55 protein-coding genes (2 of these 55 cut by a window edge) are annotated in these 57,239 nt (G+C 49.2%); 34 read left to right on the forward strand and 21 right to left on the reverse strand.

From position 1 onward, the window contains the following. A protein-coding gene (locus tag ABDW72_RS13080; RefSeq protein WP_347159016.1) for an exonuclease domain-containing protein crosses the window boundary here: on the forward strand, window positions 1-515 show its 3' end. Its footprint begins 898 nt before the window's first position; only the last 515 of its 1,413 coding nucleotides appear in the window; its start codon lies off the left edge, out of view; the stop codon is at window positions 513-515. 70 nt (window positions 516-585) lie between these two features. Here ABDW72_RS13080 and ABDW72_RS13085 read toward each other — a convergent pair whose 3' ends face one another. After that, window positions 586-2,958, reverse strand: coding sequence for an ABC transporter permease (locus tag ABDW72_RS13085; RefSeq protein ID WP_347159017.1), 2,373 nt, complete (start codon window positions 2,956-2,958; stop codon window positions 586-588). A 121-nt stretch (window positions 2,959-3,079) separates the two neighbouring features. On the opposite strand from ABDW72_RS13085, the gene ABDW72_RS13090 reads away from it, so the two are divergent. From ABDW72_RS13090 to fbaA, 4 genes are all read left to right on the forward strand, one after another. Next, the gene (locus ABDW72_RS13090) at window positions 3,080-3,286 is read left to right on the forward strand and encodes a hypothetical protein (RefSeq protein ID WP_347159018.1); all 207 of its coding nucleotides are present in this window, start codon (window positions 3,080-3,082) and stop codon (window positions 3,284-3,286) included. Window positions 3,287-3,313: 27 nt separating this feature from the next. Continuing rightward, a complete protein-coding gene (locus ABDW72_RS13095; protein ID WP_347159019.1) occupies window positions 3,314-4,294 on the forward strand; it encodes an ABC transporter ATP-binding protein in 981 nt (326 codons plus the stop codon). Then, complete coding sequence (locus ABDW72_RS13100) at window positions 4,287-5,849, forward strand: ABC transporter permease/substrate-binding protein (RefSeq protein ID WP_347159020.1); 1,563 nt, start codon at window positions 4,287-4,289, stop codon at window positions 5,847-5,849. Before ABDW72_RS13095 ends, ABDW72_RS13100 begins: the two co-directional genes overlap by 8 nt. 112 nt (window positions 5,850-5,961) lie before the next feature. Further along, window positions 5,962-7,038, forward strand: a complete 1,077-nt coding sequence (gene fbaA / locus ABDW72_RS13105; RefSeq protein ID WP_347159021.1) for a class II fructose-bisphosphate aldolase — start codon at window positions 5,962-5,964, stop codon at window positions 7,036-7,038. A 67-nt stretch (window positions 7,039-7,105) separates the two neighbouring features. Here fbaA and ABDW72_RS13110 read toward each other — a convergent pair whose 3' ends face one another. Next, window positions 7,106-8,050, reverse strand: a complete 945-nt coding sequence (locus ABDW72_RS13110; RefSeq protein ID WP_347159022.1) for a 1-phosphofructokinase family hexose kinase — start codon at window positions 8,048-8,050, stop codon at window positions 7,106-7,108. Between the two features lie 139 nt (window positions 8,051-8,189). Continuing rightward, a complete protein-coding gene (otsB, locus tag ABDW72_RS13115) occupies window positions 8,190-9,029 on the reverse strand; it encodes a trehalose-phosphatase (protein WP_347159023.1) in 840 nt (279 codons plus the stop codon). 618 nt (window positions 9,030-9,647) lie between these two features. Here otsB and pgi point away from each other — a divergent pair. Then, window positions 9,648-11,300, forward strand: coding sequence for a glucose-6-phosphate isomerase (gene pgi, locus ABDW72_RS13120; protein WP_347159024.1), 1,653 nt, complete (start codon window positions 9,648-9,650; stop codon window positions 11,298-11,300). Between the two features lie 111 nt (window positions 11,301-11,411). Here the strand turns inward: pgi and ABDW72_RS13125 are convergent, their stop codons facing one another. Continuing rightward, window positions 11,412-12,164 carry an HAD family hydrolase gene (locus tag ABDW72_RS13125; RefSeq protein ID WP_347159025.1) on the reverse strand — a complete coding sequence of 251 codons (753 nt, stop codon included), beginning with the start codon at window positions 12,162-12,164 and terminating at the stop codon, window positions 11,412-11,414. A 435-nt stretch (window positions 12,165-12,599) separates the two neighbouring features. Between ABDW72_RS13125 and ABDW72_RS13130 the strand changes: the two genes are divergently transcribed. Beyond that, window positions 12,600-14,195, forward strand: a complete 1,596-nt coding sequence (locus ABDW72_RS13130; RefSeq protein WP_347159026.1) for a hypothetical protein — start codon at window positions 12,600-12,602, stop codon at window positions 14,193-14,195. A 9-nt stretch (window positions 14,196-14,204) separates the two neighbouring features. Here ABDW72_RS13130 and ABDW72_RS13135 read toward each other — a convergent pair whose 3' ends face one another. Both ABDW72_RS13135 and ABDW72_RS13140 read right to left on the reverse strand, forming a co-directional pair. Beyond that, window positions 14,205-15,269: an NAD-dependent epimerase/dehydratase family protein gene (locus ABDW72_RS13135; RefSeq protein ID WP_347159027.1), complete on the reverse strand. Its 1,065-nt coding sequence runs from the start codon at window positions 15,267-15,269 to the stop codon at window positions 14,205-14,207. Between the two features lie 116 nt (window positions 15,270-15,385). Continuing rightward, complete coding sequence (locus ABDW72_RS13140) at window positions 15,386-16,474, reverse strand: DNA topoisomerase IB (RefSeq protein ID WP_347159028.1); 1,089 nt, start codon at window positions 16,472-16,474, stop codon at window positions 15,386-15,388. Window positions 16,475-16,627: 153 nt separating this feature from the next. Here ABDW72_RS13140 and ABDW72_RS13145 point away from each other — a divergent pair, with 153 nt between their 5' ends. From ABDW72_RS13145 to lepB, 9 genes are all read left to right on the forward strand, one after another. Continuing rightward, complete coding sequence (locus ABDW72_RS13145) at window positions 16,628-17,032, forward strand: hypothetical protein (protein WP_347159029.1); 405 nt, start codon at window positions 16,628-16,630, stop codon at window positions 17,030-17,032. A gap of 297 nt (window positions 17,033-17,329) precedes the next feature. Further along, the gene (locus ABDW72_RS13150; RefSeq protein WP_347159030.1) at window positions 17,330-18,142 is read left to right on the forward strand and encodes a M48 family metalloprotease; all 813 of its coding nucleotides are present in this window, start codon (window positions 17,330-17,332) and stop codon (window positions 18,140-18,142) included. 42 nt (window positions 18,143-18,184) lie between these two features. Then, window positions 18,185-19,327: an App1 family protein phosphatidate phosphatase gene (locus tag ABDW72_RS13155; protein WP_347159031.1), complete on the forward strand. Its 1,143-nt coding sequence runs from the start codon at window positions 18,185-18,187 to the stop codon at window positions 19,325-19,327. Window positions 19,328-19,957: 630 nt separating this feature from the next. After that, window positions 19,958-21,661 (forward strand): DUF885 domain-containing protein, encoded by a 1,704-nt coding sequence (locus tag ABDW72_RS13160; protein WP_347159032.1) that lies wholly within the window; start codon window positions 19,958-19,960, stop codon window positions 21,659-21,661. Window positions 21,662-21,925: 264 nt separating this feature from the next. Further along, window positions 21,926-22,348 carry a hypothetical protein gene (locus ABDW72_RS13165; protein ID WP_347159033.1) on the forward strand — a complete coding sequence of 141 codons (423 nt, stop codon included), beginning with the start codon at window positions 21,926-21,928 and terminating at the stop codon, window positions 22,346-22,348. A 174-nt stretch (window positions 22,349-22,522) separates the two neighbouring features. Continuing rightward, the gene (locus ABDW72_RS13170; protein WP_347159034.1) at window positions 22,523-23,302 is read left to right on the forward strand and encodes a hypothetical protein; all 780 of its coding nucleotides are present in this window, start codon (window positions 22,523-22,525) and stop codon (window positions 23,300-23,302) included. A gap of 402 nt (window positions 23,303-23,704) precedes the next feature. After that, on the forward strand, window positions 23,705-24,256 hold the full coding sequence (locus tag ABDW72_RS13175) for a nuclear transport factor 2 family protein (protein WP_347159035.1): 552 nt from the start codon (window positions 23,705-23,707) through the stop codon (window positions 24,254-24,256). Between the two features lie 245 nt (window positions 24,257-24,501). Continuing rightward, a complete protein-coding gene (locus ABDW72_RS13180; protein WP_347159036.1) occupies window positions 24,502-25,740 on the forward strand; it encodes an alpha/beta hydrolase in 1,239 nt (412 codons plus the stop codon). A gap of 413 nt (window positions 25,741-26,153) precedes the next feature. Further along, window positions 26,154-27,248: a signal peptidase I gene (lepB, locus tag ABDW72_RS13185; RefSeq protein WP_347159037.1), complete on the forward strand. Its 1,095-nt coding sequence runs from the start codon at window positions 26,154-26,156 to the stop codon at window positions 27,246-27,248. Between the two features lie 66 nt (window positions 27,249-27,314). Here lepB and ABDW72_RS13190 read toward each other — a convergent pair whose 3' ends face one another. Together ABDW72_RS13190 and mtgA are read right to left on the reverse strand one after the other, a co-directional pair. After that, the gene (locus ABDW72_RS13190; protein WP_347159038.1) at window positions 27,315-27,770 is read right to left on the reverse strand and encodes a YybH family protein; all 456 of its coding nucleotides are present in this window, start codon (window positions 27,768-27,770) and stop codon (window positions 27,315-27,317) included. Further along, window positions 27,760-28,494: a monofunctional biosynthetic peptidoglycan transglycosylase gene (mtgA, locus tag ABDW72_RS13195; protein WP_347159039.1), complete on the reverse strand. Its 735-nt coding sequence runs from the start codon at window positions 28,492-28,494 to the stop codon at window positions 27,760-27,762. Before mtgA ends, ABDW72_RS13190 begins: the two co-directional genes overlap by 11 nt. Before the next feature lie 176 nt (window positions 28,495-28,670). Between mtgA and ABDW72_RS13200 the strand changes: the two genes are divergently transcribed. Further along, the gene (locus ABDW72_RS13200; protein WP_347159040.1) at window positions 28,671-29,306 is read left to right on the forward strand and encodes an LON peptidase substrate-binding domain-containing protein; all 636 of its coding nucleotides are present in this window, start codon (window positions 28,671-28,673) and stop codon (window positions 29,304-29,306) included. A 27-nt stretch (window positions 29,307-29,333) separates the two neighbouring features. After that, entirely contained in the window at window positions 29,334-30,560 is a 1,227-nt protein-coding gene (locus ABDW72_RS13205; protein ID WP_347159041.1) for a metallophosphoesterase, read from the forward strand. Here ABDW72_RS13205 and ABDW72_RS13210 read toward each other — a convergent pair whose 3' ends face one another. Then, window positions 30,561-31,463 (reverse strand): diacylglycerol/lipid kinase family protein, encoded by a 903-nt coding sequence (locus tag ABDW72_RS13210; protein ID WP_347159042.1) that lies wholly within the window; start codon window positions 31,461-31,463, stop codon window positions 30,561-30,563. Between the two features lie 130 nt (window positions 31,464-31,593). Then, window positions 31,594-32,403, reverse strand: coding sequence for a M48 family metalloprotease (locus ABDW72_RS13215; protein ID WP_347159043.1), 810 nt, complete (start codon window positions 32,401-32,403; stop codon window positions 31,594-31,596). 248 nt (window positions 32,404-32,651) lie between these two features. Here ABDW72_RS13215 and ABDW72_RS13220 point away from each other — a divergent pair, with 248 nt between their 5' ends. Further along, window positions 32,652-32,849 (forward strand): hypothetical protein, encoded by a 198-nt coding sequence (locus tag ABDW72_RS13220; protein WP_347159044.1) that lies wholly within the window; start codon window positions 32,652-32,654, stop codon window positions 32,847-32,849. Between the two features lie 92 nt (window positions 32,850-32,941). Here the strand turns inward: ABDW72_RS13220 and ABDW72_RS13225 are convergent, their stop codons facing one another. Further along, window positions 32,942-33,709, reverse strand: a complete 768-nt coding sequence (locus ABDW72_RS13225) for a murein L,D-transpeptidase catalytic domain family protein (RefSeq protein ID WP_347159045.1) — start codon at window positions 33,707-33,709, stop codon at window positions 32,942-32,944. A 319-nt stretch (window positions 33,710-34,028) separates the two neighbouring features. Between ABDW72_RS13225 and ABDW72_RS13230 the strand changes: the two genes are divergently transcribed. Then, on the forward strand, window positions 34,029-34,436 hold the full coding sequence (locus ABDW72_RS13230; protein ID WP_347159046.1) for a hypothetical protein: 408 nt from the start codon (window positions 34,029-34,031) through the stop codon (window positions 34,434-34,436). A gap of 40 nt (window positions 34,437-34,476) precedes the next feature. Here the strand turns inward: ABDW72_RS13230 and ABDW72_RS13235 are convergent, their stop codons facing one another. Then, a complete protein-coding gene (locus tag ABDW72_RS13235; RefSeq protein ID WP_347159047.1) occupies window positions 34,477-34,872 on the reverse strand; it encodes a hypothetical protein in 396 nt (131 codons plus the stop codon). Window positions 34,873-35,187: 315 nt separating this feature from the next. Here ABDW72_RS13235 and ABDW72_RS13240 point away from each other — a divergent pair, with 315 nt between their 5' ends. Next, window positions 35,188-35,421 (forward strand): hypothetical protein, encoded by a 234-nt coding sequence (locus tag ABDW72_RS13240; RefSeq protein WP_347159048.1) that lies wholly within the window; start codon window positions 35,188-35,190, stop codon window positions 35,419-35,421. Between the two features lie 79 nt (window positions 35,422-35,500). Here the strand turns inward: ABDW72_RS13240 and ABDW72_RS13245 are convergent, their stop codons facing one another. The 3 genes from ABDW72_RS13245 to ABDW72_RS13255 all read right to left on the reverse strand — a co-directional run bounded on the left by ABDW72_RS13245 (window position 35,501) and on the right by ABDW72_RS13255 (window position 36,785). Further along, window positions 35,501-35,959: a DUF4199 domain-containing protein gene (locus tag ABDW72_RS13245; protein WP_347159049.1), complete on the reverse strand. Its 459-nt coding sequence runs from the start codon at window positions 35,957-35,959 to the stop codon at window positions 35,501-35,503. Window positions 35,960-35,995: 36 nt separating this feature from the next. Next, window positions 35,996-36,469: a DUF4199 domain-containing protein gene (locus ABDW72_RS13250; RefSeq protein WP_347159050.1), complete on the reverse strand. Its 474-nt coding sequence runs from the start codon at window positions 36,467-36,469 to the stop codon at window positions 35,996-35,998. 145 nt (window positions 36,470-36,614) lie between these two features. Continuing rightward, complete coding sequence (locus tag ABDW72_RS13255; protein ID WP_347159051.1) at window positions 36,615-36,785, reverse strand: hypothetical protein; 171 nt, start codon at window positions 36,783-36,785, stop codon at window positions 36,615-36,617. Between the two features lie 19 nt (window positions 36,786-36,804). Between ABDW72_RS13255 and ABDW72_RS13260 the strand changes: the two genes are divergently transcribed. Beyond that, the gene (locus ABDW72_RS13260) at window positions 36,805-38,430 is read left to right on the forward strand and encodes an ABC-F family ATP-binding cassette domain-containing protein (RefSeq protein WP_347159052.1); all 1,626 of its coding nucleotides are present in this window, start codon (window positions 36,805-36,807) and stop codon (window positions 38,428-38,430) included. A 36-nt stretch (window positions 38,431-38,466) separates the two neighbouring features. Next, window positions 38,467-39,174, forward strand: coding sequence for a hypothetical protein (locus ABDW72_RS13265; RefSeq protein WP_347159053.1), 708 nt, complete (start codon window positions 38,467-38,469; stop codon window positions 39,172-39,174). Window positions 39,175-39,262: 88 nt separating this feature from the next. On the opposite strand, the gene ABDW72_RS13270 is transcribed toward ABDW72_RS13265, so the two are convergent. Together ABDW72_RS13270 and ABDW72_RS13275 are read right to left on the reverse strand one after the other, a co-directional pair. Then, a complete protein-coding gene (locus ABDW72_RS13270) occupies window positions 39,263-39,412 on the reverse strand; it encodes a lmo0937 family membrane protein (RefSeq protein WP_347159054.1) in 150 nt (49 codons plus the stop codon). A gap of 62 nt (window positions 39,413-39,474) precedes the next feature. Then, a complete protein-coding gene (locus ABDW72_RS13275) occupies window positions 39,475-39,627 on the reverse strand; it encodes a lmo0937 family membrane protein (protein ID WP_242919443.1) in 153 nt (50 codons plus the stop codon). Between the two features lie 442 nt (window positions 39,628-40,069). Between ABDW72_RS13275 and ABDW72_RS13280 the strand changes: the two genes are divergently transcribed. Beyond that, window positions 40,070-40,963 carry a 3-hydroxybutyryl-CoA dehydrogenase gene (locus tag ABDW72_RS13280; protein ID WP_347159055.1) on the forward strand — a complete coding sequence of 298 codons (894 nt, stop codon included), beginning with the start codon at window positions 40,070-40,072 and terminating at the stop codon, window positions 40,961-40,963. Window positions 40,964-41,197: 234 nt separating this feature from the next. On the opposite strand, the gene ABDW72_RS13285 is transcribed toward ABDW72_RS13280, so the two are convergent. Beyond that, window positions 41,198-42,010 carry a 2,3,4,5-tetrahydropyridine-2,6-dicarboxylate N-succinyltransferase gene (locus ABDW72_RS13285; RefSeq protein ID WP_347159056.1) on the reverse strand — a complete coding sequence of 271 codons (813 nt, stop codon included), beginning with the start codon at window positions 42,008-42,010 and terminating at the stop codon, window positions 41,198-41,200. 51 nt (window positions 42,011-42,061) lie between these two features. On the opposite strand from ABDW72_RS13285, the gene ABDW72_RS13290 reads away from it, so the two are divergent. From ABDW72_RS13290 to mnmE, 6 genes are all read left to right on the forward strand, one after another. After that, entirely contained in the window at window positions 42,062-43,201 is a 1,140-nt protein-coding gene (locus ABDW72_RS13290) for a glycosyltransferase family protein (RefSeq protein ID WP_347159057.1), read from the forward strand. A gap of 77 nt (window positions 43,202-43,278) precedes the next feature. Further along, window positions 43,279-44,277, forward strand: a complete 999-nt coding sequence (locus ABDW72_RS13295; protein ID WP_347159058.1) for a 3-oxoacyl-ACP synthase III family protein — start codon at window positions 43,279-43,281, stop codon at window positions 44,275-44,277. A 107-nt stretch (window positions 44,278-44,384) separates the two neighbouring features. Continuing rightward, window positions 44,385-45,044: a metal-dependent transcriptional regulator gene (locus tag ABDW72_RS13300; protein ID WP_347159059.1), complete on the forward strand. Its 660-nt coding sequence runs from the start codon at window positions 44,385-44,387 to the stop codon at window positions 45,042-45,044. 68 nt (window positions 45,045-45,112) lie between these two features. Beyond that, a complete protein-coding gene (locus ABDW72_RS13305; protein WP_347159060.1) occupies window positions 45,113-46,996 on the forward strand; it encodes an Nramp family divalent metal transporter in 1,884 nt (627 codons plus the stop codon). A gap of 375 nt (window positions 46,997-47,371) precedes the next feature. After that, window positions 47,372-47,989 carry a thioredoxin fold domain-containing protein gene (locus ABDW72_RS13310; protein WP_347159061.1) on the forward strand — a complete coding sequence of 206 codons (618 nt, stop codon included), beginning with the start codon at window positions 47,372-47,374 and terminating at the stop codon, window positions 47,987-47,989. Between the two features lie 941 nt (window positions 47,990-48,930). Then, window positions 48,931-50,310 (forward strand): tRNA uridine-5-carboxymethylaminomethyl(34) synthesis GTPase MnmE, encoded by a 1,380-nt coding sequence (gene mnmE, locus ABDW72_RS13315; protein ID WP_347159062.1) that lies wholly within the window; start codon window positions 48,931-48,933, stop codon window positions 50,308-50,310. 66 nt (window positions 50,311-50,376) lie between these two features. Here mnmE and ABDW72_RS13320 read toward each other — a convergent pair whose 3' ends face one another. From ABDW72_RS13320 to ABDW72_RS13330, 3 genes are all read right to left on the reverse strand, one after another. Further along, window positions 50,377-51,792 (reverse strand): FAD-binding oxidoreductase, encoded by a 1,416-nt coding sequence (locus ABDW72_RS13320; protein ID WP_347159063.1) that lies wholly within the window; start codon window positions 51,790-51,792, stop codon window positions 50,377-50,379. 52 nt (window positions 51,793-51,844) lie between these two features. After that, entirely contained in the window at window positions 51,845-52,219 is a 375-nt protein-coding gene (locus tag ABDW72_RS13325; protein ID WP_347159064.1) for a cupin domain-containing protein, read from the reverse strand. Between the two features lie 204 nt (window positions 52,220-52,423). Continuing rightward, a complete protein-coding gene (locus ABDW72_RS13330; protein ID WP_347159065.1) occupies window positions 52,424-53,557 on the reverse strand; it encodes a nickel-binding protein in 1,134 nt (377 codons plus the stop codon). Between the two features lie 550 nt (window positions 53,558-54,107). Between ABDW72_RS13330 and ABDW72_RS13335 the strand changes: the two genes are divergently transcribed. From ABDW72_RS13335 to ABDW72_RS13350, 4 genes are all read left to right on the forward strand, one after another. Further along, window positions 54,108-55,127, forward strand: coding sequence for a class I SAM-dependent DNA methyltransferase (locus ABDW72_RS13335; protein ID WP_347159066.1), 1,020 nt, complete (start codon window positions 54,108-54,110; stop codon window positions 55,125-55,127). After that, entirely contained in the window at window positions 55,124-55,723 is a 600-nt protein-coding gene (locus tag ABDW72_RS13340) for an N-6 DNA methylase (protein WP_347159067.1), read from the forward strand. The genes ABDW72_RS13335 and ABDW72_RS13340 overlap by 4 nt, the downstream gene beginning before the upstream one ends. 175 nt (window positions 55,724-55,898) lie before the next feature. Continuing rightward, a complete protein-coding gene (locus ABDW72_RS13345; RefSeq protein WP_347159068.1) occupies window positions 55,899-56,981 on the forward strand; it encodes a PIN domain-containing protein in 1,083 nt (360 codons plus the stop codon). 59 nt (window positions 56,982-57,040) lie between these two features. Further along, window positions 57,041-57,239 carry the 5' end (the start) of a type I restriction enzyme endonuclease domain-containing protein gene (locus ABDW72_RS13350; RefSeq protein WP_347159069.1) on the forward strand. It continues 374 nt past the right edge of the window, so the window shows 199 of its 573 coding nt (coding positions 1-199); the start codon lies at window positions 57,041-57,043; its stop codon lies beyond the right edge, outside the window.

Consider the following 57,239-nt stretch of genomic DNA (forward strand, 5'->3'; position numbering starts at 1 on the left):
GCAACGGCTACAAGCGCCTCACCTTCGGCAGTGTGAACCGGGCTGATAACGTAAATATGACGCCGCTCATCGCCCTCTCCAATCAGTTCAAGGCAAAAGGCTTCCTGTTTCATAAAGTAGCCAAGTATAACCTCTGCCAGAAACTCTGCGACCTTTACAAGACTAACGGCGCCTGCTTCGATTACCAGGTGCACCAGTGCAACGGCGCCTGCATCGGCAAGGAAAGCCCGGAGGATTACAATAAGCGCGTGGATGAGGCCATAGACTCCATCACCTATGAGCATAACAGCTTTGTGATTGTGGGTAAAGGCCGTGAGCCCGGCGAGAAATCGGTGGTGGTGATAGAGCATGGCACGTACCTGGGCTTCGGCTTTGTAGACGAAACCTTTTCGGCGCACAACCTGGAGGACTTTAAAGGGGCGATTCAGCGCTACAACGACAACAAAGACATTCAGCAGATTATTCGCGGCCACATGCGTAGCAAGCACAAAGACAAAGTGATCATATTCGATTAAAAGTAAAGCCCGGCAGCTCTGGAAAACTGCCGGGCTTTACTTTTATAGGGATGCAAGAGGTAGGAACAGGCTATTCATCCTTTAGGCATTGTGAAGGATTTACCTTTGCTGCTTTAACTGCCTGCATACCTACCGTAAGCCAGGCAACAAGCAGTGCCAGGGCGCCGGCACCTATAAAATAGCCTGGCTCCAGGTCAATTTTGTAAGCAAAGTTGTCCAGCCAGTTTTTTACGAGCAGATAACTTACGGGCAACGCGATCAAAATAGAAATCAGCACCAGCCTGGTAAAGTCACCCGATAATAAGTAAACAATGTTAAGCTCCGTTGCCCCAAGCACTTTCCGGATGCCGATTTCCTTCAGCCTTCTTTCGGCTGTAAAGGCTGCCAGACCAAACAGGCCCAGGCAGGAGATCATAATAGCCAAACCGGCAAAGTAGCGGGATAAAACGGAAACACGTTGTTCCGCGGCATACTGCGCCTTGTACTCTTCATCCAGGAAAGTATAGTCGAACGAATAGCCCGGATTGAAGGTGGTATACAGACCTCTGATCTTGTCTATAGCCTCTTTTTCCGTTCCGGCTTCCATCCGGAGCATCACAATTCTTGTATTGTGGGGTTGTAACCTGAGAAACAAGGGCTTTACATTTTCATGGAGCGACTGAAAGTTAAAGTTCTTCACCACTCCCAAAATCTCCATGTTGGTTCCCCACAGATTGATTACTTTCCCGACCGGATCTTTAAGCCCCATCGCCGCAATAGCAGCTTCGTTAAAAATGATCTTGGAAGAATCTGTACCAAAGTCTCTTGAAAATGCCCGGCCCTCCTTCATTTTCATATCTAGCGTTTCAATAATGTCATGGTTCACCCCCATAATTTCAAAGGCTACTACTTCATCCGGTTTCTTTCCTGTCCAGTTAAGTCCCGCCGTTGTATTATGGCTGCCTATCATGCTGCGGTCTATACTAGAGGCATTTACAACGCCCGGTACCTTTTTCACTTCTGAAAGAAAAGCCTCCAAGCTTTCATTTAGCTGCCCCTCCATACCAAAGTAAATCACATTGTCTTTTTCATAGCCCATGTTTTTATGTTGCACATACTTTATTTGCTTGTACACGACAAAAACAGCGACGATCAGAACTACGGAAGTAGTAAACTGAAAAACGACCAATCCTTTCCGCGCCCATAGTTCACCGCCGAAGGAATTTAACCTGCCCCGCAGTACGGCTGCCGGCTTAAAGCCGGAGAGGTAAAAGGCCGGATAACTGCCCGCCAGCAGGCCGGTGAACAACGCAATGCCTGTTGCGATGAAGATGAATGAAGTATGGTAAGAAAGCGTGAGGTGCTTGCCTGTAAGGTCGCTGAAAGGAGCCAGCAGCAGTTCCATCAGCATAAGCGCAACGATCAGCGAGGCAAAGGCCGTGATCATCGATTCGCCCAGGTAGTGGAAGACCAGGGAGCTACGGCTGGCGCCCATGGCTTTTTTTATACCCACCTCCTTGATTCTTCGGGACGCTTTTGCCGTGGAAAGATTCATAAAGTTGATGCAGGCAATAACCAGAATGAAAACCGCAATAATCGAAAAGAGCCGGACATACTCAATTCTGCCTCCTGCCTGCACGCCATTTTCATAGTTGCCATACAGATAGCCATCCGAATACGGTCTAAGGAAAACGAAACGACTTGTCCCACCGTTTTTTGCCTTAATATACCCGGCAATTTTCCGGTTGAACTGTTCTGTGTCCGTGCCTTCTCTTAAAACCACATAGGTATTGGTGCCGTCGTTTCCCCAATCTAAAATGGATGGCGAAATGCCTTTCCATGCTTCAAAAGACAGCAGGAAATCAAATTGTTCGGAAGAGCCGGGGGGTGTGCCTTTGAAAACGCCGGAAATGATGACCTGCTTTTTTAACCCGGGTAACTGCCACTCTACCACCTTGCCTATTACGTTTTGGGTAGTATGAAACAGTTTCATGGCGAGTTCTTCGGATATCACCATAGAATTCTTGCCAGACAGTACCTGGTTTTTATCTCCCTGCACGAGGCCATAGGAGAAAACATTAAAAAAATCTTTACTGGCGAACTGCCCGACCGCCTTTATTTTAGTATCTCCGGCAGCAGAAAGGATGAACTTTGGAAACCAGGAGCTATGGATAAGGGCTGTCGCAAATTCCACTTCGGGCATTTCTTCCGGCAACGTTTCTGCTACAAGGCCGGCCGTCATACCGCTTGTTATAGTGCCTTCTGCATGCTGCTGGTTTTCCATCACCTGAAAAAGCCGGCTGTCCTTTTCATGAAACTTATCGATATGTAATTCATCATTCACCCACAGGAAAATGAGCAAAATACAGGCTAAGCTGGTAGAAAGCCCCACCAGGTTGATGAAGAAGGTACTCTTAAACCGTTTAAAGTTCCGGTAGATGAGCAGGAGGCTGTGCTGGATCATAGTTTTAACTGGTGGCAAGGTGAACGGGTATTTACAAGTTAAACAAGTATTTCCAATAAGTATACCATTTTTACATATTGCTTTTCAGGCAACTACAGGCCCATTCCTACACCCTTGATGTTTGGAATCAGACACCGAAACGTACGATAACGTACAAGATGCCGAGCTGAACCTGGCAGATGCCACCACCTCCGATTGTCTCTCCCATTTGAAGTATAATGCCGGCAGAAAACAGAAAACCGCCCGGGCTGTTACCATCTTGCCGTGGTTTTGTTATCTTCACCAGAAACAGCAGAACAACCGAATTGACAAACCAACTTTGCTGTAAAACGGAGAGGTTTGACCCGCATCGCCCATGATCCAGATTCACAACGCTACTAAAATGTATGGTCCGCTTGCAGCGGTTGATGCTGTATCACTGGAGGTCAGCAAAGGCGAAACGCTGGTGCTGCTGGGTACAAGTGGCAGCGGCAAAACCACCACCCTGAAGCTGATTAACCGATTGGAGGAGCTGACATCCGGAAGTATAGCAGTGGCAGGGAAAGATATTCAGCAACAACCGCCCGAGGAACTGCGCCGCCAGATGGGCTATGTGATACAGGGAGCCGGGCTGTTTCCGCATTATACCGTGCAGGAGAACATTGCTGTAGTGCCGCGCCTGCTGGGCTGGCAGAAAAAGCAGACGACGCAACGGACAGAAGAAGTGCTGGAAATGCTGCACCTGCCGGCTCAGGAATACCTGCACAAGTACCCACACCAGCTAAGCGGCGGCCAGCAGCAACGTGTAGGGCTGGCGCGGGCGTTGGTCTCGGACCCGCCGGTAGTGCTGATGGACGAGCCCTTCGGTGCCCTGGACCCGATCACACGCCACAGCATCCGGCATGAGTTCAAGCACCTGAAAGCACTGCAGGACAAAACCATTGTGCTGGTCACGCACGACGTACAGGAAGCTTTTGAACTGGCGGACCGCATTTGCCTGATGGACGGGGGCCAGGTACAGCAGGTGGGCACGCCAAAGGAACTGGTCTTCCGTCCGGCCAATACGTTTGTGGGCCGCTTTCTGCAACAGCACATTTTTCAGCTGCAACTGCAGGTACTCACTTTGCAAGACCTTCTTCCTTATCTGCAGCCGCTACCCACAGCTACATCCGCAACTACGCCTCTGCCAGCTTCAACACCGGTACTGCAAGCCTTGCAGCAGCTTACGGGCACAAGTATAGCTACGCAAAGTATAAATATACTTCAGAAAAACGCTGGCCAGCTATACACGGTCGGCACTGCAGAACTGATGGCAGCCGTAGCGGAAGCAACGCAAAATCAACTACCGTATGACTGACGTGCAGGCTTTCTTCGATTTTGTGCGACTGCAGGCCGGCAAGCTGCTGGAACAGACGCTGGAGCACATCGGCCTTACCATGCTGTCGCTGTTGCTGGCCATACTGATCGGGCTGCCGCTGGGCCTGCTGATTACGCGCTATAAAAAAGCGTCCGGATCGGTGCTGGGTATCGCCAGTATTCTGCAGACAATTCCCAGCGTTGCACTGCTCGGCTTTCTGATCCCGGTGCTGGGCATTGGACCCAAGCCGGCCATTTTTGCGCTCTTCCTCTACTCGCTGCTACCGATTATCAGGAATGCCTATACCGGGGTGATGCAGGTGGAGGAGGCGATTAAGCAATCGGCCCGCGGCATGGGCATGACCGACTGGCAACTACTGACACGCGTGGAGCTGCCCCTGGCGATGCCGGTTATCTTCGCCGGCATCCGGACGGCAGCGGTGCTGAATGTGGGTGTAGCTACGCTTGCGGCTTACATTGCTGCGGGTGGCTTGGGGGAGTTTATCTTCGGGGGCATCGCGTTGAACAACACGCCAATGATTTTGGCCGGCGCTATTCCGGCAGCATTGCTGGCCATACTCTTTGATTTTGCCTTAAGTCGCCTGCAGCACTTACGAGTCCGGCGCCTTTGGCAAACCTCGTTGCTGCTGTTCCTGATCATGCCTGTGCTGTCATCGTTTTACCTGCTGCCTGGCCGTGGTGGCATACAGGCAGGGCTGAGCGCTGAGTTTGCAGGACGCGCGGACGGCTACCCGAGCTTGCAGAAGACCTATGGATTGAATTTGAATACGGTAATTATGGGGCCGGCGCTGGTGTACAAGGCGGTACATGAGGGCGATGTGGATGTAATTGACGGCTACTCCACCGACGGCAAAATTAAGACGTTTGGGTTACGGGTGCTGGAAGATGACGCCCACTCTTTTCCGCCCTACTATGCGGCTTTTGTAGTGCGGCAGCCGGTACTTGAGCAACACCCCGATTTGCAAAAGGTACTAGACATGCTCAGCGGCACCATCAATGATTCTGTGATGACAGAGCTGAACTATAAAGTGGACTTTGGGAAAGAGACCCCGGCTGCCGTTGCGAAAGCGTTTCTGCAACAGCGGGGTCTGTGGCGACCTTCACGGCGAGGCAAGGGTGCTACTGTTATACTCGGCTCCAAAATTTTTACTGAGCAATACATCCTCAGCCAGATGCTGGCGCAGCTTATACTTGGGTATACCGATTTGCAGGTATCCTCAAAAACAGGCCTGGGCGGCACTAAAATCTGCTTCGACGCATTGGCTGCCGGCGAGATAGATGTGTACCCGGAGTATACCGGCACCGGCCTGCAGGTGATTCTTGATACGCCACCCGCACTGGCAGACTCGCTTTCCAAAAATAAAGATACCGTATACCGTTACGTGAAGCAGGCGTTTCAGAAAAAGTATAACCTTGTGTGGCTGCCGCCGCTCGGCTTCAACAACACGTATGCGCTGATGATGCGGGAGCAGCAAGCAGCCACTTTGCATATCCGCAGCATCTCTGATCTCAGAAAGTATACTATGTCGCGTTGAGATTTCCTTATTTATAAAGATAATCGTAATTTTAGGCAAGATCGCTTTCCATCCGGATGTATTGGTGTGAAAGCGACAAGATTTTAGAGTTACAAACTAAACTGAAACCATAGTGAGCGAAACAAAAACCAAGTTCAGAGCCGGTGTACTATACGGAGATGAAGTATCAGAGCTGTTTAAGTATGCCAACGAAAATAACTTTGCCTTACCGGCTGTCAACGTTATCGGCACCAACTCCATCAACGCTGTGCTGGAAACGGCGCGCGAGGTAAACTCTCCCGTAATTGTCCAGTTCTCACACAGTGGCGCGCAGTTTGTGGCAGGAAAAGGCTTGAACAATGAGCTGCAGAAATCTGCTATTGTGGGCGCAATTTCAGGCGCGCATCATGTGCACCTGATGGCAGAGGCTTACGGTGTACCGGTTGTGTTGCACACCGACCATGCTGCTAAGAAGCTGTTGCCCTGGATCGATGGCCTGCTGGACGCTGGTGAAAAATACTATGCAGAGCACGGCAAGCCGCTGTTCAGCTCGCACATGCTGGACCTCTCAGAAGAGCACATTCACGAAAACATCGAAACATCTGCCCGCTACCTGAAGCGCATGGACAAAATGGGTATGACGGTGGAGATTGAGCTGGGCGTAACCGGCGGTGAGGAAGACGGCGTGGACAACTCCGGCGTAGACAGCTCGCGCCTGTATACACAACCGGAAGAAGTAGCCCTGGCTTATGAAGAATTAAAGAAGATCAGCCACCGCTTTACTATTGCGGCTGCTTTTGGTAACGTACATGGCGTATATAAACCAGGTAATGTGGAGCTTCGCCCGGAGATCCTGAAGAACTCGCAGGAATACATCCAGCAGAAGTATGGCACAGGCCCTAACCCCGTGAACTTCGTATTTCATGGCGGCTCCGGCTCTGAAAAAGCGAAAATCAAAGAAGCCATTGAATATGGTGCCGTAAAGATGAACATCGATACGGACATGCAGTGGGCATTCTGGGAAGGCATTAAGGATTACTACCAGCAAAACGAGGGTTATCTGCAGTCGCAGCTTGGCAACCCAAAAGGCGCCGATGAGCCGAACAAGAAGTACTACGACCCGCGCGTTTGGCTGCGCAAGGGCGAGGAGAACTTCATCAAGCGTTTAAAAGAAGCGTTTACCGATTTAAATGCGAATGACCGTAATTAAGTATAAACTGTCAATCTAGAAAAAGGCGAGGCACACCCCTCGCCTTTTTCTTTTAATCAGCGGCCACTTACTTATGCTCCAGCAGCCACTGGAATATCTGTTCGGTGTCCTCTTTGCGGCAAAGTTCGGAGCCGGGCGTCATGGTAGCTGCCGTACCCGCGGCCACACCATAGCGCACCGCCTCGTCCATTGCACAGCCTTTAAGCAGGCGTAGCACAATGCCGGCTACCATGCTGTCGCCTGCGCCTACGGTACTTTGCTGGGGCACTGTTGGCGGCATGATATAAGTGATGCCGGTTTCTTTAGATGCCATCATGGCTCCCCTTGGCCCCAGCGATACCACCAGCAATTTACATTTGCCCTGTTCTAAAACTTCATGGGCAATCTTCTCCTGCTGCAGCACTGAAATTTCTTCCTGCCCGGCCAGCGACGCCAGTTCGCCCAAGTTAGGCTTCAGCATAAATACGCCTTCGCCCGCTGCTTTGAGCATTGCCTCGCCAGACGTGTCTACCACCAAACGGAAGTTGCGGCGTGAGGCTATTTCGGCAAGTTGCAGGTAAAAATCGTTCGGCACCCCTGGCGGCAGACTACCACTAGCTATCACATACTTCGGCAGTTTTGCCTCAGGTATCTGCTCTAGCCGGTTTACGATCACACGGCACTCTTCTTCTGTTACCTCCGGACCAGGCATACCAAACCGGTACTGATTGCCGGTAGTTTCTTCCGTTACGGCCAGGTTCTCGCGTGTCCAGTTTTTCGTGGGTACCGCCCAGAAATCCACCTGCTCTTTCTTCAACAGCTCACATAACTTATCGCCGGGAGGCCCTCCTGCTAAGAACCAGGCACAAGATTGCCCACCCAGCTTGTGGACAGCCCGTGACACATTGATACCGCCGCCGCCCGGCTCAAAAACCGGGGCTTCGCAACGAAGTTTTTTATCCGGCTGCACATGCTTTACACGGGTACTTTTGTCCAGTGCAGGATTCAGTGTAATAGTGATGATGTCGTGCATACTGTTCATTGTTAGGATGGAGGAAACGGCTGCTTTCTGCCTTTCTTCGGTACACGTTACTGACGCTATTTACATGCTGAAAGCTGTTAGAAGAATGATCTTAGCATACAGCTGGCCTGGTTTATAGCATAGGCTTTGGTCAGCTATGCTGTTGCTGTTTTACCGTTTGCGTCAGTGTTTCCAGAAAAGCCTGCACATCTTCTACATCTTCCAGCCGGTAACTTGCCGCAGTCTGTTCGTCATGCTCCCCCACCATAATGCCAACACCACGGCCCTGCAGCGTAGCGAAAGCATCTTCATCCGTCAGATCATCTCCGATGTAGAGCGGCAGAATATCCGGCTTATCCAGGTCCATTTCCTCCAGCAGCCATGCTACTGCCTTCCCTTTGTGCCAGTCCAGGTTTGGCTTTAGCTCCATGATCTTTTTGCCCGGCCCTTTTTTCAGCTCAGGATGTTGTGCAATCACCTCGTTTGTGACACGTAGCACTTCATCCACCTGCTCGTCGGGCACATTGCGGTAGTGCACAGCAATGGCGTATCGTTTCCGCTCCACCAGCACGCCTTGTATATGCTGCAGGCGCTCCTGCAACATTTTGTCCGCCTCTTCCAACGCGGGCAAGGCAGCTTTCGCGCCGCCAGGCTCCGTGTGCATGTTACCTGGTCCGGAGATGTCGAATCCATGCGAGCCGGCAAAGTATAAATTATCCAGCTGCACCAGTTTCTCTACGTTGGCCCTATCCCGGCCACTTACCACGGCTACAAAACATACATCCGCCAGCCGCTTTAAAGTGTCCCGCATTTCCGTAGTGAGCACCGCTTTGTCCGGGTCTTTCACGATCGGGCTCAGGCAACCGTCATAGTCCAGAAAAACGGCTGGTTTTTTTCCTTGTGTCAGATGGGGAATATCTTTTAAAGCGGAAGGAAGGCTTTTAGGATCATGCTTCTGCACTGTTCGGGGAGCTTGGTTATTCATGGTCATATTCGGGGATTTAGCCGGCGCCGCACCGGCGTGTTGTTTTAAACGTTCAGTTCTGTTATGGGATCAGGTTTCCGCTGATTTGCAAATTGGTAGCAACTAGCCTGACACCGCAGCACCTTAAACTATACCTGCACGGTAAGTATAAAAAGAATTCTTACTAGAGGCGCGTATTGTTCTGCCACACTTTGTTTTCAGATCGGAAACGCATCATGTATACTTCTTATATGCTGCTTCGGCTCCTGAAAGTACGAATTTCAAGGTTTAAACCGTTCAGCTTCCATTTCATTTCACCAGAAACCAGCATCAGAATACGATAACAGGCTATACTTAAGCAACTGCGGCTTGATCCGATGATATCTGGTTTTTTATTTATAACAGTGCTTGCGCAGCGAAGCAGTATGTTGCTCTAATTCTATCTATACCTAGGCATGCTATACTTCCAGAATACGCAAGGGTAATCGAGAATGATACTGTACGACTTCTGCCATAAATGCTTGCCCTTATTTATGATTAAGAGCGACGCGGACACGTACAGCAGAGGAGCGTATCTTGCAATTACCAAATATGTGTTAGATTTGCCTATTGACCGCTTATAATTAAATTTCAATCTGAAAAACTATGCTGAAAAACCAAACGCCTACCGATACTGCCGCATGGAAACGACTGCAGGAGCACTACCAGGAAGTGGCGCCTACCCACATGCGCGAACTTTTTGCGCAAGACCCGGAGCGCTTTAGCAAGCTGTCGCTGCAGGCCAACGATATCCTGTTCGACCTTTCTAAAAACCGCATCACCCCGGAAACTCTCGACCTGCTCACGCAGTTGGCAGAAGAAACGGATGTGCCGGGTGCCATTGAGCAGATGTTTACCGGAGAGACGATCAATGCGACGGAAGGGCGTGCGGTGCTGCACACAGCTTTACGCAATTTTACGGATGAGACGCTGGAAGTAGATGGGGAGAATGCACTGGCGCAGGTCCGGGAAGTGCAGCAGCAGATGAAGCGCTTCAGCAACAAACTGCACAACGGCGAACTGCGGGGCTACACTGGCAAACCTATCAGCCAGATCGTGAACATTGGCATCGGCGGTTCGCACCTCGGGCCGCAAATGGTCACAGAGGCACTGAAGAGCTACCAGAACCGCAACTTGGAAGTATACTTTATTTCGAATGTGGATGGCACCGATGCCGCCGAAGCCTTACGCCACCTGAACCCGGAAACGACCCTTTTTATCATCGCTTCCAAAACATTTACGACCAAAGAAACCCTGACCAACGCCCATACGGCCCGCAACTGGTTTCTGGAGCATGCCAAAGATGAGACGCAGGTGAGCAAGCATTTTGTAGCGCTCTCCACCAACATCCCGGAAGTGACCAAGTTCGGCATTGCTGAGGAGAATATCTTTCAGTTCTGGGATTGGGTGGGCGGCCGTTATTCGCTGTGGTCAGCTATCGGCTTGTCTGTGGCCTGTGCCATCGGGTATGATCATTTTGAGGAAATGCTCCGCGGGGCTGAAGCCATGGACCAGCATTTCCGCCAGACACCAATGCGCCAGAATGTGCCGGTACAACTGGCGCTGCTTAGCATTTGGTATACTAACTTCTTCGGTTCGCAGACACATGCGGTGCTGCCTTACGACCAATACCTGCGCCTGCTGCCCGATTACCTGCAGCAACTGCAGATGGAGAGCAACGGCAAAAGCGCCGACCGCAACGGCAACTTTGTATCATATGCCACCCAGCCCATTGTATGGGGTGCCGCCGGCACCAATGGCCAGCACTCGTTTTACCAGCTGATTCACCAAGGCACTTTCCTGATTCCGTGCGACTTTATAGCACCGGCACAAAGCCAGAACCCGCTGGGGCAACACCACCCTATCCTGCTTTCCAACTTCTTTGCCCAGACGGAGGCGCTGATGAAAGGCAAAACAGCCGAAGAAGTTCGGGCAGAGCTACAGCAGAAAGGCAACATGACCGACGCTGAAATAGAAGAACTGGTACCCCAGAAAGTCTTTCAGGGCAATAAGCCCTCTACCTCCATTATGTTCCCCAAACTGACGCCATTTGTACTTGGTGCTTTGGTTGCCATGTATGAGCATAAAACATTTGTACAAGGAGTGATCTGGAACATCTACAGCTTTGACCAGTGGGGCGTAGAATTAGGCAAACAGCTGGCCGGCACCATTGAAAAGGAACTGCTGAATGGCAGCGCCGGGGACCACGACAGCTCTACAAGCGGCTTAATGAACTATTATCTGCAGCACAAGGACTAATACTTGTTGTTTAAAACAAGAGCGCGTTGCAGCAAGAAGGCACATTTTCTTGCTGCAACGCACTTTTTATAGCAAACCTGCCGGCTATGCTTAGCTTCGGCTGGCTATACTTTATACTTTCTCTAAACTTGCAAAGTTGCTGATCAGCAGATCGGCGCCACTTGCTTGCAGTTGCTGCTCCTTTGCGCCCCTGTTTATCCCTACAGCCAGTCCAAAGTTACCGGCCTTTGCAGCCTCTATGCCTTGGGCATCATCTTCAAAAACAGCCGCTTCTTCAGGTTTTACTTCCAGGCACTTGGCTGCTTCCAAAAACAAATCAGGCGCTGGCTTAGGCTGCAGCCCTTCTTTTGCTGCTGTCAGGCCATCTACACGTACCTCAAAAAAGCGGTCCAGTCCGGCGCGCTGCAAAATATCATGGCAGTTTTTGCTGGATGAAACCACAGCTAGGCGTTTGCCCGCCTGCTGCTGTTGCTTCAGCCACTCCACCGTATCTTCGTATACTTCCACACCTTGCTTTACCAGCTCCAGGAAATACATATTTTTAAGGTTACCCAGGCCAACTACCGTCTCTTTGCCCATGTAATCTTCTGGTGTACCCTCCGGTAGATCGATGCCGCGGGATTTGAAAAGGTTGCGAACAGCCGTGTGGCGGGGAACGCCATAAACGTAAGCCTGGTAATCTTTTTCCGCATCCATCAGTTCGTATTCTTTCCCTTCTTCCTCCCCTCGCTTCCGCAGGAATGTATCCACCATGCGCTTCCAGGCATCCGCATGTATCTGGGATGTATGTGTGATAACGCCGTCCATATCCACAATCAGCGCTTTTATATTTTTTTCCTGCATCAGGTTTGTAAGGGTACTCATGCAATTAAGGGTTTAGGTTAAATTTGACTTGCTTTACTCTTTCTGAAAGCTTAATGTTTTAAGGTAACAGAAAATATTTTATTTCAGAAATATCTGCTTTGGAAAGTAGCCGTACGCTGTAAAAGAGCACCTTTTATACCTTTTCAGGATAGTTGTGAGCTACTATAGCTGTTGTTTGCCTGCACAGGACCTTGTTTACCCGGCAAGTAGTGCCACTGAGCACCCAAAGGTTAGTATAAGTATAAACTTCCGCGCCAGGTTTTACTGCACGAACCTTCCACAGGCAAATTAGGTAAGCTCAGTTAACCGCCCCGTATCTGAGATGGCCTGCCGCCTACCGGCAATACGGGCAATTTACGAAATTAACAGGACTCCGACACAAAATAGCGCAAAGGCTGGTTACCTGCCGGTCCTGTCGTTTACCCTAGCACACCTATGAAGAACCTGTTTGTGTATATCCTGCTGCCCTGCCTGCTGCTGAGTGGCTGTGCTGATGATGACTTTTTTCAAAAAGATGCACAGGCAACTCCCTCTGAACTGGCTGGCAGCACACCCGCTGGTCCGGATAGTGCCTGGGTGGTGGCGGGCCGGCAGTATGACCGCAGTTGGTTCTTCCGCCTTTTCTGGGGTAATCATAACCGCCGCCTCTGGACCACGCCTGTCTTGCTGCCCGTCTTTCATATGCATCAGGTAAAGGGCGGTTTACAGCTGATGGAGCAAGGCGGGGGCTTTCAGACGCTGAGCTTTCACCTGCAGGACAGTACCGGCCGTGCCTATGCACTGCGCTCGATCGATAAGAATCCGGTAGAGGTGCTCAGCCCCTTCTGGCGAAAAACAATGATCGCTAATTTGCTCCGCGACCAGACCTCCGCTGCCAATCCTTACGGGGCACTGGTGGTGCCGGTGCTGGCCCGCGCTGCCGGCGTTTACCACACCAACCCCGCCGTATACTATGTGGCACCCGGCGACACAACGTTCGGGCCCCATGCTGCAGTGGCTCAAGGTAAACTCTTTTTACTGGAAGAGCGCTACGAGACTCCCAAAGACCTGACCGCTGCCTTTAGCCCTGCCGTAACTACTTTTGAGGATTCGGATGATGCCCTGCGCCTTCGGTTCACCACCAATTCCCACCACTTCGACCAGGTAGCTTTTGCCCGTGCCCGGCTGCTGGACCTGCTGCTCGGGGACTGGGACCGCCACAAAAATCAATGGGATTGGGCTGTAGTGCCGCAGCAAGCGGACACCTTGTATGTGCCAATTCCCAAAGATCGCGATCAGGTATTCTTCCGTATGCGCGATGGCTTGTTTCCTGCCGTTGCCACCAGCAAGCTCTTCGCACGCAAGTTCCATTCGTTCGGCCCCTCGCTAGACGATGTGCAGGCGTATTTGATCAATGCCTCGTTTATGGATGAACGGCTCCTGAATGAAGTAAGCAGAGAGCAGTGGCAACAGGAAGCCAAAGCCATGCAGGCACACCTGACCGATGCCGTGATCGAACAGGCAGTGCACCGGTTACCGCATCCTATTTACAAACAGATAGGTCCACAACTCAGTAGTAACCTTAAGACCCGCCGAAACGAGTTGGTAAGGGCAGCCAACAAAGCGTATGAGATTCTTGCCCGAGAAGTAACGATACCCGGCTCAGACCAGGAAGAGCTTTTTACGGTGCGGCGGCTAAGCGGCAACCGAACAGAAGTAACAGTGCAGCGGAAAGCGCACGGCAACATTCCGGCTGCCGTCCTTTACCATCGCATTTTCCTGGGCACCGAAACACGGCAGCTGAAGCTCTATGGCCTGGCTGGTGAGGATGAGTTTAACATTCAGGGGAAGGTCCCTTCTACTATTCCCATTGCTGTTTATGGTGGTCTGGGGGAAGATAAGATTACGGATCAGTCGGATATACCAGGCTGGAAGAAGATGACCCGCGTGTACGACACAGAGCGTGGCAACGAGATACAATTTGGCACCGAGGCACGCGACATGACCACCCGCGATGTGCGCGTGCATGCCTATGACCGCGAAGGCAACTAACCCAGCACTTTAGCGTGTGGAGGCCTGTGCTAATTCCGCACTATAGTATGATTTAAACCAATCCATCGTTTTCCGGAGCCCCTCTTCCAAAGGCGTATTCGGGCGATAACCTACGGCCTGCATCAGATCCTCTACATCCGCATACGTGATCGGCACATCGCCGGGCTGCATGGGCTGCAGGTCCAGCTTCGCCTTCTTGCCAAGCTGCCGCTCCAGTATGGCTACAAACTCCATGAGCGGCACCGGTTGGTTGTTTCCGATATTATAGATCTTATAAGCTGCCCGGGATAAGGCAGACGTAGCACCCCGCGCTGGCTGTACCTCCAACAGGTGTACGATGCTGTTCACTACATCATCGATATACGTAAAGTCGCGCTGCATGTCGCCATGGTTGAAGATGCGGATAGGCGAACCCAGCGCAATTGCCTTTGCAAAGCTATAGTAGGCCATATCAGGCCGGCCCCAGGGCCCATACACGGTAAAGAAGCGCAGCCCTGTGGTGGGTATATGGTAGAGGTGCGCGTAACTGTGCGCCATTACTTCGTTCGCCTTTTTGGTGGCAGCATAAAACGAGATCGGGTAATCTGTAGTGTGCGTGGTAGCGAAAGGCACTTCGGTATTCAGTCCATACACGGAACTGGAGGAAGCAAACAGTAGGTGCCGCACCGGATATTGCCGGCAGGCCTCCAGCAAGTTAGCAAAGCCTACCAGGTTGCTTCCCACATACGACTGCGGGTGCTCCATACTATACCGCACCCCTGCCTGCGCAGCAAGGTTAATCACAACATCAAACTGCTGGTGCTTAAACAAGGCGATCAGCTCCTCATAGGCTGCCAGGTCTGCTTGTATAAAATGCAGGTTGGGGTATTTGCTGCTGGTTGTAAGCTGATTGAAGTGGATCTGTTCTTTGGTAAACCCCTGCACCGCCAGCCGGTCATACTTCAGCTGGGGTTCATAATAACTGTTAATAGAGTCAAGCCCGATGACGGTATTACCTTTCTCCTGAAGGGCAAGCGCTAAATGGTGACCAATAAAGCCGGCGCTGCCGGTAACCAGAATTTTAGTGTCAGGCATTCATTCCTGGGTTAGAAGACAAGTGTATAGCTTCGCCTTTCAGGCCACTACAGCACAGCAAAACAACGGCTAACCGGCCTTGCCACAACAAATTTAGAAGTATGGCAGGAATACTGCTAGCTATTTGCTTTCTTTTTCTCCTGCGCCACCCGCTCCAGCATTTTCAGCACCAGTTCTTCGGTGCCGGAGAGGTGATTAACTTTTGGGGCGGTGGCATCGTGCCGCTGCAGGTAGCGGAGTAATTTATCCTCCCTGAACAGATTAACCACCTCAGGATGAATATAATATTTGCTGCAAACGCTGGGAGTGTTGCCCAGGCCTTTGGCTACACCCTTCACAGCTTCTTTTATACTTTTCTCCTTACCTAATTCAGGCTGCTCGTCCAGCACCTGCTCCAGGCACTCCACCATGCGCACGGTGCCGCCCCAGGTCCGGAAATCTTTTGCCGTAAAGTCTTCTTCTGTCGCTTCGCGCAGGTATTCGTTCACGTCTCCTGATTCCAGCGTTTGCCGCTCTCCCTGCTCATCGTAATACTGAAAAAGATCGTACCCCGGAATGTCGCGGCACTTTTTTACGAGCCGGGCTAACTGGCGGTCCTTTAGGTCAATCTCCTGCTCTACTCCTTTTTTGCCCCGGAAGCTAAACTTTATTTTGTTACCCTCGATCTTTACGTGCTTGTCGCGCAAGGTAGTCAGGCCGTAGGAGCTGTTGGCTTCGGCATACTGCCGGTTGCCGATCCGGATCAGGGCGTTGTCCATAATGGTGAGGACCAAGGCCGTTACTTTGCGGCGGTCCAGTTTGCGGGAGGTAATGTCCTGCTCCAGGCGCTCGCGCAGTTGTGGCAGGTGCTTGCCAAACGAGATCATGCGCCCGAATTTGGTTAGGTTGCGAACCTGTTTCCACTGCGGATGATAAATGTACTGCTTGCGGCCTTTGATGTCGCGGCCGGTTGCCTGCAGGTGCCCCTTAGGTGATTTGCAGATCCATACTTCTGTCCAGGCAGGCGGAATGACCAGTCCTTTGAGCCGCTCCAGTTTTTGATCATCGGTAACAGGTGCGCCGTGCTCATCCAGGTACTGAAAACCTTTCCCTACTTTTTTTCGGGTATAACCGGGCCTGGCATCGGAAGTATAGCGGAGGCCGGCCATGGCAGCAGATTTGCTGGGGTCGGCATATAGATCGTGAACGTTGCTTTTTTTAGCCATGTGCAAATGAGCTCCTGATAAGGAAGCTTCCTGCAGTACATACTATGCAACTTCTTAAAAGTTGTACCAATAAGAAGCAGCAGGAGCCATTTGGAAACCACAAACTACCTTATCTTTGCAGGATAAAGCAACCCAATGCAGATTTCGGATACTATGCACAAGAACATATCGTATTTATACGCCTTCTTTGGTTTTTTTCTGATGGCCTGTGGCGCCGTGGCCGTAGACCTTGCCGGTGAACAGGCCCGAACAGCGCTTATCACGGGAGCTATCGGGGGCGTGCTGGGCCTAGCAGCAGGCCATTTTCTGAACAGGGGCAGACGCTGGGGCTTTCTGCTGGGTGCCGCTGAGGCTGGTTTGCTCACGCTGCTGTTGGCCTGGCGCTCGGCTACTTACTTTATAAGACTCCTGCAGGAAGTGCAGCAGAGCCAGCAAACTGAAGATACGCAAACAGCAGGAATGGCTTTTCTCCTTACCACCGCCATGCTAATTATTGCGCTGCTCACCTTTACTGTTTCCGTTATGTTTGGCAAGCAGGTATTGCGCGAAACCGAATAAGGGTTGGTTTCTGGCTGCAACAATTCAAATTATTTCCTACCGCTATCCCGCAAGTATAGATACCCTTACAGGCATTTTGAGCCCAAGGGCTTCAACGCACTTCTCACGAAGCTCCTGCTACTAGCAGGGGCTTTTTTTGTGCTTTCTAAGTATAAAATAAGGCTCTGCCTGCTGAAAAACAATTTCTGTTTTCCGGAGCTGCTGAAGGATGTAACTACAAAGGACCTGCTGTAGTATAAGCGTTCAGATATATGCCACAAGTGCTATTCTTTTGCGGTATCCGACGTAACCTACTATATGAAACATCCCTTTCGCTTCCCGCTATGGCTGGTGGCGTTGCTCCTTATAGGCGCACTGAACAGTTGCAAAGAAAATGAAGGTGTCATCTTCTCTCCGCAAGACGATATAAAGCTTGGTGAGCAGCTCGCGCACGAAGTAGACGCCACTTACCGGGCCAAAGGCCAGTTGCTGGACCACAACAGCTCCAATGTAGCTGTGCAGCAAGCGTATGCCAGCCTCGACCGCATTGTAAACCGTATCCTGAACTCCGGCGAAGTAAAATACCGGAATGATTTTCCATGGACGGTGACGCTGCTAAAAGACGATGGCAACCTGAATGCGTTTGCTACTCCGGGCGGCCACCTGTACGTGTTCAGTGGTTTGCTCAAGTCTGTAGCAGCTGAAGATCGCCTGGCCGGCGTGCTGGCCCATATGATTGCACATGCCGACCGGCGCCATAGTGTGCAGCAACTGCAACGCGAGTATGGCATCGCCATCCTGCTATCCGTCGCTTTGGGCAATGATCCGGGCACAGGGAAGCAGATCGCTGCTCAGCTGGAAGGCACGATGGCCGGTCTCCAGTTCAGCCCAACGGCCGAAACAGAAGCCCACACCTACGCTAGGCAGTACCTGAAAGGCACCAACTATTATGATTACGACGCAACAGCTGGCTTTTTCGTACATGCAAACAAGGAGACGCAGCCAGATACTTCCCCTGGGTCTCTGCAACCTGCGCCGGAGAGCCACGTGAAGGAGAAGAAGCCTGCAGCTATCAAAGTTGCCCCTGACGCAGATCTTACCGCCTTAAAAACGGCCCTGAACAACTTATAACCGGTGCCTGTCACCTGTCGGCAGGTATCTTTTGCGAACACTATGAAAGATGACTTGAAAGACAAAGCCGCCAAAGGCATCCTAAAAGCAGAAGAGAAGTTAGATGCACTCACCTTTAAGCTCAAGCGCAGACTTGGCCTGCTGCAACCCCTGCAGATCGTTCCTTATCGCAGCTATGGCACCGAGAACAGGTTGTATGTAAAGGGGCGTGTGTTGGTTGACAAAGGCATTACGCAGTCGGAGGAGGATGACACGACCTGGGAAAACCTGCTGAATATGTACCGCCGCTTCGAAAGCGATGAGATTCCGAATGCGCGTGTGCAGTTATACTTGCAGCAGACCACGCACGAAATTACCACAGACCAGGAAGGATATTTTGAGCTGAACATTGAGCCCCAGCGGCCGCTGCAACCCGATGATATCTGGCATGCAATTGACCTGAAACTGGTGGACGCGCCCGTAAAGATAACCGAAGAAGTAACCGCTACTGCGCACGTGCTGGTGCCGCCGCCGGACGCTGAGTATGGCATTATTTCCGACATTGACGACACCATTATCCGGACCGGCTCCACCAGTCTACTCGAAACCGGCCGCAACGTGCTGCTGCACAACGCCCATACCCGCATCCCCTTTCATGGAGTGTCCCAGTTTTACAAGGCACTGCAGTTGGGCCGCAATGGCAAGCGCAACAACCCCTTCTTTTACGTGAGCAGCAGCCCCTGGAACAACTATGACCTGCTTTACCATTTCCTGGAGCTGAACGACATACCACAAGGTCCCCTCCTGCTACGAGACTTCGGGATAGACGAGAAGAAATTCCTGAAGTCCGACCACATGAGCCACAAGTATAAAGAGATCGGGAACATCCTGGCCACCTACCCCAAACTCAACTTTATACTTATCGGTGACAGCGGGCAATTGGATGCAGATATCTATCACCAGGTAGTACATAATTTCCCTGGCCGCATCATGGCCATCTACATCCGCGACGTGAACATCGCTAAGCGCACCCAAGCCGTCACCACCATAGCTGACGAGCTAAAGCAGGAGGGAGAAGTAGAACTGGTGCTGGTAAAGAACACAACTGCCGCCGCCGACCACGCCGCTCAAAATGGCTTTATCTTTACCGAGCAGGTGCAGCACGTGGAAAATGAAGCGGAACTGGATGAGGAGGGGGATGTGTAAGGAGAAAATTGTAATTTTTTTATTTTAAATTATTGTAGTTATTAATTATTTTTATAACTTAGCTTATATATAGTTATACTTTAAACTTAGCATAAGTAAATACAAAAGCAATTTTTGAAGATTAACATATAGAAGGATAGCATAGCTAGCAGTACTGCAGACGCAATAAATAGCTTATGTTCAAGAGAGTCCTTCTTAGAATTATCCTCACCCACAGAAGTAAGTATACATGGTTTAATGCACAGCTTTACACCCATCTGCTGGAAAACCGAACGTATATGAAGTTCATTCAGGAGCTACTGGAGCACAACGATTTAAAGACCATACTACGGTATAATCATCTCAGCCAGCAGCGCTTAAAAAATATTAAAAGCCCGAATAGTAACTTATAAAGTGTACGCGCATTTTGTATTGCCGCGCTGCTGACATTGTATTTATAAACTTATAATATATTGTATGATATTTTGTTAAGCAAATTCTAACTTAGAGCAAGTTGAAGCACTCAACCGAACAAAATTAATATAAATTATTTTCATTCCACCAACTACAAATGTGAGGGCTATGAGACTTCTTCTTCTTACCGTTATCACTACGTTGCTATGTATCAGCCATACTGCAAACGCTCAAGCAATGACTGAGACAAACAACCAATTAGACAGCTTATTTAACGCCTATTACAATGAAGGGCTGAAGCTTTCCCCCGCAATGGCTACTTTTTATGGTGATAACCGGTACAATGACCTGTTGCCTGCAGAGTTCACCGACAGTTATCGGGAGAAATACAAAGACTATTATACCCGTTATTTAACAGCGCTTTCAAATTTCAAGAGAGAAAGTCTAAGTGAAAATGACCGCCTTAGTTACGACATATTCCAATGGCAGTTAAAAATGAACTTAGAGGCGCTTACCCAAAAGGATAATCGCATGCCTTTCAACCAGTATAATGCTGTTCCCTTATCCGTTGCACAATTTGGCAGCGGAAAGTTTATACAGCCTTTTAAAACAGTAAAAGATTATAATGATTGGATAAAGCGGGCGACTGCTTTTTCGGTGTGGGCAGATAGTGCCATTTTTTATTTTAGAAAAGGCATGGCAGAAGGTGTTGTGCTGCCAAAAGCCCTGGTGGTAAAGATAATTCCGCAGATGAATAGTTTTGTAAACACCGATGCTACCAAAAGTGTGTTTTATGGACCTGTTACTAACATGCCGGATAACTTTAGTGATTCAGAAAAGGTCCAGTTGACCAATGCTTATGTGAAATTGATTAATGAGCAACTTGTACCGACTTATCAAAAACTGCGTGATTTTCTTCTAACCGAATATTTGCCTAAGGCAAGAACCAGCAGCGGCTTAAGCGCTGTACCAGGCGGTGCTGCTATGTATGATTACGATGTAAGATTGATTACGACTACGCATATAACGCCAGACGAATTATACAATACCGGCCTGGAAGAGGTAAAAAGAATAAGGGGTGAAATGGAAAAAGTAAAGGAAGCTGTCGGTTTTAAAGGTGATTTGAATGCGTTTTTAGAATATTTGCGAACAGACCAAAAGTTCTTTCCATATAAAACACCGGAGGAGGTGCTAACGGCATATCGGGCTATACAGCAGAAAATTGAACCGGAACTTCCTGCCCTGTTCTTGCACACACCGAAAACGCCCTTTGAGATTCGCCAAACCGAATCATTCAGAGCAGCCTCAGCGTCGGCTCAATATTATCCTGGCTTACCCGATGGGAGTCGTCCCGGCATCTTTTATGTACCCATAGTAGATGCAACCAAAACCAAAATTGCGGAAGAATCAACATTTGCTCATGAAGCTATTCCCGGGCATCATTATCAAGCCATGCTGCAATTTGAGAATGACAGTTTACCTCAATTCAGGCGGCATGGTCATTTTATAGCTTTTATTGAAGGCTGGGGCTTATATAGTGAAAGTCTGGGAAAAGAACTTGGTTTATACACCGACCCTTATCAAAAAATGGCAAACTTATCATGGGAAATTCACCGGGCTATACGGCTGGTAGTGGACCCTGGACTACATACGAAAGGATGGACACGGGAAAGAGCAATCAAATACATGATGGACAATGAACCGATTACTGAGCAAGCGGCTACAGCAGAAATTGAACGGTATATGGCCGTTCCAGGGCAGGCAGTTGCCTACAAGGTAGGGGGGATGAAGTTGCAGGCATTAAGAAAGAAGTACGAAAAAGAGCTCGGCTCCGCTTTCGATATAGCCGCCTTTCATGATGAAATTTTAAAAGATGGGGCTATGCCGCTGGATATACTCGAAGAAAAGATGGATGCATGGGCATCAACGCAAAAGAAGTAAGGGATAATGGTATATAATTTTTTACCATCAAAAGTTTTTAGGCGACAAAGGGCTGCAGTCAACAGTGTGTCTATAAAATTGTGATTGGACGTTAAGCATGCGGCTATAAATCGCAAATGTGCTTTAGAGGATAAATCGGCCTTAGATTTTTCAACAACCCCCGCTTTCGACATTCCTTCAAGGTTATGTGTCAATTTATGTGAAAGAGGTAACTAAATAAAAAATAGTAAAACTTGCATTTTTTAATCTTTAAATAAAACAATAATGAAAAAAGGATTATTCACTTTCGCTTTTGCACTAATGTGCATTTTCTCGTTTGGTCAAACACTGCCCGAAGGAAGCCTGATCAGTGTTCACCCCTTTACTCCTACTTTAAAAGAGGGTGTATCTATGGAAAACTTTGTAAACTTTTACAAAACTAAAGTAATACCTGCTTATGAAAATGCCTTTCCTGGCGTTAAAATGTATGTATCAAAACGTTTGCGTGGACAAGACAGCAGCAGTGTGGGTATAGTATTTATTTTTGATACTGAAGCTAACAGAAATAAATACTTCAATAATGATGATACACCAACTGAACTTGGTAAGGTGGCATTTACAAAGTTGAATGATATTGGAAAAGAATTTGGCAAGTTTGTAATGCCATCTAATGCTCCTGAAATATATACTGATTGGTTAGTATTATAATGTTCAATAAATCATAAAAAACCGTCCTGGCAAAAAGGACGGTTTTAATGTACCCAGTAATTGTACCAAGCCTCGCCGCCGCTTACACGAGGGCGTTAGCGGTTATTCAGCCCTGATGCAATATATCTCTCCATCAAGCAGGATAAATTGCATGTATTCAAACTTTTACCTACCGTGGACAACAAACAAAACAAAGAAGTGACTGACGGCGACCAAAACGAAAGTTCACAAGAATCTTCCAGTGAGCAAGACCCGCCTAACGAAAGTACGTCTCTTGCCCAGATAGACCAGGCAACGAACAACAAAGAAAGCCAGGCAACTGAAAACACAGTAAACCAAAACTCAACTGTCTCTTCGCTCATGGAAGTACATCATCCGCATCATCCATCGCACAAAAAGAAATGGAGCGAATATCTGTTAGAATTTTTCATGTTGTTCTTAGCCGTCTTTCTTGGTTTTGTTGCCGAAAACATCAGGGAGACCTACGTCGAACGACACAGAGAGAAAGAGTATATTATCGGAATGGTGCAAAACCTCAAAGATGATACAACGCAACTCTATCATGTTATTCGAAGGCTAACCGTGAGTACCGAAAAAATGGATAGCCTCGTTCATTTATCAAAAGCAGATTTTACTGTTCCGGAGAACCTTAAAGCATTAACGAGAATAGAACTGGCCTATGCAGCTTGGTTTAATAGTTTTAAAACCAACAACGCTACTCTTACGCAATTAAAACAGAGCGGAAATCTTCGGCTGATACGAACGGACCATGTTGCTGACAGCCTCCTAAGCTATGATTATTTGAATAGCAGAACAGAGACGCAATTTCAGGAATGCTACCTTATATATAACGACTATGTTGCCTCTTCAGAAGAAGTTTTTGATTTTCCGACACTTATAGATACAACTTATATGAAGAATTTTAAACCCTTGAATAAACTCCCCCCGCCGTAACATCCGACAAAGAAAAGTTAAAACGGTATTTTAATAAACTAGCAGTAAATCTAGTTGCTATGAGGGGTTATTTGCGAGAGTTGGATATTCAAGCCAAATATGCAAGTCGATTAATAGTATTCCTGAAAAACGAATATCATTTGGAGGACGAATGAATCAATGTTTATAAATGCGTTTACCGCGGTCAGTCTGTTGACTACGTGTAAAACTACGGCTACCAGTGTGTTTATAAAATTGTTGGCTTGCCGTTAAGCATTCAGCTATAAAGTGCTATTTCGCTTTTTAGTTAATTGAACCTGCCGTTTTCCAAAGTCATAGCTTCATAAATCCTGTTTGTTGGCTGTATGCCTGCGAACTTAGTCTAAACCATGTACTTTCTCATAAATATAAAACTCAAACAAAATGAAAAAGACAATCAAATTAAGTCTGCTTTTTGTAGTTTTTATGCTTAGTGTTTCAGTAACGGTAACGCAAGCACAATCTACCTCCACTGCGCAACCGCGCTACAACGATGTGGTTGGAGAGAATCCGAACGCCGAAGCTGATATGAGGGTTGTAGGCGACTATGTGAACGCACTTGTATCTGGAGACTTAGAAAAAGCCAAAACATTGCTGGCTAACAATTACAAAGGTTATGGTCCAGCTCCTACCGACTCAGCTACAAGTGAGCAGGTTATCAGTGATTGGCAGCGAAACTACAAGTCAACATCTAACCGAAAAGTGAGTTTTGCAACACAGACATTTCGTGTAAAATCCGGTATTTATAAGGGAGACTGGGTATCACTATGGGGTGATTACAGTTTTTCAGAAAATGGAAAAGACGTTAATTTCCCTTTTCAATATACGGCTCGTATAGCCAACGGAAAAATTGAAACAGATAGGATTTATTATGATAGATTGTATATGCTGCAAACCCTTGGCTATACAGTGACGCCTCCTGAGAATAACAAATAGGTAGTAGTTGTAACAATACAACAGAAAAAACATCACAGCCCTCAATGCATTGGCGCATCGACGAATACATCAGCTTTTTGTTCGCTAATAAACTTCAGTTTTAGCCGACGAAAAAAGCCGAGCAATTGAATAAACCATGGCTCTATACCTTTTATCGGGAGCGGTTCGAGGCTGAACGTGTCGCCACAGTAGTAAGCCCTGTACCTTATATGCCACTTTCATTATAAATTCCAAAAACCAACCTTATGAAAAAACCGTTTTTCTTCGTGTTTTTTTCTTTCGTTCTGTTTCAAGGCTTTGCACAGACAAGCAATAAAATTGTGTTAGGGACTATTGACAGCATCGATTCCAAAATACTGCATGAGCAAAGGAAAATTTGGGTGTACGTTCCAAAGGGCGGAGCAACAGATATGTATGGAAAAGCAAAATACCCTGTTGTTTATTTATTGGATGGCGATGCTCACTTTTATTCTGTCGTAGGGATGATTCAGCAATTAAGTTCTGTGAACGGCAACACCATTTGTCCAGAAATGATTGTTGTGGGAATTCCCAACACTGACAGAACAAGGGATTTAACGCCAACACACGTTGATGTGGACCCTATGATGATGAACGACAGCAGTGCATCAAGAACTTCAGGAGGAGGCGAACAATTTATGGCCTTTATTGAAAAAGAACTGATGCCTCATATTGACTCTGTCTATCCCACTTTACCCTATAAAACTATCATCGGGCATTCATTAGGAGGGCTGACAGTAATGAACACGCTTATTAACCATAAAGACCTATTTAATGCCTATGTCGCAATTGACCCAAGTATGTGGTGGGACAAGAAAGCACTGTTACATAAAGCAGCGGATGTATTGCCAAAAGAAAACTATCAAAATAAAATGTTGTTTCTAGGAATCGCCAATACGATGAATAAAGGAATGGATACGGCAAAAGTGAGAAATGATACAACTCTGTTTTCCAGCCACATACAATCCATCTTATCCTTGAATGATGTGCTGCAGCAAAACAGGAACAATGGATTGTCTTACGATTATAAGTACTATAAGAATGACAATCATGGTTCTGTTCCCTTAATCGCAACGTACGATGCCTTACACTTTATCTTCGGCTTTTATAATTTCGAGCTTACAACGGATGATCTCATGAATTTCTCTATGGAAACAGTTGCAAAGCTTGAAAAGCATTATGAAGATGTATCCAAGCATTTTGGCTTTACATACAACCCGCCGGAGGTGTTGGTAGATAATTTAGCTTACATTGCATGGTCTCAAAAGAAGATACCGGAAGTAAAGCGCCTCTTAGACATGAACATTACGAACTATCCAACGAGTTTTAATGCATTTAATTTTATGGGTGATTTACAATCAGCGGAAGGAAACAAAGCAAAAGCAATTGAATATTACAGGAAAGCATTAACAATAAAAGAATATCCCGAAGCGCGCAAAAAACTAAACACACTTTTGAAAAAATAAAACAGCGTATAAAAGGAAAGGGTATTACAATAATGTAGGCTGACGAAACTTTTGTTTTTCGATTTAATTATAGCTCCAGCTAAACATTATGAATTTAGCTATTGTACAAATCGTCAATTTTTAAGTATAATCTTGGCTTCAGTAGCCAAGATTAACAGAATTCTATTTACTGCACTTCGGCAATATTTAAACGTTACCTCCCCACCCCATTAAGCACCGGCATCTACTACTTGACAAACCCTTCGGCTACACCTCACGAAAAAAGCATGATTATAAAGAAGTATGATAGAGAGCTTGAATTGATTACAACAAGGTTAGAAACTAATGCATTTATCTGCTGCACTTTACAATAAAGCAGCGTAAGTATAGTTATTTACTATATTCCTGATGTCTCACTCCTCAGTTTACGCACTATGGCATTCAAGTTCTGGAACAGTGAAAGCAGCAAAACAAAGCCTCAAAAAAGCGTGCTCCGCCAGTGGAGCGATGCAGTCATGTTTGCCGTTGTATTTGCAACGTTAATCCGCTGGTCCACCTTCGAAGCATTTGCTATTCCGAGCTCTTCGATGGAGAAAACATTACTTACCGGTGATTATCTTTTCGTTAGTAAGCTACACTATGGCACCCGCATTCCGCTTACTCCGGTGCAGGTTCCACTGACACATCAAACAATCTGGGGAACCAACATCCCCTCCTACTCAGATGTAATTCAGCTCCCCTATTACCGCTTACCTGGTTTTTCAGAAGTCCGGCGTAATGACCTGGTGGTGTTCAACCATCCGAATGAAGCAGCGCGGCCTGTAGATCTGAAAACGGATCTCATCAAACGCTGTGTAGGAGTTGCCGGCGACACCATTACAATCCGGCACAAGCAGGTATATCTCAACGGAAAAGCTGTAGAAAACCCGGGAGATTTGCAGTTCAGTTACTTCATAAAAACAGATAAGGTCTTAAGCCAAACGTTTTTCCATAAACAGGATATAACAGACGTCTATCTGGCGCAGGGAGGCTACATTGTGTATACTTTGCCGGAGAAAGCTGCTTTTATCCGATCGCTGGACTTTGTACAAGGAGTTACTTTGCTTGAAGCTAAGCATGGAGAGGCTGAACCGGGTATTTTCCCGGGCAGACCAGGTACCTTTTCCTGGAATAAAGATAACTTTGGCCCTTTATACATTCCGAAAGCGGGAGCAACTGTTGCGATCACCCCGCAAATACTTCCGCTATATGAAAAGGTGATTCTCACCTATGAGCATAATCAGAATGCAGAAATCCGGGAAGGCAAACTTTTTATAAATGGGAAAGAAGTAAACCAGTATACGTTTAAGCAGAACTATTACTTTATGATGGGTGACAACCGCCATAACTCCAATGATTCCCGTTATTGGGGCTTTGTTCCGGAAGAATACCTGATCGGGAAAGCGGTTTTCGTGTGGATGTCTGTTGACTCAAGTGCTACCTTCCCGAACAAAATACGCTGGAACCGCTTGTTACATACTATTGACTAACACGGAAGCTCTGCCATATTTAAAGTATAAAACCCCACAACCTCGTGCCTCCTTTAGCAAAACACGTTAACTCGAATGATCGGCAATGATCTTCCAACCATCAGTAAACTTCTGCAGGATGATAGAAAAGTAGCCTTCCAGATTTCCGGCTGCGGCGTCGCGTTGGAGGCGCCATTTGCCTACCACCAGCATCGTTTCGGGCGATAGTTGCCGCATTTCTTTCAGGTCGAAGGTGAGTTGGCCCATCGCGGCAGCATCCGGGTAGCTGCGCTTGTAGTTGTCGAGGGTTTGCTGCCAGCCATAGGTGAGGCCCCGTTTGCCTATAAACAGCAGCGAGTCGGATTGCCAGTAGCCTTGCATATAACACGGCAGGTCGCCCCGGTTCCAGCAGGCGCTTTGCTCGGTTAGCACCTGTTGCACCTGCGCCTCGTCGTCGGCGGAAGTATAAACGGCCTTGCTGCTGGTGCAGGCGGTGGCCAGGCAAAGGCCGGCCGCAAGTATAAACCTATAGCTATTTTTCATTTTCAACTGGAAGTATGGTTTTGATATATGTCGTGCCGCCCAGCCGCCGCATAGCCCTTGCAATGCGCGTGCGGCGGGTGCGCACATAACCAGATGGTTTCCAGGCAGAGTACTTGATCGGGTTGGGCAGTACGGCTGCCAGCAGGGCTGCTTCCTGACGTCCCAGCGCTTTGGCCGGTTTATGGAAGTACCGCTGCGAGGCCGCCTCCACCCCAAACACGCCATCGCCCATTTCGGCAATGTTCAGGTATACTTCCATAATGCGCTCCTTGCCCCACAGCACTTCGATGAGCATGGTGAAGTATGCTTCCACGGCTTTGCGCAAGTAACTGCGGCCATGCCACAGAAAAACGTTTTTGGCAACCTGCTGGCTGATCGTGCTGCCGCCCCGGATTTTACTGCTCTTCCGGTTGCGTTTGAAAGCTGCCTGAATAGCTTCAAAATCAAAGCCGTGATGCTTCAGAAAGAGCTGATCTTCGGAAGCAACCACCGCCAGCGGCAGCTGCGGCGACATCTCCTCCAGCGAAACATAAGTATACTTAATAGCGGGCTCCTTTTTTTCAGCGGCACCTGCCTCGGCTCTGCGCTTGATCATGTGCAGGGTAGCCGGCGGCGCCACCCACCTGTAGAGCAGCACCCAGCTGATACTTACCAGGAAAAGGGTTAGCACCAGTTTTACCAGCAGTATTTTTATCTGCCGCCCCCCCACTCGCTTTTTACTCATGCGTAAACACGTCTGTTAATGGGGCAAAGGTAGATAGTTTGTACTATATTCCAGTAGCTTTTATCGGTAAGCCTTGTACCAACGCAAGCATCCTTGCCGCGTAAGTTATAGCAGGCGCTTTACTAAAAGGCCAACCTTGCCCGCTGTTTTAGGTTATACTATAAAAAAGAAGAACCATGGCGAAGTATCTCCCGCTTTTCCCGCTCCATATCATCGTTTTTCCAGGCGAAAAGCTGAACCTGCACATTTTTGAGCCACGCTACAAGCAACTGGTGTTAGACTGCATAACCGAAGAAAAAACGTTTGGTATGCCCGCTTTTGTGCAGAATAGTGTAGCCGAGTATGGCACCGAACTGGAAATTATCAGCATCGAAAAGAAGTATGAGAACGGCGAAATGGACATTCGCACCCGGGGGCTGCACATCATCAAAATAAACCAGTTTGAAAAAATGGCTCCTGGCAGGCTGTATGCTGGAGGCGAGGTAGAGGTGATTGAAGATAAGAAAGACGAAGATATAATCACCAAAATGAAGATTAGGGAATACTTACAGAAAGTATACGCTGCATTGGGCCTCGACAAATTGTTCCTTGATCTGCCTGAGAATTTCACCTCGTTCGATATTGCCCACAACCTGGGCCTAAGCACCGAGCAGGAATATGTGTTGCTACAGCTGCACAGCGAGAGTGCCCGCCAGGAAGTGATTCTGCAGCACCTGGAGCAAGTGCTGCCACTGGTACTGGAAACAGAACGGCTGAAAGAACGGGTGCGCCTGAACGGACATTTCAAACACCTGACACCGCCCAACTTTTAGCCGCTAGTTTTAGATAACCCGCTTAGTATGCTTGTATACTTCCTCCTGATTATTCCTACGCTCGCCTGTTTGTTTCTGGCTTTCAGTTACTGGCAGGAACTCCGGTACCGGCGGAAGCCCTTTTACCGGCTTTCAGATGTGGGCTGGCAACGCCATACGCTACCGGCTCAGGCTAAATGCCTGCATTCAGTAGCCTTAGTGGGCGATATAGGTGCGCTAGCTACCGATGGCTCCGACCCGGTGATTCCCCTGCTGGCTGCGTGGCAGCAGGAAGCAGGCGCTGCCGGAACAGTCGTTTTGCTGGGCGATAATATTTACCCGGTGGGATTGCCGCCCGAAGGAAATGTGCACCGCACTACTGCCGAGCAGCGCCTGAACTTGCTGCTACAGCAACTTGGCAATTATGCTGGGCAGGGCATTTTTTTGAGCGGCAACCACGACTGGAACAAAGGCCGCAAGAACGGCTACCAGCAAATGCTGCTGCAGGAGGCCTATGTTGCTGCACATGGGAGTGAAAACATCCGCTACCTGCCCCGGAACGGCTGCCCTGGCCCTGTAACTATCCAACTGGCAGAAGGCCTGCTCCTGCTGATCATCAACACGCAATGGTGGGTGCAGAAAGGCGAGAAGCCCTTGGGGAAAGCCTACGGCTGCCCTTATGATTCAATAGAGGAGTTCTTCCTGGAGCTGAACAACATACTGCGCCAGAACAGGCACCAACGCATTTTAGTGGCTGCTCACCACCCGCTGTACAGCAATGCCATGCATGGCGGTAAGTTTACGATGCGGCAGCACCTGTTCCCGCTCACGGCAGCTAACAAGCGTTTTCTCATCCCGCTGCCCATCTTCGGCTCCCTTTACCCATTCTACCGCAAATTTTTCGGCTCGTATGAAGATATGTCGCATGGCAAGTATAAGAAAATGCGGAAACGCCTGCTGCGCATTTTCCACCGCTACAGCAATGTCATTTACGTGGCCGGCCACGACCATAACCTGCAGCACTTCGAGGTTCGGCAGAACCACTACATCGTGAGTGGTTCCGGCAGCAAAACAGCTTATGTAAAAAAAGGAGGGAAAGCTACCTTCACGTTGGAGCAGTTGGGCTTCTTTGTCCTTAACTACTACAGCAACGGGCAAGTATGGCTGGAGGCGCGGGTAGCCACCGAAGAAGGAGCGGAAAGCGGCAGAACTGCCTTTCGGAAAGAGCTCAAAAGCACGCTTGTACCTGTCTCTGAAAAACAAGCCCAGCTTTAACTAATCTTCTTCCGGCACAGGCAAAAGAACATGCAGGCTTCTGGGGTGCATGGTTATTTTGATCTCGGTGCCCAGGTCCACCGGCTCGCCATCAATATGCATTACCTCATGATCGATGTTATAAATAGTGGCTTTCCGGCAACTCAGCTTGCGTGTATAAACCGAAGTATCGATGCTGTCTGTGTATAATTTATACAGAATGCCGATGCCCGCAGCCTTCGGAAAGGGCTCTATCAAACAGATCTCAAAGCGGCCGTCGTTCAGAATGCCGTTAGGGTTGATGTTGGCGTTACTACCAAAGGCATTGGCATTGGCGATCGTTACCATAAAAGCATTTCCCTCAAACGTTTCGGTGTCGGTGTCGATGCGATAAAACCGGGGTTCGTAGCTCAGGTATTCCTGCATCGCGATCCAAGCGTAAGAGCCGGGCCCGCGCGTCTCACCATCGCAAAAACGTTGCACCACCAGGGCGTTGAAACCCAGGTCGCTGAGGTGGATGGATGGGTTGCCGTTGAGGTCTATGGTATCGATAGCGCGAACCGTATGGCGGTAAATAAGTGTGAGCGCATCTTCTGTGTCCTGCGGAATATCCAGGTCTTTCGACAGGCCATTGCCCGAACCAAGCGGAATGATGCCCAGCGGGGTAGACGTGCTAATCAGAAGCGAGGCCACAATACTAACGGTACCATCTCCTCCTACCGCAAATACAGCGCTGTAGCGCGTGGTATCCAGCAGCTGCTTTATATGCTCCTTGTCCTGCTCCCCCGTCGTTCTATAAATGTGGTAATCTATGCCGTGCTGCTGGCAAGTAGCAATAATTTCTTCTTCCAGTTCTGCTTTGTCTACATCACCCGCAATGGGGTTTATGACAAAAAGAAGCTGTTTCTGCGTGGTTTCTTCCATGGGTGCTTTAGTTGACGGATTGCCTGCCTCTGATACGAAAAAAAGCTGTGGAGTAACTAACTAAATTGGCTCTTCAGGTGGGCTTGCAGCTGTACTGTTCCCTGCGCATCTGACATGCGGTAGCCTATACTTACTGCTTCAGCCCTGCGGGCAGACCGTTGGGGTATTCTTCCTGTATGGCGCGCTCTATTTCGGCGATGCGGTTGCCTGGGTTGGGGTGTGTTTGCAAAAACTCAGGACCTCCTGCCCCGCCACTTGCCTGCTCCAGTATCTTCATCACCTCCACCATGGCCTTTGGGTCATAGCCAGACCCGGTCGTCAGGCGCACCGACAGCTTGTCTGCTTCCAGTTCATCCTGCCGGCCATAGCGCATGTTCATCAGCTGGCCCACCATTGCGGCTACAACAGCGCCGGAACGGCTGGAGGGATTGTCCGGATCATAGGTAGCGATTGCGGCGGCACCTGTCAGGCCCTGGGTTAGTTTTGCTTTTGCCAGTTGCTGGGCCGAGTGGCGGGCAACGACATGCCCGATCTCATGCCCCAGCACGCCGGCTACCTGGCCCTCCGAGTTAAGCCGCTTCAGCAAACCGGCAGTGATAAACACCTGTCCTCCCGGTAGTGCAAACGCATTCACCGTTTCTTCATCGGCCAGCAAATGGAAGTCAAAGTTGTACGGCGACTGCTTCACTTCGGTGCTCTGTACCAGTCGCTGCCCGATCTCCTTCACCTTTTCAGCTGCTTCCCGATCCGGGTGCAGACCGCCGTATTGCTGCTCCATTTCGGGCGTTGCCTGTAGGCCTAGTGCAATCTCCTGTTGCACGGTCATGTCTACATGCTGTTGCTGGCCCGTAAACTCATTTTCCTGCGTATTACACCAGTAGGTCAGCAGCGACACCCCTCCAAGTAATAACGCGATTATAAATTTAACGATCCCTCTCATGTGCTTTGCTTCTAACAGTTTACCGTGAAACGCGGCAGTGCCCTTTGTGGTTGCGGCTGTAGCAGCTTTGTCTCTGTCAAACTTTTAGGCCATATTATGTGCTTTATACAAGTATAATCTTTAAAATGGAGGAATGGCCTAGTTGCACAATTACCAGCTAAACCGCTAAAAGTATACTCTTCTATATAATTTTCGTAGACCAATAGATTTGCTGCTACTAAGCGGCGTTGAACTTAAAAGATGGAAAGATGAACATGAAAAGAACATTTGGTGCCATCCTGACTATACTTGGCATTATTGGTATTATATGGGGCGCTTATGCGTTCGTAATGGGAGGAGACGGCGTGGCGCTTGGTAAATTCACGGCCATCGTGCCCTTTGTAGTAGGCCTGATCTTTTTCTTTTCTGGTATTGGCCTGGTTAAGACCACCAAAGACCAGACGTGAGCTCTATACTGCTGCTAAAACAACAAGGCCCAACCGATATACTTCTGTTGGGCCTTGTTGTTTTTACTTGTGGCTATATGTTAGCCTACGTTTCAGATTTGCTGTGGCAGCTGCATTTCTGCCTGTGCGAATGCTTCTACTGCTGTATCGGCATCCAGAAAACTGGATGTATACATACGGTCAGCGCCATTTATATACAGGCAGCTGTTATCTTTAATCGCATTGATCACTTCTTTAGAAACCTCCTCAGGCACAGCCGGGCATCCCAGGCTGCGGCCGATGCGGCCATACTTCTTGGCAAAAGCCTCATTTACATATGCGGCGCCATGCACTACAATGGCTCGCTGCAGGGCATTAGAGTTATACTTGGCATCAAGCCCGTTCAGGCGCAGCGACAGGCCATGTTTGCCGAAATAAGTCTTATCAGTCAAATAAAAGCCAATGCTGCTCATATAGGAGTTCGGCGCATTCGAAAACTTTACGGCTTTGTCCTCGCCCGTATTGCGGCCATGCGCCACTAAAGTATGGTATAGTATTTTTTTGGATTGCAGATTGATGATCCACAGGCGCTTTTCGCGACTTGGCCTGGTGAAATCAATTACAGTCAGGATGTTATTGGCAGGTGCGATCAGGTGGCGCTGCTTGAAATTATGATAGCCTACAAAAGCTTTGCGGAAAACATCGAAATTTAGCCCTGCCTCTTTTAAACCGGCTTCATTGTAGACTTCAAGGGTATGATCCGCAAAAAGCATTTGCTTTTCGGCAAAGGTGGCCGCTGCAGTACTTTTATGTGCTACAGCCACTACCTTATTCCGGTGGGTTGCAGCCGTAGCGCTGGCCGGGCTTACAGCCGTGTTCACACTGGTGAAAGAAAGTAAAGCAAGAGTGAAGCAAGTCAAAATGGCTCTAATCATAGTATCTTGGGGCTTTTTGTTGGTGCAATCAGTGGTGCAACAGGAATTCACGTAAGAATTGTTCCGCCGGCTCCCATACTTTTTCAATATACAGGCGCTAAAGCTGGTGCAGGCGGCCTTCTTCTCTAACGCCTGCCGGTACCCACCTGATATAAATTTTACCCCTTAAAATTAGCGATGCCAGTGTTCTGTAAGGTTTTTACACTTTCGCTTGTGTGGTAAAATGGCAGGGTGCAACTTTGAGCAATCAACACCAGAATACAACATGATGCTAAAGCGACTTATAGGAATGCCTTTGCTGCTGTGCCTGCTGCTCCTTACGTCCTGCTATACGCCGGAAAACCTGCGCAACTTCGACAGCGAAACCTGGAAAGCGGATCGGTATGCCTGCCAGGGCAAGCGAAAAGACCTGGTGCAGGAATTTGAAAAGATACGCCGCAACCTGTATGGCCAGAAAGAATACGTAGCGCGCAACGTACTAGGCAAGCCCGACCAGGAAGAACTGCTGGAAGGCAATCAGCGGATCTATTATTATTACCTGGAATCCGGACAGCAGTGCCAGGACAGGCACATCCGCTCTGATGCCAACTGGGCCGAGGTGCACATCAATGCTATTGGAAAAGTATCGGAGGTAACATATAAGTACCCGATAAAAACAGAAAAGCCCGGGTAATCCGGGCTTTTCTGTTTGCTTTCCCTGTTATCTTACAGGATTACAGCTTATCGTTTTCGCTTACAAAATGAATGTTCTGGCGCCCTTCCAGTTCTAGAAACTGGTGCAGTTGCGCAGGTGTGAGCACCTGGTGCAGCGCTTTATCGCTATCCAGGTAAATGGTACGCACCTGTTTTGCCCGCTCAACCGGGTCGGCAAAACTGCGTTCGGCTTGCTGTAGCTGTGCATAGCGCTCCTGGTTCAGGCGGGTTACCTGCTCCAGTTGCTGGTTGGTAAGCTGCAGTTCCTGCTGCATTTCCAAAGTGGCCATGGCCGGGCCATCCATACTTAACGCAAGCACCTGCTTGTCCAGGCTGTCGTCTGTTACGTGCAGGTTCTGCGCATATGTAAGTGTTCCCAGCAGCCACACTGTTGTTAGAAGTATAATTTTTTTCATAAGTATAAAGCTTAGCCTCCCCCTCGTTTCTTGTTTAAGTATTTAAGTTACCATAAGAACGATTTTTTCTGAAACAGGTTAAGGAGCAAAGTAAATATTGTTATACTTTTCTAACAGTATAAGGGCTGGCAGCACCTGATCAAGTATAATGATTCGCATTTATTAATGAACTACCTGAAGAATATAGGATATAATACCCATTTCTGAAACTCTGAAGCTATAAGGCGGTATACCTATAACAGGTAACCGAAATAGCAATTTATCAAGTACACCCGCAAGACACCGGTTACAGTAGGTCTTGTTAAACGCAGCAGCATGAGAACAACATACTATAACCCGAGTGAACTGGAAGTTGATTTTGCCAAGGCCTTAAAAGACCTGTCGCCGCACCTGGAACGGCAGTTGAGCCACGGCGAACAGGTCGTTGACATTGAGTCAGTACATGATGCAGATAACCCGATGGTGATCTATAAACTAAAAGACAAAGAGGGCGACCTGCACGAGGTAGTCGTACAAATTATCCAGCGCCCCGACGCCATCGTAAAATAGCAGCTTCTCTTCTTCTATAAAAAATCAGGCGGCCGTAGGATTCTACGGCCGCCTGATTTTTTTGCTTTCTATTTTCTACTCAAGGGCTTCCGGGCACCTTGTTATCTTTGGTCTTGAAATATTGCATGGCGATGAACGAAACCATCAACCCGGAGATGACACCTTCCAGCATCACCACTATAAAAATCACAAGCCCGGGTGTGGTGGTAAGGCGCTGACCAAAGTAGTTATCCACCGAAAGCGCCCGCAGAAACTCACCATCTCCTATCTTAATGTAGAGTATCATGAACACGGCAAACAGCACGCTACCCGAAACAGCCGTAATGGCTCCAGTGCCAAGTCCCTTGAAATAACCAAGGCGACCTTGATTCATGATTTTTAAAGCTCGTATAGCCAGCGTGACCCCTAAGGCCATAATAATGCCGTTCAGAAAACGAAGCTCCACAATGTGTGTTAGCCCCAGCAGGTCCATCAGCAGGAAGTATAAAATTAAACCTGCTGCTGTCAATATACCGTATTTAAGGCCGATCTTTTCCATAGGTTTGGTTCTGTTTTCCTCTTAGGCAATAGGCAATTACCGGATTTGCTCCGACATGGTATGATCCGGATTTTTAAACCATTGCATAGCAATATACGCCAGCCAGAACCCAGGCCAGGAGCCATAGATAATCGTCAGTACAAACAATGACAGCATAGACAAGCTCTGCGGGAAAAAGGCGCTGGCTTGCAGGTTGTTCAGGTATGTGGCATCAAAAAAGCTTATATAAAAGAGCAGAAAGAACGCCAGAATGGTAGACGAAACCACGCCTGTAATAGCCCCGATGGCCAAACCCTGAAAATAGTTGATTACTCCATTGCTGACTTTCTTAAAGTTATTGATGGCCAGGCAAATGCCGACTACGAGGAACAGCCCACTCAAAAACGAGAGCTCTGTTACATCCAGTAGCCCAAATACACGCATAAACAGGAAGTATACGATGTGCGCCAGCCCCGTATAGATGCCGTATTTGATGGAAACTTTCTGATAGGATACTTTTTTAACTGCCATATAATCCTTCTGTTATGATTCTATAATTAGTTTACAATAAAGGAACAGTTTAGACCTGCAAATGGTTAAATAAAAGGCGCCTGTGAAGCTGGACGGTACTTTTACTGCTGCTCTTTCATGTTCTATAGTACTAAATCTATATACTTTAGATAGTACACTGGCGTTGTGCTTTGAGCCATAATTTTTTACCATTAGTCTGCTTTATCCTGCATGCAGCACCCCTGTTGCACAGGTGTGCAGGCATATTAGCAGGTTTTGGAAGAGGTAAAGCAAAGCCCATTTTTATTTGTATTTTTGCACCGGCAATCAATTTCATATCTCATTTATAGTTAAATATGATAAGTACCAGCAATGTAAGCTTGGCATACGGCAAGCGCACATTATTTGAAGATGTTACCATCAAGTTTACTCCCGGCAACTGCTATGGCCTGATTGGCGCAAATGGTGCTGGTAAGTCAACTTTCCTGAAAATATTATCCGGCGAAATCGACCCGAACACCGGCACGGTAGATATACCGGCTAACGCCAGGCTTGCAGTGCTGAAGCAGAACCACTTTGAGCATGATGAGTCTCCGGCTCTGCAGACGGTGATCATGGGCCACAAGCGCCTTTGGGAGATCATGCAGGAAAAAGACGCCATTTATGCCAAGCCAGACTTTAACGAAGCGGATGGCTTACGGGCAGCCGAACTGGAAGGCGAATTTGCCGACCTGGAGGGCTGGAATGCCGAGTATGAAGCCGCAGAGCTGCTCAGTGGCCTTGGCATTAGCGAAGACCTGCATTATGCCTTGATGAAGGATTTGAGTGGCAGCGAAAAAGTACGCGTGCTGCTGGCACAAGCATTGTTCGGCAACCCCGATATCCTGCTGCTCGACGAACCAACCAACCACCTGGATGCCGAATCCATCATGTGGCTGGAGAACTTTTTAGATAACTTCCAGAATACGGTCATTGTGGTATCGCACGACCGCCACTTCCTGGACGCGGTATGTACGCATGTGGCCGACATCGACTATGGCAAGATCCAGATGTTTGCCGGCAACTATGGCTTCTGGTACGAATCAAGCCAACTGGCTGCCAAACAGCGCACGGATGCCAACAAGAAAACGGAGGATAAGCGAAAGGAACTGGAGGAGTTTATCCGCCGCTTCAGCGCCAATGCCTCTAAGTCCAAGCAGGCCACCTCACGCCAGAAGCTGCTTGATAAACTGACTGTAGATGACATCAAACCGTCGTCGCGCAAGTACCCGTACATTGCCTTTAAGCCGGAACGCGAGGCAGGTAACCAATTGCTGCATGTTGAGAACCTGAGCAAATCTGTGGACGGGCAGACAATCTTCAGCGATGTAACCTTTATGGTTGATAAAGGAGATAAGATTGCCATATTGGGACGCAATGATATTGCAGCTTCCAGTTTCTTCAGAATCTTGTTTGAGGAAGAGCAGCCGGATACCGGACAGTTCAAGTGGGGCACCACCATCACGGCCTCTTTCTTCCCGAAAGATAACCAGGAGTTCTTTGATACGGACCTTAACCTAGTGGACTGGTTACGCCAGTTTTCGGTAGAGAAGGACGAGAGCTTTATCCGTGGTTTCCTGGGGCGTATGCTATTTTCCGGCGAAGAGTCGCTGAAGAAAGCAAATGTATTGTCCGGTGGAGAAAAGGTTCGCTGCATGTTCTCGCGTATGATGCTGCAGTCTGGTAACGTACTGGTGTTTGATGAGCCCACCAACCACCTGGACCTCGAGTCGATACAGGCGCTCAACAACGCCCTGCGCGATTACGACGGCACCGTGCTGTTCTCTTCACATGACCTTCAGTTTGTAGATACCATCGCTAATCGTATCATTGAACTGACGCCGAATGGCATCATTGATAAACGCATGGGCTACGAAGAATATCTGTCGGATGAAACCATACGGGAGCTTCGTAAGAAAATGTACGCTACGGCTGTGGTATAACGTTAGAGAGATGAACCTCCTGAACTGAAGAACAGCATGAAACGACACCAGCCTCTTGTTGGATTCCTGACTTTGCTACTACTGGCGCTATGTATGAGCCGGCCTGTTGTCGCACAGGTACCGGATACGGTATACCAGAAGCCCACCCTGCCGACAGGCCCGACTTTACCGCCGGCACAGCAGCCGCGTCAGCAGCAACAGCAGGTAGATCCGCGGCCACCGATAGTAGCGGAGCCGCCGCAAGACAGGCAGCAGCCGGATAAAGATGAAAAGCCACAGGAACTGCTCGACCGTTTATACTACGGGGGCAGCTTCGGGCTACAGTTCGGTACTTATACTAACATTTCGCTGCTGCCTATACTTGGCTACCGCGTTACAGACCGTTTTAATGTAGGAGCCGGCGTGGTATATCACTTTATTCGCAGCAACGGCCTGAGTATGCATGATTATGGCGGCCGCGCTTTCACGCAGGTAGAGCTGGTAGATGTCGGGAATGGTGCCATTCTGGCACATGCCGAGATGGAGGTACTGAGTGTTGCTATCCCTGACCAAGACGCTCATGGCATTTTTTATACCCGTCACCAAAGTATGGCATTGCCGCTTGTAGGCCTGGGCTATCGTCAGCGCATCAGCGACAAAGCTTCTTTCGACCTGCTGCTGCTTTACAATGTAAATGACGACCTGAACAACCCCTACAGCAATCCGGTGATTCGGGCAGGCTTTAATATTCCTTTTCGGCAGTAGAACTTGGCCATAAAGCTCATAAAAAAGGGGCCGCTACGTTTGTAGCGGCCCCTTTTTTAATTATAAGTATTTATTGTATCTAAAAGCGCTAGCCCCGAATCAAACGGAGAAGCACGATAATAACGGCAATAACCAACAGAATGTGGATCAATCCACCAACGGCATCCGGAAAGCCCAGGAAACCGATTAGCCAGAAGATTACCAGAATAGCTGCGATGATATACAATATATTTCCCATAGTTTTATGTATTTAAGTGTATTGTTTATGATTGTACTGTTAACGAGGATTCAAGCCCAAGGTTAGGCACCTCTTATCAAGCGAAGTACCACTGCTATTACAGCCAGTACAAGAAGTATGTGGATAATTCCGCCTACAGCATCCGGGAAGCCCAGGAAACCGATTAGCCAGAAAATAACCAATACAACTGCTATTACATAAAGTAGATTTCCCATAATTTTAGTTTTAGTTCAGGTTGTTACAACTGCTTCTACCCTTCTGAACAGCCAGAATAAACCTTTGTCGCTGCCAGTTGTTATCGTAGAATGCTTTTGTATTTTTAAATTTATTGCTTTTACGCATCTATATTTTAAAGGATTTATATTAAAGCATTTTTTTGTAGTAATCTATTCATAAGATTCAAATAGCTAAGCAGACCATCCCTAGCACAATCCCTATTAATTTACTGTTTTACAAGCCATTATACCCTAACAATCGCCTTTCCTAAAATATAAGACGTACCGGACATGCGCAGTGCTAATTATATTATTTTTGTTTAACCACTGATCTAAGTCTAATTTTTAAATTGAAGTCTTTCAAGAGCAGCTTCAATTTGCCCGACCTTACACTTATTTCTGTTAGTTTTGTATAAGATACTAACCACAATCTTAACCATATATGAAAAAAATTGCAGTTATAGGTTCCGGCACAATGGGCAACGGCATTGCGCATGTCTTTGCCCAGAATGGTTTTCCCGTTTCGCTCATTGATGTTTCGGCGGAGGCCCTTCAGAAAGCGCTGGGAACGATTACCAAAAACCTGGACCGCATTATTGCTAAAGGCAACCTGACCGAAGCACAGAAAGAACAGACACTCGCCAACATTACCACCTATACCAGCCTGCAGGAGGGCGTACAAGAGGTGGACCTGGTTGTTGAAGCCGCCACGGAGAACATCGACCTGAAGCTGAAAATATTCCGCGACCTGAGCACTTACTCAAAGCCGGACGCCATACTTGCCTCCAACACCTCGTCTATTTCTATCACCAAAATTGCGTCGGTAACAGACCGCCCGGACAAGGTGATTGGCATGCACTTTATGAACCCGGTGCCCGTAATGAAGCTGGTAGAAGTGATCCGGGGCTATGCTACTTCCGATGAGGTAACCACCCGCATTCTGGACCTTTCGAAGCAGTTGGGCAAAGTACCGGCAGAAGCAAACGATTACCCTGGCTTTGTTGCCAACCGCATCCTGATGCCCATGATCAACGAAGCTATTTATACTTTATATGAGGGTGTGGCCGGTGTAGAAGAGATCGATACGATCATGAAACTTGGGATGGCACACCCCATGGGCCCGCTGCAGTTAGCAGATTTCATTGGCCTGGATGTGTGTTTATCTATTCTAAATGTGCTGTATGAGGGTTTTGGTAATCCGAAGTATGCGCCCTGCCCGCTGCTGGTGAACATGGTACAAGCCGGCCACAAAGGCACCAAGTCAGGCCAGGGCTTTTACTCCTGGACGCAGGGCTCGAAAGAACTGGTTGTAGCCGAACGGTTCAGGAAACAATAAATTCGTTACGTTTTTTGTGGAGCGCTAAACTTATATAGAAAGAACTTTATTCGCATTCGTTATAACTGTTTCTTTTCGTGGCTGAATCATCTGCCCCTGGTATACCAATCTAAAGAATCCTAAAATCCTGTAAATCCTGATTCAGACAAAAAGCGCCTCTGCAAATAGTTTGCAGAGGCGCTTTTAAATTTATTACGCGAATCGATCAACGCACAACATATAATGATCAACTATCTAGACTGCCACGGCATGATCGCGTAGCACGTCGTTTAGCGATGTTTTGAGGTCGGTGCTTTCCTTACGCTGCCCAATAATGAGGGCGCAGGGCACCTGGAAATCACCAGCCGGAAATTTCTTGGTGTAGGAACCTGGAATTACTACAGAGCGTGGCGGCACATAGCCTTTGTATTCTTTTGGCTCGCTGCCCGTTACGTCAATGATCTTGGAGCTACCCGTAATCGTAACGCCAGCCCCGATCACTGCCTCTTTGCCCACGTGGCAACCTTCCACCAAAATACTTCTGGAGCCTATAAACGCACCATCCTCAATGATCACAGGGGCGGCTTGCACCGGCTCCAGCACACCGCCTAAGCCTACGCCACCGCTCAGGTGCACGTTTTTGCCTACCTGTGCGCAGCTGCCCACAGTAGCCCAGGTATCCACCATCGTACCTGCATCCACATAAGCGCCAATATTTACATAAGAAGGCATCATGATCACGCCTTTAGCTAAGAAAGCACCGTAACGGGCGACAGCATGCGGTACCACACGCACTCCCAATTGGGCATAGTTCCGCTTTAGCAGCATCTTATCATGAAATTCAAAAGGGCCAACCTCAATTGTCTGCATGGATTGGATCGGAAAGTAAAGCAGCACCGCTTTCTTTACCCATTCGTTCACCTGCCAGGTATCGCCGGTGGGCTCTGCCACGCGCAGGGTTCCTTTGTCTAATTCTTCAATTACGGTCCGGATTGCTTCTACCGTGCTTCCTTCCTGCAACAGTTCGCGGTTTTCCCACGCCTCCTCTATTATTTGTCTTATCGCCATGTCTGTTTATGATTGCTATAGATTACTGCGCAAAAGTATTAATTTTAAACGATGTCTGAAAAGAGAATCCTGATTGCCTCGCTGCTGAAGCCGGTGAATGACACGCGCATGTATGAAAAGCTGGGGCTTACCCTCTGCCAGCTGCCGCAGGTGCAGGTACACCTCTGCGGCTACGCAGCTGCCCCTCCTGCGGGTGCGCCCGCTAACATGCACCTGCACCCACTCTTTCAGTTCAGGCGCCTGAGTATGGGGAGGGCAAAGGCGCAGCTACACTACTATCAATTGCTGCTGCGGCTCCGGCCACACCTTATTATTGCCTGCACCCACGAGCTGCTGTTGCCCAGCGTATACTATGCCCGCCGCTACAAATGTCGATTAGTGTACGACGTGCAGGAAAATTATACTTTAAATTTGACAGCTCAGCAAAATTACCGCCCCGGCCTGAAGCACCTGATGGCCTATACTATCGGCCGCATAGAACGGGCTGCGGCACAAAACATCAGCCATTACCTGGTGGCGGAGCGCAGTTACTTGCAGGAGTTGCCGTTTCTGCAACCACACAACACAACCCTCATCGAGAACAAGTATAAAACAGCTCCCGGCTATACTATGCCCGCCACACCTGTTCCGCTGCCAAACGGTCCTCTGCGCCTGCTGTATTCCGGCACTATTTCCGAAGTATACGGCATCTTTCAGGCCATTGCTTTTGCTGATGCCGTGCAGGCGCTGCTCCCAGGAACAACGCTCACCATCATCGGCCATTGCCCCCGGCAGGATACCTGGCAGCAGGTAAAAGCACTGGCTTCACAGCGGCCTTACCTGCACCTTATGGGTGGTGGGGAACTGGTGCCGCACCAGCAGATTATAGAGCAACTACAGCAGTGCCATGTAGGTTTGCTGCCGTATCAGCCTAACGAGAGCACGTTTCGCTGTATACCTACCAAGCTGTATGAATATGTGGCCCATGCGCTCCCGATGGTAGTGCAGCAAAATACATTGTGGCACCCTTTAGTTTCGCGCTTTGGTGCCGGCCTAAGTATAGACTTTGCTGCCTTTGATGCCGTACAGCTACTACAGGAATTACAGCAGCCTTTTTATACTTCGGGTATACCAGCCGATGTCTTCTGGGCAACACAGGAACCGGCATTGCTGTCCGCTATAGCCCCCCTACTGGACTCTACTGAAGTATAAACTTCGCTAAAAATATTTTTAGGTGAATCTAAAAACCTTTTAAATCAGTATATTTGTAAGACTAATTACCTTCTACTATGCGAAATTCGAAAATTGCCGGCGTAGGCCATTACGTTCCGGAACGGGTAGTCACCAATAAAGACCTGGAGAAGATCATGGATACCTCTGACGAATGGATCAGGGAACGCACCGGCATTGTGGAGCGCCGCTATTTTGAGGAGGGAGTGGATACCACCTCCAACATGGGCGCAGAAGCTGCTCGCCGCGCCTTAAAAATGGCTGGCCTGGAGCCACAGGACCTTGACATGATCGTATTTGCCACCCTTAGCCCTGATTATGTATTTCCCGGCTCCGGTGTGCTGTTGCAGCGTGAACTGGGCATCAAAGAAATTCCGGCGCTGGATGTGCGTAACCAATGCTCCGGTTTTATATATGCTTTGTCTGTCGCAGATCAGTTCATCAAAACCGGTATGTATAATAATGTGCTGGTGGTTGGCTCCGAAATACACTCCAGCGGTCTTGACTTTTCGACACGTGGCCGTGGGGTTTCTGTGATCTTCGGAGACGGCGCGGGAGCTGCGATCCTCACTCCTTCTGAAAGTAACGACAAAGGTATCCTGTCTACACACCTGCACTCCGACGGCGAATTTGCCGAAGAACTGGCGACGCTTGACCCGGGCAGCAACAAGAAAGACCGCCTGACACATGAGATGATAGACGAGGGCACCATTTACCCTTACATGAACGGCAACACAGTGTTTAAGCACGCTGTAACCCGCTTCCCGCAAGTGATCGAAGAAGCCCTGCACCAGAACGGCTACCAGGCATCAGACATCGATATGCTGATTCCTCACCAAGCCAACCTGCGCATTACGTCTTACATTCAGCAGAAAATGGGCTTGCCGGTGGAGAAAGTGTTCAGCAACATCCACAAGTATGGCAATACCACGGCGGCCTCTGTGCCGATTGCGCTAAGCGAAGCGGTACAGGAAAACCGCATCAAAGCAGACGACCTGGTATGCCTGGCCGCTTTTGGCAGTGGCTTTACCTGGGCCTCGGCGCTCATCCGCTGGTAAGTATAATTCTGAATAACTGAATAACTGCGTTTTGAATAATTGAAGAGAAGAGGACATAACTTTAGCCTTCAATTATTCAAAACGCAGTTATTCAAAATGAAAGCACCGTGAACCACAGCTTCACAGAAGAAAACTACATCAAAGCCATTTACAAACTGTCGGCGAAAGGCACCCAGGAGGTGAGCACGAATGCGCTGGCTGAAACGCTGGCGACGCGGGCGGCCTCTGTGACCGATATGCTGCGCAAGTTGAGTAGCAAGCACCTGGTGCATTATGTGCGGTACCGAGGCGTTAGGCTCACGGATGCAGGTGAGCAGGTAGCGTTGCAAGTGATCCGAAAGCACCGGCTGTGGGAGGTTTTTCTGGTACAAAAGCTGAAGTTTAACTGGGACCAGGTGCATGAAGTGGCCGAAGAACTGGAACACGTTACCTCGGAGCTGCTGACGCAGCGGCTGGAAGAGTTCCTGGGCTTCCCGAAAGTAGATCCGCATGGAGACCCGATACCTTCGGCCACCGGTGAGATCAGCCAGCCCCGCCAGAAGTTGCTGGCCGAGATGGAGATTGCCGAGGCCGGTGTAGTAGTTGGTGTCAACGACTCGCAGCCCCTCTTTCTGCAATACCTGGATAAAGTGGGCATTTCGCTGGGCAGCCGGATAAAAGTGACAGATAAGCTCGGGTTCGACAACTCCATGGAGATCAGGCTGGAGGAAAATAAAACGCTCCTTATTTCGCAGGAAGTATCCTGTAACCTATACCTGTCGGCCTGATTGGCGCCTGCAGCACCTGTATACTACTTATAGATGATGGAAGAAAGAGCCGCTATACCTGAGCCGTTATGTTAAAACAGGAGCCTTATTCGAGTAAGTCGCTGGGGGAAGTGCACTCGAGCATCGACACCACGAACAAAACCGGTTTCTGGAAAAAACTGCTGTCGTTTCTGGGTCCTGCCTACCTGGTGAGCGTGGGCTACATGGACCCCGGCAACTGGGCCACGGATATTGCCGGCGGCAGCCAGTTCGGCTACAAGCTGGTGTGGGTGCTGGTAATGTCTAACCTGATGGCCATTCTGCTGCAGAGCCTGAGTGCGCGGCTGGGGGTGGTGCGTGGTAAAGACCTGGCGCAGGCCTCCCGCGAAGCCTATCCCAAGTTTGTGAACATACCGCTTTACCTGCTGGCCGAGATCGCCATTGCCGCCTGCGACCTGGCCGAAGTGCTGGGTATGGCCATTGGCCTGCAGCTGCTGTTCGGCATTCCCTTGCTCTGGGGTGTGGGCCTCACCGTTTTCGATACGTTCCTGCTGCTGTTCCTCATCAACAAGGGCATGCGCAAAATGGAAGCGTTTGTACTGGTGCTGGTCAGCATTATTGGAGGCGCCTTTGTACTGGAGATGGTGTTTGCCAAGCCTGACATGGGCGAGTTGGTACAAGGTTTCGTTCCCTCCCTCCCCGACAGCACAGCCCTTTACATTGCTATTGGTATTATAGGAGCAACGGTGATGCCGCACAACTTATACCTGCACTCCTCGCTGGTGCAGTCGCGTAAGATCGAGCGCAGCGCCGACGGTGTTCGTAAAGCCATCCGCTTCAACAACCTCGACTCCGCCATCGCGCTGAACCTGGCTTTGTTTGTGAATGCCGCCATCCTCATACTTGCGGCAGCCGCCTTTTACAAGAATGGCATGTATACGGTTTCCGAAATCAAGGATGCGCATAAGTTTCTAGCGCCGCTGCTTGGCTCTAAATGGGCCCCTGTGCTATTTGCCGTCGCCCTGATTGCGGCAGGTCAGAGCTCTACCCTGACGGGTACGCTGGCTGGCCAGATTGTAATGGAAGGCTACCTGAACCTGCGCATCCAGCCCTGGCTGCGGCGTATGATTACCCGCCTGTTGGCTGTGGTGCCGGCCATGCTCGTGATCTTATACTATGGCGAAGATGAAACCGGCCATATGCTGGTGCTAAGCCAGGTGATCCTGAGCCTGCAGCTGGGTTTTGCTGTTATCCCGCTCATTCACTTCGTGAGCCACAAAGAACGCATGGGCCAGTTCGCGATCGGCAAGCTGCTGAAAGGCGCTGCCTGGCTGTCGGCTTCTATCATCGTTGTGCTGAATGTGAACCTGGTGATCGAAGAAGTTTCCGGCTGGATCCGGACAAGCGACCATGCACTGCTTATTTGGTGCACCGTGGTGCCGCTTATAACAGCCTGTGCCCTGCTGCTGCTCTACATCACCTTCCAGCCCTTTATTGCCACCGCGCGCGGGCACGTGGAGGTGCCGCGCCATCACCGCCCGGTCAGCTACCCGGAGCAGTCGCGGCCCGTGTATGCTAAAATTGCCATCACCCTGGACTTCTCGGCAGTAGACAAGCAGGTGATCAACAACGCGCTGGCAATTGGCACCCCTGCGGCGGAGTACCTGCTGATCCACGTGGTGGAAACAGCCGGTGCCCTGGTATTCGGCCAGGAGATCCATGACTTTGAAACAGATTCTGACAGAGCCAACCTGGAGCGGTATGCGAATGATTTGCGCAGCAAGGGCTATAATGTGTCGTACCAGCTGGGCTTCGGAAACCCTAAGCGGAGCATCCCGAAGATTGTTAAAACCTATCGGGCGGAGTTGCTCGTGATGGGATCACACGGGCACCAGATGATGAAAGACCTTATCCTGGGCACCACCATTGAATCGGTGCGCCACGCAGTAAAGATTCCCGTTCTGATCGTCTAAATGCTGCCTGAAGATACAAGGCAGATCAGAAAACCTGCTGCTGGCTACTGCTTTTAAACTCCAAGGGTATACTTGTACTGCAAGCTCTGGCACGTTCTATAGACATGCTTTTGCAACAGTAACATGCCCGCTCCTGCTCTAGACTTAATGAAGCAGAGAATTGCAGTTAGCAGATTGCAACCGACATTGTAGCTTTTGAAGGCCCAACAGCTGAATGGGCGTTCCCGGCCATTGCAATGCTAGTTTTTATTTGAATAGGAACTTTCATACTGCTTCCTTCATCGAATAAGCATGCATTGGAATTTTAATTGTAGCCGCTGCTGTTTATCTTTCAACTATAAAAAGCATAGAACGACTTCCCTTAACCTTACCTGCATGCAAAAGATATCTTTCATACTGGCAGCTACAGTCTTTGCCCTAACCTTATCGGGTTGCAAAGTGAATGGCACAGCCTCAGTTCCTCCTTCAGATGCCACACCAGCAATCGTAACTGCTCCGGCAGCAACCAAAACTTCTGATGCCGTAGCAGAACAGCCAGGTGCTGCCGCTATTGAGTGGCTAACGATAGAGCAGGCCGCCGCTAAGCAGCAGCACGAACCCCGTAAGCTGGTGATAGATGTATACACAGACTGGTGCGGCTGGTGCAAGAAAATGGATAAAACGACCTTCAAAGATCCGGCCGTTGCGGCATATATCAATGCGCATTACTATGCCGTAAAGCTCGATGCCGAAGGCAAAGATCCGATTACGCTAAATGGGCAGACCTATACGTACAACCCAGAGTATAAACTGCATGAGTTAGCAATAGCCCTCCTCAACGGGCAGCCCAGCTTCCCAACCACTGTTTACCTGGACGAAAACATGAAGATGCTCTCCCCTGTCCCCGGCTACATGGAGGCACCCGCTTTCGCTCAGATCCTCCTATATTTCGGCGATAACCACTATAAAACATCGTCTTTCGAAGATTTTGCAAAAGGAAGTGAAGGGAAGTAGGTAAAGCTGGAGTAGTTTGGCGCAAAGCTGCTTTTGTAGCTTGGAGCAACTGGTCTGATTTTGTACTTGGACTCAGCGGCTGTTTTCTCAATTCGTATTTTGCAATACTTCCTAGCTGCTATTTATGAGCAGTTTATACTTTGGGCTATACTTAATAGCTACTGACTTTTGCTTTTATACTTCCGGTTATGCTTGGTAGCTACTTCAACTCCTTCGTTGTATCTATACTTGGTAGCTGTTGTTTATACTTCACCAAGCAAGCTATACTTGGTAGCTGCTGTTCTTCCTCAGTTTTATACTTGTCTTGTTTCATCTTAAGCTTTGAAGCGCTCTAAGCCCGAAAGGGCATGTCCTGGGGGTGCAGGGGCCCCCGACAAGGGCATCGCGCGGTGGCGTGAAGCTGCGCTGGCGCGCTGCCCTGCGGGCACCGGAACCCGCCAAGGCGCTCAGCCCAAGGACTGGAATCTTTCTCATAGCTGCTGACTTTTGCAGTGCCGGGTCCAACCACCCCTACCCCTCAGAGCTGCGCTCGCAAACTTCAAACTCGCGTTTTCGCTTGTCCAAGGAGGGAAGCTTTATTTACTACGGGTTCTTTCTTCCTGGTTTTCTCTTTCCTCTCATCCTGAAAGCATACTTATAGAAGGACTAGATAAATACAAAGCTTTAATCTTAACTTAAACTTAGATCTAATTCCCATCCGCGGAGGGGCCAGGGGTGGGTTCATGAACAACCGGAACTACAACGCTTATACTTCAGCTGAAGTTGTTACAGGCTCCCCTCCTTAGTTAAGGAGGGGCAGGGATGGGTGGCCCCGGTACTTCAGAAAACCTTAAAAGCTTGCTCCAGGGCAACAATCAAGGCCCTTCTCCTGCTCCGCAAGTGGTACGGAGAGTTGTCCAAAAACCACTACCTTTGCAGGTGTTCATCAGTTTAGTACGATCTTGATCAATACTCTTTTCAATACCGATACCATTGTGGCCGTGGCCACTGCGCCCGGCGTGGGTGCCATTGCCGTTATCCGCCTCTCCGGTCCGGAAGCTATCGCTATCACCAACCGCGTGTTCAAAGGCAAAGACCTCACCACGCAAGCCAGCCATACCATCCATTTCGGTACCATCCGCGATGAGGAAATGGTGCTGGACGAGGTGCTGGTGTCGCTGTTTGTGGCGCCCCACTCCTATACCAAAGAGAACGTGGTAGAAATCTCCTGCCACGGCTCCGACTTTATTGTGCAGCAGATCATGCAGTTGCTGCTGAAACAGGGCGCGCGCCTGGCCAATGCCGGGGAGTTCACCAAGCGCGCTTTCCTGAACGGGCAGTTCGACCTGGCGCAGGCCGAAGCCGTGGCCGACCTAATTGCCTCCGACTCGGCCCTCTCCCACCAGGTGGCCATGCAGCAGATGCGCGGCGGCTTTTCGCAGGAAATTAAGCGGCTGCGCGGCGAGCTGGTGCATTTTGCCTCCATGATCGAGCTGGAGCTGGACTTTGGCGAGGAAGACGTAGAGTTTGCCGACCGCGACCAGCTGCGCACGCTAATTGGCAACATCCAGCGCATCATCAGGGAGCTGCTCAAGTCCTTTGAGCTGGGCAATGTGATCAAGAACGGCGTGCCGACGGTGATCGTGGGCAATCCGAATGCCGGCAAGTCTACCCTGCTGAACAAGCTGCTGAACGAGGAGAAGGCCATCGTGTCGGATGTGCCGGGCACCACGCGCGACTTTATCGAGGATGAGATCAACATCGACGGCATCACCTTCCGTTTCATCGACACGGCCGGCCTGCGCGAAACCACCGACAAGGTAGAAGCAATGGGCGTGGAGCGCACCATGCAGAAGCTCAGCCAATCCTCCCTCATTATTTACCTCTTCGACATCACCGAAGTAACCGCCGCCGAAGTACAGGCCGAACTCGACAGGCTGAACCCCAAAAAGCTGCCGCTGGTGGCCGTCGCCAATAAAACTGATCTGGCCTCCCCTGAGAAATTACAGCGATTTGAAAGTATAGAAGGCCTGGTGCCGATCTCCGCCGCCGAAGGAGCCAACCTCGACGAGCTGAAGCAGGCGCTGGTAGCCAAAGTTAACTTGGGCAAGCTCAACACCCAAAGCCAGACCATTGTCACCAACCTCCGCCACGTCGACAGCCTGAATAAAACTTACGCTGCCCTAGACGACGTGCTGCAAGGCCTTGCCCTCGGCATCAGCAACGACTTGGTAGCCGCCGACATCCGCCGGGCCTTGTATAGTTTAGGTGAGATCACAGGCGAGATCACCACAGACGATCTACTGGAGAATATCTTTACAAAGTTCTGCATCGGCAAATAATCCGCCCTAGCCATACCTACCAAAAGCCTCTGTACTTTTACGATACAGGGGCTTTTTTTAATCCCATCAGTGCGGCGCTTTGATGTTCTGGTTCAGGTGAAACAGATTCGTTGGATCATACCGCTGCTTAACTTCTAGCAGTCTCGCATAGTTGTCCCGGTAGGTGGCTTGTATCCGCTCCTGCCCTTCGTCCATCATAAAGTTTACATAGGCGCCGCCCAGGGAGTATGGGTGCGTGGCTTCCCAGTAGCCTTTCGTCCACTCCGTAATGCGGGCATTGTTTGCTGCATCAGGGTCTACGCCCACGATCACTTGCGACCAGTTGGCGTCCCGGAAGCTGAAGGCTGTGTCCGCCTTGCCTATCCGGTGTACAGCGCCATCAATCGGGTAAAGGTGCATGGTCGATTGCATCGTAGGTAGCTTGCGGGCAAAAACCATGTGCTGTGCGATGGCCTCGTCGGGTATGTCTTTTACAAAGTCGCCACGCCAGTACCAGTTGTGCCCTTTGGGGTACAAGGCATCAAAGGCGCTTTGGATAGCCGGGTAAGGCACTTCGCCCACGTGCTCAAAGAGTGGTGGAAACTTGTCGCGCACCTGGCTTATTATTTCTTCGGCCTTCGTCATGTCGCCGCAGTGGCACCATACAATGGCGCATACCTTCTGCAGGTGCAAAGGCTCGGGGAAAGCCGGGGCCGGGGGCACGGTCATAAAGGCAAAGAAACCATTCAGCTCCTCGGGGGCTGCCGGAAGAAAGTCCCGGTACCACTTCAAAATTTCAGGAGCACTTTCCAGGTCCCAGAACATGGGGCCCGCATACACGGTGCTCACCGGGTGGAGGCGGAACACAAAGGAGGTAACCACGCCAAAATTGCCCCCACCGCCGCGGATAGCCCAGAACAGGTCCGGGTGCTGCTGTGCATTGGCGGTCACCACCTCACCGGTGGCCAACACCACTTCTGCTTCCAGCAGGTTGTCGATGGTGAGGCCGTATTTGCGGGTCAAGTGGCCATGGCCTCCGCCTAGCGTTAAGCCCCCTACCCCCGTCGTAGAAATAATGCCGCTGGGCAAAGCCAGGCCATACGCATGCGTGGCCTTGTCTACCTCTCCCCAGGTACAGCCGCCTTCCACCCAAACGGTCGCTGCCTGCGGGTTTACCTTTACTTTTTTCATTTTGGACAGGTCGATGCAAAGCCCCCCATCACTCATGCCCAGGCCGGCGCCACTGTGCCCTCCCCCCCGCACAGCCACCTCCAGTTGATAATCATGGGCAAAGCGAACGGCCTTAACCACCGCGGCCACATCGCTGCAATAGGCAATCAGGCCCGGCTGTTTATTTATCATGGCGTTGTATACTTTGCGGGCTTCGGGGTACTCTTTGTCTCCCGGCTGAAGCAGCTCTCCCTGAAAGTGGGATTGAAATTGACGCAGAATGTCTTCTCCTAAACTTTTAACGGAAACCGAATTAGTTGTTGACGTAGCCATACGTTTCGTTTTAAATTTTGTGCCTACTGGCGCTGTTCAGGCTGGGCTGCGCTTAATGCGCTGCTCCCTGTAACTTGCCTTTTACATGCGCCAGCACCTTGTCCATTTCTTTTTTCGGGCTGAACTCGATGAACTCGATGTCTTCTTCCACCACGCCGGTGTGGCCGGCGGGCCAGTAGTAGAGGTTGCCGCCTTCGGTTACTTCTTCCGATCCATCCTGGTAGCGCATCCGGATCTTGCCTTTCAGCACATAGCCCCAATGGGGGCACTGGCAGTGGTCGTGGTCGAGGCCCTCTAACAGGGGGGCCAGGTCCGTACCTTTGCTTAAGCGGGTATAGGCGGCTGTCATATCCCCGAAAGCCACGCTTGTGATCTTCGCTCCCGGCACATCCAGTGAAACGGGAAGCTGTGTTAGTGACTGTTGCATCCTGTTAACCTTTAAAGTTTGTCATCGCATAGGCCATTTTACAAATGCTAAAAAGCCTGTTTTACCGGCCTGATAGCCAACGGTGCATCGGTATACCTTAGGGCAGGTATACTTTACCCAAGATAAAGCGAAAAGCAAAGGCCCCATGCCACAATTCGTTCAAAGAGTAGCACAATTAAAGCAGGGAGGCGGGAAAAGGCAATTTTAAAGAGAAGCGGTAGCGGCTACAGCCGTTACAAAGCTGGAAGGAAGGATATGGAATCTTTGCTGGAAACACTTCGAAAAATAAGAAGGGCTGGTAAAGCCTGCATCATACGCCACTTCGGCAATGCTATTTTGCTGGCTTTCCAGGATCTCTACTGCTTTTGTTAACCTGAACTCCTTCACAAAATCAACGGGGGAATAGCCTAGTAAAGAAACGGTTTTCCGGTAAAGCTGGGACTTACTCAGCCCACAGGCCTTTGCAAAAGCCTGTACTGTCAGGTTGTTCTCTTGCCAGGCAGTTTCGGTCAGATCATACAACTGGTTTAAAAAGCGCTCCTCCGGCAGGTTCAGCGTCCGGATCAGATGCCCCTCCCGCAAGGCAGTGGTCTCTTCCTGTTTAAAAAGGTCTTTCACTGTGGCGGAAATCACGACATGCCCGGCGCCGGACACCTTGCAGAGCCTGGTGGCTAACTGAATGGCTTTGCCAAAAAAATCGCTGCTGCCATTCACCGGCGTGCCCGCGCTGAGCCCGATTTCCACATCCGGCAGGTCGGCGCCGCACTGCGTGTGCTGCTCCCGGAGCGCCTCCTGTATAGCAAGCGCACAGCGCACAGCCTGGGAGGCTGACACAAAGGAGGCCAAAAAACCATGCCGGGTAGCGCGCACTTCCTGCCCCTCATACTTTAACAAAGAGGCTCTGATGATGGCCTTGTGGAGAGTAGAAAGAGACTGCGCTTCCGAGGGGCCGACTTTAGCGGGCAACAAAGCCGCCTCTTTCAGCTCGGTGGCCATAAGGGTGCGAAAAGCCGAATCCTTGAACGCAAAGAGCGTTTCCTGGCGTAGGGCCTGTGCTTGCGGATCTTCAATTCTTCCCAGAAAAGCTTTCACCACCTGGGTATCAACTTCTATAATTTCGAAAGGAACCAGGCCGTGGGCTTCCAGGTGCATGTTTTTAACAGCCTCCTGGTCCGGTCCTTCAATTAAGCAGAAAGCCGTTTGCCTTTCCTCATCAAACCAATAGGTCAGGCCACGGCAGCCATACTTTGCCTGTATTTTCAGGTCCTCCTGGTGAGCCGCTGCCACATCGCTGGCAGTGACCCCCGAAAAATCATGACGGTCCATGTAAATAGGCATAGCGGCTTCTTTTGATTAAATATAATCATAAGGAAGCAAGTATAAAAGCTGTAAACACTTTAAAATCAGCCGTTAACACCTTAAATAACCCTACTCAGGCAGCCTGCTCCTCACCAAGCCGGCAAAGCCATGGCACAAGCATACCTGCTGCTCGTGCGGGCAGGTCGCGACTTGTCCGCGGAACGGCCTTAACCACAGCGCTTATACTTTCGCTAAAACAGCAGCCAAATTCCCCTCCTTAGACTAGTGAGAATGCGAGTTCGAAACGAGCGAGCGTAGCTCTGAGGGGCAGGGGTGGTTGGATCCGGTACTGCAGAAACTCTTCCCCTCCATACATCCTGCAAATCCTGATGCAGACAAATTGCCCGACCCAGGCAAATCCCAGGTTCAGGTAGTACGGCCTCCCCCTTTGCTGTTGCACCGGAAGGCTTGCCGCGCGGACAGGTCGCGACCTGTCCCTACGAGGGGATAAATATTTTGCACTATCTATATATTTCCCTGCCATTTTCTGTACCTTGTACTTCTGTTCTAACATCGAGTACAAGTATACATGGCCCATAAGAATACCCCTGCTACCGCACCCAAAGCGGACATCGATTTTGAAAACGAACTCTGGAATGCCGCCAACGAACTGCGCGGCGCCGTAGCCGAGAACCAGTACAAGGATTACGTGCTCTCGCTGCTGTTCTTAAAGCACCTTTCTGAGCGATTTGAAGTGCGCAAACACGAATTGCAACTATCCTTTGCAGACCCTAAAAGCGACTACTATAACATAGAAGCCCACCAGCAGACCGAGGTGCTGGAAGACGAGCTGGAGTACCAGGTAAAGAACGTGTACCGCCTGCCCCGCGAGGCTACCTGGGCGTACCTGCGCGAGAACGCCGAGCAGGACGACATCAAGGTGAAGGTGGACCAGGCCTTTGTGCTGATTGACGAGATCCTGAGCAAGCGCAACCCCGATTACAAAGGCGTGCTGGAGCCAATCTTCGTCAAAAGCCAGCTCTCCCCTACGCAGGTGGCCGGGCTCATCAACCTGTTCTCCAAAGAGAAGTTCTCCGAGGTGAGCAACCCCGAATCAGACATCTACGGCCGCGTGTATGAGTACTACATCGGCAAGTTTGCCATGGCCGAAGGCTCCGGTGCGGGGCAGTTCTTTACGCCGGGCTCGGTGGTGCGATTGCTCGTGGAAATGCTCGAGCCGCTAAAGGGCCGCATCATGGACCTGGCCTGCGGCTCGGGTGGTATGTTTGTGCAGAGCCTCAAATTTCTGCAGGCGCACGGCGGCGGCAAAAACGACATCTCCATCTACGGGCAGGAGCGCTACGAAGGCACGCTGCGCCTCTGCAAAATGAACCTGCTGCTGCGTAACCTCTCCTTCGACGTGAAGCTGGGCGACTCGCTGCTGCAGGACCGCTTCCCCGACCTGAAGGCCGACTTTGCCCTCATGAACCCGCCGTTCAACATCTCGAACTGGCACCCCGAGCTGCTGCCCGACAACGACCCGCGCCTCTTCGGGGCCAAAGATACCTTTACCACCCCCGGCAACGCCAAAACATGTGTAGCCGCATGATTAGGCACCACCTCTCGGAGCGCGGCACGGCCGGCGTGGTGATGGCCAACGGCGCCATGACCACCGGAAGCGCCGGCGAAAAGAACGTGCGCGAGCACATGATACAGCAAGGCATGGTAGACTGCATTGTGCAGATGCCCGACAAGCTGTTCCTGACCACCGGCATACCGGCCTGTATCTTTATTCTGAGCAAGAACCGCGACGGCCGCGACGGCGAGCACCGCGAGCGCAAAAACGAGATCCTCTTTATAGATGCCCGCAAACTGGGCACCATGGCCAGCCGCCGCCTGCGCGTGTTCGAGGTTGCCGACGTGGCCCGCATTGCCGACACCTACCATACCTGGCGCAACATCGGCGGCAGATACTCCGACACCGAAGGCTTCTGCAAGGCCGCTACCCTAGCCGAAGTGGCCGCCAACAACTACGTGCTCTCGCCGGGCCGCTACGTGGGCTCCGAAGGCGAGGAAGACGACGGCATTCCGTTTGAAGACAAGATGAAGGGGCTAACCACCGAACTGGCCGCGCAGTTTGAGGAAAGCGCCCTGCTGGAAAAGCGGATTCGGGAGAATCTGGAGGGGATTGGGTTTGGGTTGTAAGAAATAAAGAAGATAGAAAAGTTTACGCCGTAGTTGGTGTTATATCGAGTAACAGCAGTAATCTTCCATATTATGTTTAGAGTGGTTTTTGATCCATAGATTTACTTCGCACTACAAGTATAAAGAAGTGAGTATGAAATAAAACCATAAAATAAAAACTAACAAAAGCTATACTATGAAAAAACAAATTGATACGCATTATATATATTTAGACACTTCTATTTTTATTAAAGAGAATTTTTTTGCTGGTAATAAGCTAAAAGCTTTTTTTAAGCATGCTCAGAATTCAGATATTGAGTTGCTGATTACTGATATAACTTTAAATGAAAGTATAGCAAACCTTGAAAAGTCAGCAAGAGAATCATATTCAGTATTAAAAAGATCCTTGAAAGAAATAGATTCTAAATCTAAAACCTTCAAAAACATAGAGTCTTTAAATGATCTTTTTCGATTACATGACACATTTGCTTTTGAAAAAGAATTAGCGACGCTTCAAGATTCATTCAGGCAGCAAATAAAGTACAACTTCTGTACTATCGAATTGGACAGTGAAGTATCATTAAAGATTATAGCTGACTATTTTAATCAAAATCCGCCATTCAAAGAAGGTAAGAAAAAGAGTGAATTCCCAGACGCCTTTGTTCTTAATTCGCTTGAAGCTTGGTGCAAAAAAAATGAGGAAAAGATTTATGTTGTATCAGATGATGATGATATAATTTCTTATAAATCTGATTATTTATTACCTATAAAGCATTATGATAAATTGTTAGATCAAATTAGCTACACTTATAGCGATGATTATATACTTCCTAAAGTAGAAGATATAATTACTAAAAGTGAAGAGGGTATAATCAAGGCAATAAAAGAGGAATTTTTAAACCAATTCCCATTTGATGGATTCGATCAACATCAGGGTTATGAATATCAAATTAATAGTTTAGATGAAATTAACGCAAACATTGAATCTCATTCTGTACTATACTTTTATTATAATACCGCCTCTGTTGAATTGATTGTGCCAATTGATTATAGTATGGATGTTTCTTATGAAGATAAATCTATGGGTTGGTATGACAAAGAAGATGAATTGTGGTATAATACAGAAAGTTATCGTGAAACCATTAGTGGTGAATCTATTCTTAAGGTGATAATAAAAGTAACAATAGAATTACCTGGCAAACCTATATATGGATATGAAGACACATGGGAATTCGTTGAAATATCAAGTGGTGTTCCTACTGACATTGCAATAGATTAACCTATAAAATTCCCGCCATTGTTGGTGTTATCACCAGAACTAAACTACGGCAGCAAGACGTGCAGCGGAACTTCCTCAGGTATACGGCGCAGCAAATAAAGTACGATCTACAGCAAAACCACCCTGCAGTACCGGAGAAGTTCAGGGTGGGTGCCAAAGACCGGCAGTACCAACTATGGGAGCGGAATCCATTGTCGATATACTGCTACTCTATGGCGGTTACAGAACAGAAACTGGATTACATTCACAACAACCCAA

It is taken from the genome of Pontibacter chitinilyticus (assembly GCF_039748935.1).
GTDB classification, from domain to species: Bacteria; Bacteroidota; Bacteroidia; order Cytophagales; family Hymenobacteraceae; genus Pontibacter; species Pontibacter chitinilyticus.

What these genes read in the sequence shown, in the direction of transcription:
- lepB (WP_347159037.1), top strand. Translation starts at nt 26,154, where the DNA reads ATGGCATTCAAGTTCTGGAACAGTGAAAGCAGCAAAACAAAGCCTCAA.
- ABDW72_RS13215 (WP_347159043.1), bottom strand. Translation starts at nt 32,403, where the DNA reads ATGAGAGGGATCGTTAAATTTATAATCGCGTTATTACTTGGAGGGGTG.
- ABDW72_RS13260 (WP_347159052.1), top strand. Translation starts at nt 36,805, where the DNA reads ATGATAAGTACCAGCAATGTAAGCTTGGCATACGGCAAGCGCACATTA.
- ABDW72_RS13220 (WP_347159044.1), top strand. Translation starts at nt 32,652, where the DNA reads ATGAACATGAAAAGAACATTTGGTGCCATCCTGACTATACTTGGCATT.
- ABDW72_RS13190 (WP_347159038.1), bottom strand. Translation starts at nt 27,770, where the DNA reads ATGAAAAATAGCTATAGGTTTATACTTGCGGCCGGCCTTTGCCTGGCC.
- ABDW72_RS13160 (WP_347159032.1), top strand. Translation starts at nt 19,958, where the DNA reads ATGACTGAGACAAACAACCAATTAGACAGCTTATTTAACGCCTATTAC.
- ABDW72_RS13100 (WP_347159020.1), top strand. Translation starts at nt 4,287, where the DNA reads ATGACTGACGTGCAGGCTTTCTTCGATTTTGTGCGACTGCAGGCCGGC.
- ABDW72_RS13175 (WP_347159035.1), top strand. Translation starts at nt 23,705, where the DNA reads ATGAAAAAGACAATCAAATTAAGTCTGCTTTTTGTAGTTTTTATGCTT.
- ABDW72_RS13310 (WP_347159061.1), top strand. Translation starts at nt 47,372, where the DNA reads ATGCAAAAGATATCTTTCATACTGGCAGCTACAGTCTTTGCCCTAACC.
- ABDW72_RS13330 (WP_347159065.1), bottom strand. Translation starts at nt 53,557, where the DNA reads ATGCCTATTTACATGGACCGTCATGATTTTTCGGGGGTCACTGCCAGC.
- ABDW72_RS13335 (WP_347159066.1), top strand. Translation starts at nt 54,108, where the DNA reads ATGGCCCATAAGAATACCCCTGCTACCGCACCCAAAGCGGACATCGAT.
- ABDW72_RS13235 (WP_347159047.1), bottom strand. Translation starts at nt 34,872, where the DNA reads ATGAAAAAAATTATACTTCTAACAACAGTGTGGCTGCTGGGAACACTT.
- ABDW72_RS13150 (WP_347159030.1), top strand. Translation starts at nt 17,330, where the DNA reads ATGAAACATCCCTTTCGCTTCCCGCTATGGCTGGTGGCGTTGCTCCTT.
- ABDW72_RS13125 (WP_347159025.1), bottom strand. Translation starts at nt 12,164, where the DNA reads ATGAGTACCCTTACAAACCTGATGCAGGAAAAAAATATAAAAGCGCTG.
- ABDW72_RS13265 (WP_347159053.1), top strand. Translation starts at nt 38,467, where the DNA reads ATGAAACGACACCAGCCTCTTGTTGGATTCCTGACTTTGCTACTACTG.
- ABDW72_RS13275 (WP_242919443.1), bottom strand. Translation starts at nt 39,627, where the DNA reads ATGGGAAATCTACTTTATGTAATAGCAGTTGTATTGGTTATTTTCTGG.
- ABDW72_RS13200 (WP_347159040.1), top strand. Translation starts at nt 28,671, where the DNA reads ATGGCGAAGTATCTCCCGCTTTTCCCGCTCCATATCATCGTTTTTCCA.
- ABDW72_RS13245 (WP_347159049.1), bottom strand. Translation starts at nt 35,959, where the DNA reads ATGGAAAAGATCGGCCTTAAATACGGTATATTGACAGCAGCAGGTTTA.
- ABDW72_RS13240 (WP_347159048.1), top strand. Translation starts at nt 35,188, where the DNA reads ATGAGAACAACATACTATAACCCGAGTGAACTGGAAGTTGATTTTGCC.
- mtgA (WP_347159039.1), bottom strand. Translation starts at nt 28,494, where the DNA reads ATGAGTAAAAAGCGAGTGGGGGGGCGGCAGATAAAAATACTGCTGGTA.
- ABDW72_RS13250 (WP_347159050.1), bottom strand. Translation starts at nt 36,469, where the DNA reads ATGGCAGTTAAAAAAGTATCCTATCAGAAAGTTTCCATCAAATACGGC.
- ABDW72_RS13270 (WP_347159054.1), bottom strand. Translation starts at nt 39,412, where the DNA reads ATGGGAAATATATTGTATATCATCGCAGCTATTCTGGTAATCTTCTGG.
- ABDW72_RS13155 (WP_347159031.1), top strand. Translation starts at nt 18,185, where the DNA reads ATGAAAGATGACTTGAAAGACAAAGCCGCCAAAGGCATCCTAAAAGCA.
- ABDW72_RS13295 (WP_347159058.1), top strand. Translation starts at nt 43,279, where the DNA reads ATGCGAAATTCGAAAATTGCCGGCGTAGGCCATTACGTTCCGGAACGG.
- ABDW72_RS13320 (WP_347159063.1), bottom strand. Translation starts at nt 51,792, where the DNA reads ATGGCTACGTCAACAACTAATTCGGTTTCCGTTAAAAGTTTAGGAGAA.
- ABDW72_RS13255 (WP_347159051.1), bottom strand. Translation starts at nt 36,785, where the DNA reads ATGAAATTGATTGCCGGTGCAAAAATACAAATAAAAATGGGCTTTGCT.
- ABDW72_RS13290 (WP_347159057.1), top strand. Translation starts at nt 42,062, where the DNA reads ATGTCTGAAAAGAGAATCCTGATTGCCTCGCTGCTGAAGCCGGTGAAT.
- ABDW72_RS13095 (WP_347159019.1), top strand. Translation starts at nt 3,314, where the DNA reads ATGATCCAGATTCACAACGCTACTAAAATGTATGGTCCGCTTGCAGCG.
- ABDW72_RS13180 (WP_347159036.1), top strand. Translation starts at nt 24,502, where the DNA reads ATGAAAAAACCGTTTTTCTTCGTGTTTTTTTCTTTCGTTCTGTTTCAA.
- ABDW72_RS13305 (WP_347159060.1), top strand. Translation starts at nt 45,113, where the DNA reads ATGTTAAAACAGGAGCCTTATTCGAGTAAGTCGCTGGGGGAAGTGCAC.
- ABDW72_RS13135 (WP_347159027.1), bottom strand. Translation starts at nt 15,269, where the DNA reads ATGCCTGACACTAAAATTCTGGTTACCGGCAGCGCCGGCTTTATTGGT.
- ABDW72_RS13345 (WP_347159068.1), top strand. Translation starts at nt 55,899, where the DNA reads ATGAAAAAACAAATTGATACGCATTATATATATTTAGACACTTCTATT.
- ABDW72_RS13085 (WP_347159017.1), bottom strand. Translation starts at nt 2,958, where the DNA reads ATGATCCAGCACAGCCTCCTGCTCATCTACCGGAACTTTAAACGGTTT.
- ABDW72_RS13285 (WP_347159056.1), bottom strand. Translation starts at nt 42,010, where the DNA reads ATGGCGATAAGACAAATAATAGAGGAGGCGTGGGAAAACCGCGAACTG.
- ABDW72_RS13165 (WP_347159033.1), top strand. Translation starts at nt 21,926, where the DNA reads ATGAAAAAAGGATTATTCACTTTCGCTTTTGCACTAATGTGCATTTTC.
- ABDW72_RS13205 (WP_347159041.1), top strand. Translation starts at nt 29,334, where the DNA reads ATGCTTGTATACTTCCTCCTGATTATTCCTACGCTCGCCTGTTTGTTT.
- ABDW72_RS13210 (WP_347159042.1), bottom strand. Translation starts at nt 31,463, where the DNA reads ATGGAAGAAACCACGCAGAAACAGCTTCTTTTTGTCATAAACCCCATT.
- ABDW72_RS13340 (WP_347159067.1), top strand. Translation starts at nt 55,124, where the DNA reads ATGATTAGGCACCACCTCTCGGAGCGCGGCACGGCCGGCGTGGTGATG.
- pgi (WP_347159024.1), top strand. Translation starts at nt 9,648, where the DNA reads ATGCTGAAAAACCAAACGCCTACCGATACTGCCGCATGGAAACGACTG.
- ABDW72_RS13280 (WP_347159055.1), top strand. Translation starts at nt 40,070, where the DNA reads ATGAAAAAAATTGCAGTTATAGGTTCCGGCACAATGGGCAACGGCATT.
- otsB (WP_347159023.1), bottom strand. Translation starts at nt 9,029, where the DNA reads ATGACCATGAATAACCAAGCTCCCCGAACAGTGCAGAAGCATGATCCT.
- ABDW72_RS13140 (WP_347159028.1), bottom strand. Translation starts at nt 16,474, where the DNA reads ATGGCTAAAAAAAGCAACGTTCACGATCTATATGCCGACCCCAGCAAA.
- ABDW72_RS13145 (WP_347159029.1), top strand. Translation starts at nt 16,628, where the DNA reads ATGCACAAGAACATATCGTATTTATACGCCTTCTTTGGTTTTTTTCTG.
- ABDW72_RS13325 (WP_347159064.1), bottom strand. Translation starts at nt 52,219, where the DNA reads ATGCAACAGTCACTAACACAGCTTCCCGTTTCACTGGATGTGCCGGGA.
- ABDW72_RS13110 (WP_347159022.1), bottom strand. Translation starts at nt 8,050, where the DNA reads ATGCACGACATCATCACTATTACACTGAATCCTGCACTGGACAAAAGT.
- ABDW72_RS13230 (WP_347159046.1), top strand. Translation starts at nt 34,029, where the DNA reads ATGATGCTAAAGCGACTTATAGGAATGCCTTTGCTGCTGTGCCTGCTG.
- ABDW72_RS13130 (WP_347159026.1), top strand. Translation starts at nt 12,600, where the DNA reads ATGAAGAACCTGTTTGTGTATATCCTGCTGCCCTGCCTGCTGCTGAGT.